General features: G+C 62.6%; 53 protein-coding genes, 1 tRNA gene and 1 riboswitch (2 of these 55 cut by a window edge). Of the genes, 20 read left to right on the plus strand and 34 right to left on the minus strand.

Annotated features, from left to right (window positions below):
• A protein-coding gene (locus tag BTH42_RS29315; protein ID WP_075304679.1) for an ABC transporter ATP-binding protein crosses the window boundary here: on the minus strand, positions 1–374 show its start. Its footprint begins 709 nt before the window's first position; only the first 374 of its 1083 coding nucleotides appear in the window; it begins with the start codon at positions 372–374; the stop codon falls past the left edge of the window.
• A gap of 73 nt (positions 375–447) precedes the next feature.
• Positions 448–1221 (minus strand): SDR family oxidoreductase, encoded by a 774-nt coding sequence (locus tag BTH42_RS29320; RefSeq protein ID WP_075304680.1) that lies wholly within the window; start codon positions 1219–1221, stop codon positions 448–450.
• Positions 1222–1613: 392 nt separating this feature from the next.
• Here BTH42_RS29320 and BTH42_RS29325 point away from each other — a divergent pair, with 392 nt between their 5' ends.
• The 3 genes from BTH42_RS29325 to BTH42_RS29335 all read left to right on the plus strand — a co-directional run bounded on the left by BTH42_RS29325 (position 1614) and on the right by BTH42_RS29335 (position 4746).
• Positions 1614–2846 carry a sugar ABC transporter substrate-binding protein gene (locus BTH42_RS29325; protein WP_075304681.1) on the plus strand — a complete coding sequence of 411 codons (1233 nt, stop codon included), beginning with the start codon at positions 1614–1616 and terminating at the stop codon, positions 2844–2846.
• Positions 2847–3007: 161 nt separating this feature from the next.
• Positions 3008–3898, plus strand: a complete 891-nt coding sequence (locus BTH42_RS29330) for a carbohydrate ABC transporter permease (RefSeq protein ID WP_075304682.1) — start codon at positions 3008–3010, stop codon at positions 3896–3898.
• Positions 3895–4746: a carbohydrate ABC transporter permease gene (locus tag BTH42_RS29335; protein WP_075304683.1), complete on the plus strand. Its 852-nt coding sequence runs from the start codon at positions 3895–3897 to the stop codon at positions 4744–4746. The genes BTH42_RS29330 and BTH42_RS29335 overlap by 4 nt, the downstream gene beginning before the upstream one ends.
• 141 nt (positions 4747–4887) lie before the next feature.
• Here the strand turns inward: BTH42_RS29335 and BTH42_RS29340 are convergent, their stop codons facing one another.
• A complete protein-coding gene (locus BTH42_RS29340) occupies positions 4888–5181 on the minus strand; it encodes a DUF1330 domain-containing protein (RefSeq protein ID WP_075304684.1) in 294 nt (97 codons plus the stop codon).
• Between the two features lie 253 nt (positions 5182–5434).
• Between BTH42_RS29340 and BTH42_RS29345 the strand changes: the two genes are divergently transcribed.
• Positions 5435–6586, plus strand: a complete 1152-nt coding sequence (locus BTH42_RS29345) for a peptidyl-alpha-hydroxyglycine alpha-amidating lyase family protein (RefSeq protein WP_075304685.1) — start codon at positions 5435–5437, stop codon at positions 6584–6586.
• Positions 6587–6595: 9 nt separating this feature from the next.
• On the opposite strand, the gene BTH42_RS29350 is transcribed toward BTH42_RS29345, so the two are convergent.
• The 10 genes from BTH42_RS29350 to BTH42_RS29395 all read right to left on the minus strand — a co-directional run bounded on the left by BTH42_RS29350 (position 6596) and on the right by BTH42_RS29395 (position 18542).
• The gene (locus BTH42_RS29350; RefSeq protein ID WP_075304686.1) at positions 6596–8092 is read right to left on the minus strand and encodes an argininosuccinate lyase; all 1497 of its coding nucleotides are present in this window, start codon (positions 8090–8092) and stop codon (positions 6596–6598) included.
• Between the two features lie 112 nt (positions 8093–8204).
• Positions 8205–8648 carry a hypothetical protein gene (locus tag BTH42_RS29355; RefSeq protein ID WP_075304687.1) on the minus strand — a complete coding sequence of 148 codons (444 nt, stop codon included), beginning with the start codon at positions 8646–8648 and terminating at the stop codon, positions 8205–8207.
• A 245-nt stretch (positions 8649–8893) separates the two neighbouring features.
• Positions 8894–10600, minus strand: coding sequence for a metallophosphoesterase family protein (locus BTH42_RS29360; protein WP_075304688.1), 1707 nt, complete (start codon positions 10598–10600; stop codon positions 8894–8896).
• 340 nt (positions 10601–10940) lie between these two features.
• The gene (locus tag BTH42_RS29365; protein ID WP_075304689.1) at positions 10941–11162 is read right to left on the minus strand and encodes a hypothetical protein; all 222 of its coding nucleotides are present in this window, start codon (positions 11160–11162) and stop codon (positions 10941–10943) included.
• A 130-nt stretch (positions 11163–11292) separates the two neighbouring features.
• Positions 11293–11712 (minus strand): hypothetical protein, encoded by a 420-nt coding sequence (locus BTH42_RS29370; protein ID WP_075304690.1) that lies wholly within the window; start codon positions 11710–11712, stop codon positions 11293–11295.
• Positions 11713–11775: 63 nt separating this feature from the next.
• Complete coding sequence (locus tag BTH42_RS29375) at positions 11776–13710, minus strand: bifunctional diguanylate cyclase/phosphodiesterase (RefSeq protein WP_075304691.1); 1935 nt, start codon at positions 13708–13710, stop codon at positions 11776–11778.
• A 377-nt stretch (positions 13711–14087) separates the two neighbouring features.
• The gene (locus BTH42_RS29380; RefSeq protein WP_075304692.1) at positions 14088–15029 is read right to left on the minus strand and encodes an ABC transporter substrate-binding protein; all 942 of its coding nucleotides are present in this window, start codon (positions 15027–15029) and stop codon (positions 14088–14090) included.
• An 83-nt stretch (positions 15030–15112) separates the two neighbouring features.
• Positions 15113–16147, minus strand: coding sequence for an ABC transporter permease (locus tag BTH42_RS29385; RefSeq protein ID WP_075304693.1), 1035 nt, complete (start codon positions 16145–16147; stop codon positions 15113–15115).
• Positions 16148–16166: 19 nt separating this feature from the next.
• The gene (locus BTH42_RS29390; protein WP_075304694.1) at positions 16167–17678 is read right to left on the minus strand and encodes a sugar ABC transporter ATP-binding protein; all 1512 of its coding nucleotides are present in this window, start codon (positions 17676–17678) and stop codon (positions 16167–16169) included.
• 102 nt (positions 17679–17780) lie between these two features.
• Positions 17781–18542, minus strand: coding sequence for a GntR family transcriptional regulator (locus BTH42_RS29395; RefSeq protein ID WP_075304695.1), 762 nt, complete (start codon positions 18540–18542; stop codon positions 17781–17783).
• 164 nt (positions 18543–18706) lie between these two features.
• Between BTH42_RS29395 and BTH42_RS29400 the strand changes: the two genes are divergently transcribed.
• The 3 genes from BTH42_RS29400 to BTH42_RS29410 are packed head-to-tail and all read left to right on the plus strand — an operon-like array spanning position 18707 to position 22312.
• Entirely contained in the window at positions 18707–20002 is a 1296-nt protein-coding gene (locus BTH42_RS29400) for an L-fuconate dehydratase (protein WP_075304696.1), read from the plus strand.
• Between the two features lie 45 nt (positions 20003–20047).
• Positions 20048–21244, plus strand: a complete 1197-nt coding sequence (locus BTH42_RS29405; protein WP_075304697.1) for an aminotransferase class V-fold PLP-dependent enzyme — start codon at positions 20048–20050, stop codon at positions 21242–21244.
• Between the two features lie 48 nt (positions 21245–21292).
• Positions 21293–22312: a D-cysteine desulfhydrase family protein gene (locus BTH42_RS29410; RefSeq protein ID WP_075304698.1), complete on the plus strand. Its 1020-nt coding sequence runs from the start codon at positions 21293–21295 to the stop codon at positions 22310–22312.
• 43 nt (positions 22313–22355) lie between these two features.
• On the opposite strand, the gene BTH42_RS35665 is transcribed toward BTH42_RS29410, so the two are convergent.
• Both BTH42_RS35665 and BTH42_RS29420 read right to left on the minus strand, forming a co-directional pair.
• A complete protein-coding gene (locus tag BTH42_RS35665) occupies positions 22356–22739 on the minus strand; it encodes a hypothetical protein (protein WP_178392259.1) in 384 nt (127 codons plus the stop codon).
• Positions 22740–22782: 43 nt separating this feature from the next.
• Positions 22783–22885: riboswitch (SAM-I-IV-variant riboswitch) on the minus strand.
• A gap of 364 nt (positions 22886–23249) precedes the next feature.
• Positions 23250–23334 (minus strand) — tRNA-Leu (locus BTH42_RS29420).
• Positions 23335–23628: 294 nt separating this feature from the next.
• Between BTH42_RS29420 and yfcF the strand changes: the two genes are divergently transcribed.
• Entirely contained in the window at positions 23629–24261 is a 633-nt protein-coding gene (gene yfcF, locus BTH42_RS29425) for a glutathione transferase (RefSeq protein ID WP_075304699.1), read from the plus strand.
• A gap of 68 nt (positions 24262–24329) precedes the next feature.
• On the opposite strand, the gene BTH42_RS35670 is transcribed toward yfcF, so the two are convergent.
• Positions 24330–24482 (minus strand): hypothetical protein, encoded by a 153-nt coding sequence (locus tag BTH42_RS35670; protein ID WP_178392260.1) that lies wholly within the window; start codon positions 24480–24482, stop codon positions 24330–24332.
• Positions 24483–24802: 320 nt separating this feature from the next.
• On the opposite strand from BTH42_RS35670, the gene BTH42_RS29430 reads away from it, so the two are divergent.
• Positions 24803–25528 (plus strand): cytochrome c oxidase assembly protein, encoded by a 726-nt coding sequence (locus BTH42_RS29430; RefSeq protein ID WP_178392261.1) that lies wholly within the window; start codon positions 24803–24805, stop codon positions 25526–25528.
• Positions 25525–26037 (plus strand): CopD family protein, encoded by a 513-nt coding sequence (locus tag BTH42_RS29435; RefSeq protein WP_075304701.1) that lies wholly within the window; start codon positions 25525–25527, stop codon positions 26035–26037. Before BTH42_RS29430 ends, BTH42_RS29435 begins: the two co-directional genes overlap by 4 nt.
• On the opposite strand, the gene BTH42_RS29440 is transcribed toward BTH42_RS29435, so the two are convergent.
• Complete coding sequence (locus BTH42_RS29440) at positions 26001–26519, minus strand: DUF2231 domain-containing protein (protein ID WP_075304702.1); 519 nt, start codon at positions 26517–26519, stop codon at positions 26001–26003. The two genes, BTH42_RS29435 and BTH42_RS29440, sit on opposite strands and share 37 nt — an antisense overlap.
• A gap of 57 nt (positions 26520–26576) precedes the next feature.
• Here BTH42_RS29440 and coxB point away from each other — a divergent pair, with 57 nt between their 5' ends.
• From coxB to BTH42_RS29480, 8 genes are all read left to right on the plus strand, one after another.
• Positions 26577–27257 carry a cytochrome c oxidase subunit II gene (gene coxB, locus BTH42_RS29445; RefSeq protein WP_256702383.1) on the plus strand — a complete coding sequence of 227 codons (681 nt, stop codon included), beginning with the start codon at positions 26577–26579 and terminating at the stop codon, positions 27255–27257.
• A complete protein-coding gene (gene ctaD / locus BTH42_RS29450) occupies positions 27254–29791 on the plus strand; it encodes a cytochrome c oxidase subunit I (RefSeq protein ID WP_075304704.1) in 2538 nt (845 codons plus the stop codon). Before coxB ends, ctaD begins: the two co-directional genes overlap by 4 nt.
• Complete coding sequence (locus BTH42_RS29455) at positions 29788–30123, plus strand: hypothetical protein (protein WP_075304705.1); 336 nt, start codon at positions 29788–29790, stop codon at positions 30121–30123. Before ctaD ends, BTH42_RS29455 begins: the two co-directional genes overlap by 4 nt.
• Before the next feature lie 94 nt (positions 30124–30217).
• Entirely contained in the window at positions 30218–31543 is a 1326-nt protein-coding gene (locus BTH42_RS29460) for a ferric reductase-like transmembrane domain-containing protein (protein WP_075304706.1), read from the plus strand.
• A 239-nt stretch (positions 31544–31782) separates the two neighbouring features.
• Positions 31783–32547 (plus strand): tetratricopeptide repeat protein, encoded by a 765-nt coding sequence (locus BTH42_RS29465; protein WP_075304707.1) that lies wholly within the window; start codon positions 31783–31785, stop codon positions 32545–32547.
• 92 nt (positions 32548–32639) lie between these two features.
• Positions 32640–33269, plus strand: a complete 630-nt coding sequence (locus BTH42_RS29470; RefSeq protein WP_256702384.1) for a hypothetical protein — start codon at positions 32640–32642, stop codon at positions 33267–33269.
• 552 nt (positions 33270–33821) lie between these two features.
• Positions 33822–35864 (plus strand): arabinofuranosidase catalytic domain-containing protein, encoded by a 2043-nt coding sequence (locus BTH42_RS29475; RefSeq protein WP_075304709.1) that lies wholly within the window; start codon positions 33822–33824, stop codon positions 35862–35864.
• Between the two features lie 283 nt (positions 35865–36147).
• Positions 36148–36531, plus strand: a complete 384-nt coding sequence (locus BTH42_RS29480) for a hypothetical protein (RefSeq protein ID WP_075304710.1) — start codon at positions 36148–36150, stop codon at positions 36529–36531.
• Positions 36532–36601: 70 nt separating this feature from the next.
• Here BTH42_RS29480 and BTH42_RS29485 read toward each other — a convergent pair whose 3' ends face one another.
• The 6 genes from BTH42_RS29485 to ehuA all read right to left on the minus strand — a co-directional run bounded on the left by BTH42_RS29485 (position 36602) and on the right by ehuA (position 42210).
• Positions 36602–37957 carry an MFS transporter gene (locus BTH42_RS29485; RefSeq protein WP_075304753.1) on the minus strand — a complete coding sequence of 452 codons (1356 nt, stop codon included), beginning with the start codon at positions 37955–37957 and terminating at the stop codon, positions 36602–36604.
• A gap of 257 nt (positions 37958–38214) precedes the next feature.
• On the minus strand, positions 38215–38991 hold the full coding sequence (eutA, locus tag BTH42_RS29490; protein WP_075304711.1) for an ectoine utilization protein EutA: 777 nt from the start codon (positions 38989–38991) through the stop codon (positions 38215–38217).
• Positions 38991–39650 carry an ectoine/hydroxyectoine ABC transporter permease subunit EhuD gene (gene ehuD / locus BTH42_RS29495; protein ID WP_075304712.1) on the minus strand — a complete coding sequence of 220 codons (660 nt, stop codon included), beginning with the start codon at positions 39648–39650 and terminating at the stop codon, positions 38991–38993. The genes eutA and ehuD overlap by 1 nt, the downstream gene beginning before the upstream one ends.
• Before the next feature lie 4 nt (positions 39651–39654).
• On the minus strand, positions 39655–40314 hold the full coding sequence (gene ehuC / locus BTH42_RS29500; RefSeq protein WP_075304713.1) for an ectoine/hydroxyectoine ABC transporter permease subunit EhuC: 660 nt from the start codon (positions 40312–40314) through the stop codon (positions 39655–39657).
• A gap of 73 nt (positions 40315–40387) precedes the next feature.
• Positions 40388–41230 (minus strand): ectoine/hydroxyectoine ABC transporter substrate-binding protein EhuB, encoded by an 843-nt coding sequence (ehuB, locus tag BTH42_RS29505; protein ID WP_075304714.1) that lies wholly within the window; start codon positions 41228–41230, stop codon positions 40388–40390.
• Positions 41231–41307: 77 nt separating this feature from the next.
• Complete coding sequence (gene ehuA, locus BTH42_RS29510) at positions 41308–42210, minus strand: ectoine/hydroxyectoine ABC transporter ATP-binding protein EhuA (RefSeq protein WP_083654971.1); 903 nt, start codon at positions 42208–42210, stop codon at positions 41308–41310.
• A gap of 334 nt (positions 42211–42544) precedes the next feature.
• On the opposite strand from ehuA, the gene doeA reads away from it, so the two are divergent.
• Together doeA and BTH42_RS29520 are read left to right on the plus strand one after the other, a co-directional pair.
• Complete coding sequence (doeA, locus tag BTH42_RS29515) at positions 42545–43765, plus strand: ectoine hydrolase DoeA (RefSeq protein ID WP_075304715.1); 1221 nt, start codon at positions 42545–42547, stop codon at positions 43763–43765.
• 65 nt (positions 43766–43830) lie between these two features.
• Positions 43831–44910 carry an alcohol dehydrogenase family protein gene (locus BTH42_RS29520; protein WP_075304716.1) on the plus strand — a complete coding sequence of 360 codons (1080 nt, stop codon included), beginning with the start codon at positions 43831–43833 and terminating at the stop codon, positions 44908–44910.
• Between the two features lie 49 nt (positions 44911–44959).
• Here BTH42_RS29520 and BTH42_RS29525 read toward each other — a convergent pair whose 3' ends face one another.
• From BTH42_RS29525 to chrA, 11 genes are all read right to left on the minus strand, one after another.
• A complete protein-coding gene (locus tag BTH42_RS29525; RefSeq protein ID WP_075304717.1) occupies positions 44960–46357 on the minus strand; it encodes an aspartate aminotransferase family protein in 1398 nt (465 codons plus the stop codon).
• A gap of 56 nt (positions 46358–46413) precedes the next feature.
• Entirely contained in the window at positions 46414–47937 is a 1524-nt protein-coding gene (locus BTH42_RS29530) for an NAD-dependent succinate-semialdehyde dehydrogenase (protein ID WP_075304718.1), read from the minus strand.
• Between the two features lie 185 nt (positions 47938–48122).
• Positions 48123–48614 carry an Lrp/AsnC family transcriptional regulator gene (locus tag BTH42_RS29535; RefSeq protein ID WP_075304719.1) on the minus strand — a complete coding sequence of 164 codons (492 nt, stop codon included), beginning with the start codon at positions 48612–48614 and terminating at the stop codon, positions 48123–48125.
• 7 nt (positions 48615–48621) lie between these two features.
• Positions 48622–49647, minus strand: coding sequence for a N(2)-acetyl-L-2,4-diaminobutanoate deacetylase DoeB (doeB, locus tag BTH42_RS29540; protein WP_075304720.1), 1026 nt, complete (start codon positions 49645–49647; stop codon positions 48622–48624).
• 60 nt (positions 49648–49707) lie between these two features.
• The gene (locus BTH42_RS29545) at positions 49708–50712 is read right to left on the minus strand and encodes a cyclodeaminase (protein ID WP_075304721.1); all 1005 of its coding nucleotides are present in this window, start codon (positions 50710–50712) and stop codon (positions 49708–49710) included.
• Positions 50709–51740, minus strand: a complete 1032-nt coding sequence (eutB, locus tag BTH42_RS29550) for a hydroxyectoine utilization dehydratase EutB (protein WP_075304722.1) — start codon at positions 51738–51740, stop codon at positions 50709–50711. Before eutB ends, BTH42_RS29545 begins: the two co-directional genes overlap by 4 nt.
• Positions 51741–51907: 167 nt before the next feature.
• Positions 51908–53584, minus strand: a complete 1677-nt coding sequence (locus BTH42_RS29555) for an MFS transporter (protein WP_143752254.1) — start codon at positions 53582–53584, stop codon at positions 51908–51910.
• Positions 53585–53598: 14 nt separating this feature from the next.
• Positions 53599–54537: a glutaminase A gene (glsA, locus tag BTH42_RS29560; RefSeq protein WP_256702389.1), complete on the minus strand. Its 939-nt coding sequence runs from the start codon at positions 54535–54537 to the stop codon at positions 53599–53601.
• A 229-nt stretch (positions 54538–54766) separates the two neighbouring features.
• Positions 54767–55339, minus strand: coding sequence for a hypothetical protein (locus BTH42_RS29565; RefSeq protein ID WP_075304723.1), 573 nt, complete (start codon positions 55337–55339; stop codon positions 54767–54769).
• Positions 55340–55516: 177 nt separating this feature from the next.
• Complete coding sequence (locus BTH42_RS29570) at positions 55517–56914, minus strand: PLP-dependent aminotransferase family protein (protein ID WP_075304724.1); 1398 nt, start codon at positions 56912–56914, stop codon at positions 55517–55519.
• Positions 56915–57093: 179 nt separating this feature from the next.
• Positions 57094–57671, minus strand: partial view of a chromate efflux transporter gene (gene chrA / locus BTH42_RS29575; protein ID WP_075304725.1) — the end only. Its footprint extends 772 nt past the window's final position; only the last 578 of its 1350 coding nucleotides appear in the window; its start codon lies off the right edge, out of view — the gene reads right to left on this strand; the stop codon is at positions 57094–57096.

Here is a 57671-nt window from a genome sequence, read left to right on the forward strand (position 1 = left end):
CCGCTCAGATTCAGCATCTTCGCGGCGGCGTCGATTCGCGGCTTGAAACTAGCAGAGGATTCCCGACGAATTTTGGGGCCGAACGCGATGTTGTCGTAGACCGACAGATGCGGGTACAGCGCATAGCTCTGGAACACCATCGAGATATTGCGCTGCTGCGGCGGCAATGTATTCGCGCGCGTGCCGCCGATCAGCAGATCGCCGCCGCTGATCTCTTCTAGCCCGGCCACCATCCGCATCAGCGTGCTCTTGCCGCAACCGGACGGTCCGACCAGCACGACGAACTCGCCGTCGTCGATGTCGAGGTCGATGCCGTGCACCACCTGGGTGTCGCCATAGCGTTTGAAGATGCCGCTCAGTTGCACTGCTGCCATGCTGTCCTCATTGTGTTGCCGCGGTTTGGGTTGGTGCGTCAGGTCAGTGCGTCCAGTCGATGCGTGCTCGCCGTCACAGCGATTCGAGCGTCAGTTCCTGCGCCATCAGCCGATTGCCGGCCATCAGCCCGCCGTCCACCGGCAACGCGACGCCGGTAATCACGCGCGCCATCGGCGACGCGAGAAACAGCACCGCGTCGGCGATATCGTCGGGTGTCGCGAAGTCGCGCAGCGGATACCACTTCTTCAGATCCTCGAACACCTGCGGGTTCTTGTCGACGCGCGCCTGCCACGCCTGGGTCTTCACGGTGCCCGGACACACGATGTTCGCGCGAATTCCATAACGTCCCAACTCGATTGCCAATGCTTTCGTATAACTGATCAAACCGGCCTTCGCCGCGCTGTACGCCGGATGGCCGAGCGCGGCCAGTCCGTTCACCGAGCCGATCAGGACCAGTGCGCCGCGCTGCCGTTCGATCATCGACGCGCGCACCGCCTCGACCGTGTGGTAGGTGCCGTTCAGATTCAGATGGATGTCGCGCTGCCAGCTAGCCGCATCCGTATTCGCGAGCGTCGTGCCGAAAGCGGCGCCCGCGTTCGCGACCAGCACGTCGACCGGCCCGCGCCGCGCGACCGCCGCGGCCACCGCTTGCTGCACCGCGGCGGCATCGCCGAGATCGGCGACGACCGGCGTGACCTTGTCCGCGCCGAGCTGCGCGGCGAGCGACTGCAACGCGGCCGCGTCGATGTCGAGCGCGAGCACCGCGTCGCCCTCGCTGACAAAACGCTTGCACAACACGCTGCCGATTCCGCCGCATGCTCCCGTTATCAACACCACACGATTCATCTGAGCCTCGCTGGTTAGTCCGCCGCTCGCCGCTCGCCTCTCGTCGCGGCGGACTTTTACTCGCCGTTTTTCGCCCGCGTCGCGTGCGATTTCCGGCTACTTCGGACTTCTTGCCGTCGCGTTCCGCCGCCCGCTTCGGCGACATGGCCGCGCTGTAAATTTCCTACAAGCCTGACAATGCAAACTGATTGGCAATCCCGAAGAGTGGGTTTTCAATCAATCACGCAATGCGAAATACTCCATGTTTTACAGCATCTTATGCACAAAACAGAAGGAGAAAAAATATCGCAGACCCTACGTGACAAGCTATTTTTCGTCATGTAGGATTTTTTCAAACAATTCAACCCAAGGCGGCCGGCGACGGCGGCAAACCACCCACAGGAGAGAGAAAAATGTCGTTGCATGCCCGTGCTTCCCTCGCGCTAGGCAAAGTCGCCGTGGCGCTCGCGTTTGCTGGTATCGCCGTCTCGGCTCATGCCGACACGGTCCGCGTCACCGTCGCGCACTACAGCGACGCGACCGCGCCGTACTTCGAAAGAATGGCCCGCAACTTCGAGAAGGCCAATCCCGGCACGACCATCAAGATCGAAGACGTGAACTGGGACACGCTGCAACAGAAGCTGCAAACGGATATCTCCGGCAACGCCAACGCCGACCTCGCGATCGTCGGCACGCGCTGGCTGCTCGACTTCGTGAAGGACGACGTCGCCGAACCGCTCGACGGCTACATGGACGCGAACTTCAAGGGCCGCTTCATCGCGCCGTTCCTCGCGCCGGGTCAGATCAACGGCAAGACCTACGGGCTGCCGATCGCCGCGTCCGCGCGCGCGCTCTACTACAACAAGGACCTGCTCGCGAAGGTCGGCTATCCGGACGGCCCGAAGAGCTGGAATGAAGTGATCGATGCGTCGAAGAAGCTGAAAGCACAGGGTGTGGCCGGCTTCGGTCTGCAAGGCAAGGAAATCGAAACCGACGTCTACTATTACTACGCGCTGTGGACGATGGGCGGCGACGTGGTCGGCAAGGACGGCAAGGCCGCGTTCAATTCGGCGGCCGGCGTGAAGGCCGCGACGATGTACAAGCAGATGATCGATCAGGGTCTGACTCAACCGGGCGTGACCGGCTATAGCCGCGAAGACGTGCAGAACCTGTTCAAGCAGGGCCGCGTCGCGATGGTGATCTCCGCACCGTTCCTCGCCAAGCAGATCGCGAAGGAAGCACCGAATCTGAAGTACGGGATCGACCCGGTGCCGATGGGCACCACCCACGCCACTTACGCGGTCACCGACTCGATCGTGATGTTCAAGAACTCGAAGGTGAAGAAGAGCGCGTGGAAGTTCCTCGACTATCTGTTCACGAAGGAGCCGCGCGTCGAGTTCACCAAGACCGAGGGTTTCCTGCCGACCACCAAGGCCGAAGCGAGCGACCCGGCATTCAACGATCCGGACACCAAAGCGTTTATCGCGCTGCTGCCGACCGCGCACTTCGCGCCGACCGTGACCGGCTGGGAAGACACCGCGAAGGCCGTGACCGATTCGATGCAGGCGATCTATCTCGGCAAGGCGCAACCGGCCGACGCGTTGAATGCGGCGGCGACCCAGGCGAACAAGTCGCTGGGGCACTGATAGGTGGCGGTCCCACGCTGACTGTCTGAAGGCGTGACGCGCGCCGCCGCTGCGACGGCGGTGCGCGTGTTTCGCGCTGTACCGGTTCTATCTGAAAGTACTCCGACGCCCATTCCGTCGCGCCCGCTCTTCGAGAAGGCGCGTCTTACGATCGAGCACGCATGAGCCGTTCCGTTTCCCCGCGCCCGCACACGCCCTGGCTGCTGATCGCGCCGAGCCTCGTGCTCGCGCTGTTCATCATCAGCTATCCGATTTTCAACATCGTGTGGCAATCGCTGCACGAAGTGTCGCGCTTCGGCGCGATTCGCGATTTCACCGGCCTGCAGAATTTCATCAACGTGTTTCAGGACCCGGTGTTCGTCGCTTCCGCGCGCCGTACGATCGTCTGGACCGTATGCGTGGTCGGCGGCACGGTGCTGATCTCGGTCCCTGTCGCGCTGATTCTGAATCAGGACTTTTATGGCCGCGGGATCGCGCGCACGATCGTGATGCTGCCGTGGTCGGTGTCGCTGACGATGACCGCCGTGGTCTGGCGCTGGGCCTTCAACGACGACTACGGAATGGTCAACGTGACGTTGCAGCGGCTCGGGCTGATCGGCGGTCCGATCCATTGGCTCGCGACGCCGGAATTCGCGTTTCCGGTCGAAATCGCGGTCGGTATCCTGGTGTCGATTCCATTCACGGTAACGATTTTTCTCGGCGGACTTTCGTCGGTGCCGGGCGATATCTACGAAGCGGCGCGCATCGACGGCGCCAGCGCGTGGCAACAGTTTCGCCAACTGACGATGCCGCTGCTGCGCCCGTTCATCAACATGGCGATCCTGCTGAACGTGATCTACGTGTTCAACTCGTTTCCGATCATCTGGGTGATGACGCAAGGCGGCCCCGACAACAGCACGCACATTCTCGTCACCTATCTGTACGAGCTCGGCTTCCGGCTCGGCCGTCCGGGCGAAGCGGCGGCGGTGTCGCTGATCATGCTGGTGATGCTGTTCGTGTTCTCGATCGCCTATCTGCGTCTGCAACGCGCGAAACAAGGAGCGCCGTCATGAGTCTGAGCGCGAAAACCAAACGCTCGCTGTGGTGCTGGCTCGCGCTGACGCCGCTCGTGATCGTCGTGCTATTTCCATTCGCGGTAATGTTCTTTACCGCAGTGAAGCCCGCCTCCGAGATCTTCGTTTATCCGGCGCGCTGGCTGCCGATGCACTGGCAATGGCGCAATTTCATCGATATGTGGACCGCGGCCAATTTCGGCGTCGCGCTGCGCAACAGCGCGATTATCAGCACGCTGTCCACGTTGCTCGCGCTCGCGGTCAGTCTGCCCGCCGCGTATGCGCTCGCGCGCTTTCCGTTTCGCGGACGCGGTCTCTATAGCCAGTTCCTGCTGATCACGCAGATGCTCTCGCCGATCCTGCTGGTGGTCGGCCTGTTCCGGCTGGCCGCGATGATCCCGTGGGGCGACGGCAACCTGGTCGATTCGAAGATCGGCGTGATCGTCTCGTATGCGGCTTTCAATATCGCGTTCGCGGTGTGGATGCTGTCGTCGTACTTTCAGACGGTCCCGCAAGATCTCGAAGAATCCGCATGGCTCGAAGGCTGCAGCCGCACGCGCGCGGTATTCAAAGTGTTTCTGCCGCTCGCGGTGCCGGCCATCGTCGTGACCGCGATCTTTACGTTCATCAATGCGTGGAATGAATTCGCGGTCGTTTATACGCTGATCCGTTCGCCGGAAAACAAAACGCTGACCGTGCAGGTGACCGATATGGTCGCCGGTAAATACGTGGTGCAATGGCACCTGGTGATGGCCGCGACGCTGTGCGCGACGTTGCCGGTATCGGTCGTATTCGCGTGGTTGCAGCGCTATATGGTGAAGGGGCTCGCGCTCGGCGCGGTGAAATGAGCTTCAGAGAAGATTCGCGCGGCGCCGGCGAAAGCGGCGCCGCGCGAGAGATTCGCCGCGGTCGGTTGGTGAATCAGCGGTGAGCCGCGGGCGAACCGTTCGTCATCCGGGTGTTATCCGTTTGCAGCCAGTTCTAAAGCGTTATTCGACGCCACGCACAATGCGCAGATCGCGCTCGACGCCATCGCCCAATGCGGCCAGCGCCTTTTTATATTCCTCGCTCTCATAAGCGGCGACCGCCGCCTCGTAACTCGGAAACTCGATCACGACGGTGCGCTCTTTCAGACCCTGCTCGCGGGCCTCGTCCGCCACGCCACGCACGATGAACTTGCCGCCGGCAGCCGCCACCGCGGCCGGCGCCAGTTGCGCGTAAGCGGCGAGTTTTTGCGGGTCGTTCGTCTTGCGGTACGACGATACCCAATAACCTTTGCTCATTCGAATCTCCTGTGTGTTGGTGAGGCCCGTGCAGCCGGGGTTTCACATAGTAGCAAACAGACGCTCGCCGTTCGTGCGCTTCGCAGCACCCGCGCGCGGGTTACGCATAAGTTTCAGATAGCTTACGCATAAGCTCACATACCGATACCGCCGCCGACTTAGCGATCGGGCGTTTTGTGCACTACGCTTTTCGTTGCACGTTTGCACATTTGTGCATGCGAACCTCTCTGTACGGACCACCAGGAGACAGCCAATGAATGAGCGCTACGAGTCGTTCTGTCCATGCTGCGGCAGCGCCGAACATCGGGCGATGAGCCGCAGAACTTTCATGAGCCTGCTGGCCGGCAGCGCCGCGAGCCTCGCGATGCCGGGCGCATTCGCGGCGGACACGCCGGACGTTCCTTCGATCGCTTACGACTCGATTGCCAATCCGGTACGTTTGCCCAACGACGTGTACTTCGGCGAATGCTCGGGCGTCGCGCTCAATTCGCGCGGGCACATCTTCGTGCTGTCGCGCGGCAACACGACCGGCCCCGCGTATGGCGCGGCCGCCGCGCAATTGCTCGAGTTCGGGCCCGACGGCCGCTTTGTGCGCGAGATCGGCCACAACCTGTATGCATGGTCGTTCGCGCACACGGTGAAAATCGACCGGCACGACAACATCTGGGTCACCGACAAAGGCTCGGACATGGTGATCAAGTTCACGCCGGAAGGCCGCGTCGCGATGGTATTCGGACGCAAGCAGGAAGCGTCGGACGAAGACACCGCGCCGCTCAAGCATCCGAATCCGCCGTTGCCTGCCGAACCCGGGCGTTTTCGCCAGGTCACCGACGTCGCGTGGGACAAAGCCGGCAATACCTACATTAGCGACGGCTATATCAACTCGCGCGTCGCGAAGGTCGATAGCGACGGCAACTGGTTGAAATCGTGGGGCGATCGAGGCACCGGGCCGGGGCAATTCCATACGCCGCACAGCATCGCGGTTGATGCGAACGACCACGTGTATGTCGCGGATCGCAGCAACCGGCGGATTCAGGTATTCGATACCGAGGGCACGTTTCTGCGCCAGTTCACGATCGATGTGCCGGTGCCGCCGGATGCGCGGCCGGCAATCGGCAATATGCCGAGTGAAGCCGAGATTGCCGCCGGCACATTCGCGCCGGGCTCGCCGTGGGCGATCTGTATTTCGCCGGGACCGCAGCAAGTACTCTATTCCGCCGATGCGTTTCCGGGCCGCATTTACAAACTCTCGCTCGATGGAAAAGTACTCGGGGTACTCGGCAAGGCTGGTAAGCAGCCGAAGCAGTTCGGCTGGATTCATCAGATGGCGTGCCCGGCGGAGAACACGCTATTTGTCGCGGAGTTGCTGAACTGGCGGATTCAGAAGCTGGTGTTGCATGGGTGAGTGGTGGGGTCAGCGCCCCAACCGCTGATTAAAATCCCCGTCCAGCTTCGCCAGCGAATCATCGATATGCCGGCGATTCCCATCGATCCACTTCTGCTGTTGCGCGACGCGCGCCTTCGCTTCCTTCAACATCCGCGCCATTTCCGCGGGCTGCGGCCCGCCCACCGTCGCGCGATGATTGACGATCGCAACCGGGTCGAGCGTCGAGCGGAACTCGGCTTCGCTCATCGGCAATTCACCCGCGTAGGGCGTATTCGCGACGGTCTCGCGATAGATACGCTGCGCGTCCGCATACGGAAAATCGAGCGGCTTGATGTCCTTCTGCCGCGCATACCCGACCAAGTTCGACGCGAAATGATGGCCGACGCGGAACGGCAGTTTGTACTTGCGCATCAACACATCGGCCACTTCCTGCGAGGCCGTCCAGTCGCTATTGAGTTCTTCGAGCGCGCGGTCCGGGTTGATCACGAGTGCATTCATCACCGTCTGCCAGCCCTTCAGCGCCGCGATACCGCTGTCGATCATCTCGGTGTTCGCCTTCTCGTCTTTCGGATCGGCCATGCCCGGCGGCAGATTATGCGCCTGCAACACCACGCCCTCGGCCTGCGACAACGCGCTCGACGCCTGCGAGCGCGTGCGAATCAGCAGCCCGGGATTACGCTTTTGCGGCATCGCGCTCGACACATAAGTATTGGCGCCGCCCTCCTGCAACAGGATCCACGGCCGCGATTGCGCGTATTGCGTCATCACGTCCTGAATGAAACTGCCGGTATGCAGCGCGACGCTGGTGACGAGCGCGCTCGCCTCGACCGGTTCGTCGACCGATGAAATCTGCGCCGCGTCGTACGCGTTGTCGACGATCGCATTGAAGCCGAGATAGTGCGCCATGCGCTCGCGATTCAACGGCCAGCTGGTGCCGTTGAGCACCGTCGTCCCCATCGACGAACGATCGACCCGCACGTACGCCTCGCGGATGCGCTGCGCGTCGCGGTCGAGCCCGGCCGCGAAACCGAGCAGATAGTGGCCATAGCTATTGGGCTGCGCGGCGACGCCGTTCGTATAGTTCGGCACGACCGTCGATGAATACCGATCCGCAAGACCGACCAGCGTCGCGGTGGTCCTGTTCAACTGGTCGGCGAGATTCAGCAGATCGTCGCGCAGAATCGCCGAACGATACGTGGCATGCATGTCCTGGCTCGAACGTCCCGCGTGCAACAACGTGACGTCTTCACCGGCCGCCTTGATCAGCAACGGCTCGAATGTAATGACCGTCGACGGACGTTTTGCGCCGGGCTGATTGCCGTCGGCAATGACTTTCGCGACTCCGGCGGCAAGCCGCGGCGCCATCGATTTATCGAGCAGACCTTCGTCGGTATTGATAACCAGCGTGGCTTTGTTGATTTCGCCGAGCCAGAAGAATTCGTCGCGAGGCGCGAGCTGTTGGGCGAAAACGGGAGAGGCGCACAGCAGTACTGCGGCGGGGAGAAGCGAGGAGGAAAGTCTCATGTCGGGCGTATTGAATGCGCGTTATTGGAATTGAACACGCCCGATTATAGAGGCGGCGCCCGCGCCCGCTCGTCATTCAGACGCGAGCACGTAGCGCCGCTGTAAAGCGCTTTTAGTCGTCGTAGCGACGATGCTTATGATGGCGCTTGCCGCCGTGGTAGCCGCGCGAGCGGTCATCCGCGTACGAGTTCGAGCGCGAGATGTTGCCGCCGAGTGCCGAGCCCGCGCCGCCGCCGAGCGCCGCGCCGACGAGGCCGCCGGTACGGCCGCCCATCGCGTTGCCGGCCGCGGTACCCGCGCCGCCGCCCAGTGCGCCGCCGATGATCGCGCCGGTACGCTCACGACGATTCGACGTGACCGCGCCACCCGCGCCGCCGCCGAGCGCGCCGCCAATCACCGAACCGGTGCTGCCGCCGACCGCGCCGCCGAGTGCCGCGCCGGCCACACCGCCGACCGCGCCGCCGAGCATGTTGTTCATATCGCCGGCCAGTGCCGGCAACGACGCCGCGGCGGTCAACGCTGCCACGGCAACCATCTGGATGATTTTCTTCGACATATCGGCTCTTTGTGTTTTGGAGTAAGACGGCGCCGAGTATAACGGGGCGATCGAAAGCTGGCTGTAACCAGCCGATTCCAAGCCGGTAAGACGTGTAACAAAATGAAGCGGAGCCGGTAATTTTTTCGGATTTGTAATCGCAGGCCGCTACGCGCGAATAGAGTGAAAAGAGCGAAAAGAAAAAGGCCACTCGTTGCGAGCGGCCTTTCTGCGGATGCCGGCGTGTTCGATGGGTTCTATTTCTATTACCCGCGCCGTTTCTTTTTCAATTCGATCTTCTCGAACAGTTCGTAGTCCGGCGTCGGCGTCTGATCCGCACCCGGCGCGTGGTAATAGCTCATCGTGATCTTCGTCTCGCCGCCATGCTCGCCCGGATCGTAATCGAATACGGCGATGCCGTAGCCGGTACCGGTGTCGCGTTGCGCGGACCAGATTGCATCTTCCACCGCATCGGCGCTCGCCCGCACGAAAGTGCCGGGAGCCGTGGTCGACGGTACCGGACGATTCGGTTTCGTGAAGATGCGCGCCTGCGGCAGACCCGTGCCGGCATCGACGCCGTACACGTCGAGCGGCGCGCTGGTGCCCCCGCCGCCGAGAATCAGGTGGATCGTGCCGTGACTCGTATCGAACGTCGACGCGCCGGCCGAGACCGCCGACATCACCGGCTTCGGCTGCAACGTATCGACGGGGCGCCCCGTCGCAATGTCCGCGCCCTTGTTGTGATTGCAGCCGCGCACCGGATAGCTGCGCTCGTAATCGTGATCGTGGCCGCACACCACGAGGTCCACGCCATAGCGATCGAATAGCGGCAGCCACGCTTCTCGAATGCCCTTGTCGGAACCGTTGCCGGTCTGCGAAGAACTGAGCGCATCCTGATGCATCTGCACGACGATCCAGTCGACGTCGTTATCGTGCGCCGCGTGCTGCAGTACTTTTTCGAGCCAGCGCGTCTGCTCGCCATTGCTATAGCCGCGCACGTAAAGCGAAGTACCCGCCGGAATCGGCGCATTGCCGGTACTCGCAACCGGCGTCAACGGCGCCGGGCCCGCGACGAATGCGGCGGCATCCTGATAGACGACGTCGTCCGCGTCGAGCGATACGAACAGCACCGAGCCGACCCGGAAGCTATACCAGCGGCCCGGAAAACGCGTGTGATTGTCGGGCAGCGAGTAGCGCGACAGATACGACGCAAGCCCCTGCTCGCCGTTGTTGAATTCGAGTTCGTGATTGCCCGGACACGGCATCCACGGCCGCATCGACGCGGAACTCTGCGCGTTGTTGCCGAAGTCGCGCCACACTTCCGGTTGCTGCAGCGGATTCAGATTCGCGTAGCACAGGTCGCCGTTCAGCAAATGGAACAGCGGCTGGAAGCGTTCGACCGCCTGCACCGCGAAGCGGCTTTGCGGCGACGACAACACCCAGTTGGTATTCGGCGTCGCGAGATCGCCGTAGCTGGTCCAGCGAAACGGCACGCGGCCGCGCGGCGCGGTGCGAAAACTCGCGCTGAAAGGCTGCGATCCGTTGCTGTCGTTATCGGCCGTCACTTCGTACTGGTAGTTCGTGTCCGGCTTCAGATCGCGCAGACGCGCGTGATAGTTGAATACGACCTCGCCGTTGAGGCCGTCGGTGTAGTTGTTTTGCACCGCGTGCACGATGTGCCGGCCGTGGTCGCGGCCGTTGCCGCTCACACGCACCTGCGGATTGACCGCGGGCGCAAGCGACGACCACGACACCGTTACTTCGCTGGTCGGATCGTTGCCCCACGTCAGATGGATCTGTTCGGGCGTGCCGTCGGGCGTGCCGCTATTCGCAGCGCGCGCACTCGACGCGAGCGCGCCTGCCGCCGAGGCGAGACCCGAGACGCCGGCGAACTTCAGAAAGCCGCGACGTGAAACGATCGAGGCGCCCTGTTCATCGGCGGATGAAGCGTTGGTGTTCTTTCTGTTCGACATGTCCGGTGTTGTTGTTGAGGTGGAAGAATGCCAGCGCAAAACAACGCGCCGCGGCGCGAGCGCGGACGGTGAAGACGAACGATCGTAGCCGCACGGCGATGACAGCTCGATGAAAACTTCGGAACAGAAAATGAGCGAACAGACTCGCCTGCCATTATCTGAATGACAGCCGACGAAAGGAAAACGAATGAATTAATGCGGATATCGAAACGGCATTCTGTTTCGATCGGCCTGAAGGGGATTTGAAACTGAAGGGTACTTGAAAAACAACCGCCGGGCGGCCGGTGCATCGCGGTATTGAGTCCCGTGCATGCAACCGGCTCGACTACCCGGTTTGCACTCAGGTCTGTGCGCTCGTATCGTCCGAGGCTTGCGCGCTGTCGGCGTCCTGCGCGTCTTCTTCCTTCTTTTCCAGCAGCAATTCCAGCTTGCCAGCGCCTTCGAAACCGGCGATCGCCGCGATCCCTTTGGTCAGCAGCCCCGCTTCCGGGTCGACTTTTTCCGCTGCTTCAACGGCTGCCACCGCACCCGCGATCTTGCCCACTTCGTCCAGAAGTCCCATCACGCGCTCCCACAAAAATAAGTGAAAGCGCATCGTCTCACGAACGTCCGGCGGTGTCGTTAAATGTTAATGGGTTTTACATTAGTCACCGAAAAGCGGCAATTAAGCAGTCGAATAGCGATTTACGCTGCTACTGCGCGGGCGGCTGCGGATTGTTCGCGGGATTCGTGTCGTAGCGGGAAAAACTGACAATTTCATTTCGATCCGCGAGTTTCGATAGTCCCGCTTCCAATGCATCGGCAACCTCCTTGCCGTACACCTCGTCGCCATTCACATAGATCGTGAACGAATGCAGATATTTCTGTTTCTTCTGCGGGTTCTCGATGGTCTGCCGCGTCCATTGATATAGCCGAAAGTTCTCAGTGCCCGCTTTTTCGGCTTCGCTCACGTAGTCCGCGAATGCATCGAACTGGCATTTGAGCGTCGCGCGATGCTCACTCAACAATTCGCCGAGCGCGGGACAGGTCGCGCCCGACGGATCCGCGCGCAATGATTTCGCCAGTTCCGTCGAGGCGGTAATACGGAGTTGAAATTGCAGCGCAGAAGACATCGCGACCTCGATAACGTGACTGGCACTACTGCGTGGCGCAACGAGGAACCAGGCGCTCGCGCGTCAGCTCCTGTAGTCGACCGGCATATCGACCGCGGCGTCGCTGCGCTCGATTTCATCGCTGCACATCGGCTTGCCGAGCAGATAACCCTGCGCATGCGTGCAGCCGCACACCCGCACGAAGTTCAGCTGCTCCTGGGTTTCGATCCCTTCGGCCGTGGTCGGCATGCCGATCTCGCGCGCGAGCGCGACGATGCCTCGCACCACGGCCGCCGACTCGCGGCGATGCAATGCTTCCCTGACAAACGAGCTGTCGATCTTCAGCTTGTCGAACGAGAAACGCACCAGTGTCGACATCGTCGAAAAGCCGGTGCCGAAATCGTCGAGCGCAAGGCCGATACCCAATGCACGCAAGCGCATGATGTTGCGGCGGGTCACTTCGTCGTCGTTCAATAGCGCCGTTTCGGTCACTTCGAGATTGAGCCGCATCGGCGGAAGCCGCGTCTTGCGCAGAATCGCCGTCACCGTCGACGCAAACGACTCCTCGCGCAACTGCACCGGCGACACGTTGACCGCGACGATCACCTTGTCGCGCCACGTCGCCGCCTCCATGCATGCCTGCAGCAATACCCATTCGCCCAATGCGAGGATCAGCCCGGTGCGCTCGGCGGTCGGAATAAAGGCGGACGGCGACAGCTCTCCGCGCGTCGGATGATTCCAGCGCAGCAGTGCTTCGCGGCCCGACACCGCGCCGCTGGCGAGGTCGACGATCGGCTGATATTCGATGCGCAGCCCGCTAAACGACTTCAGCGCACCTTCCAGATCGCTGCGCAGCAGACTCAGGCTCTCGTCGGACACGTGCTTCTCGGCGTCGAACATCACGAACGCGCTTTTGCCGTTGCGCTTGACCGCATACAGTGCGCGATCCGCGCAAATCAGCAATTGCGGCCCGGTCTTCGCATGCTCGGGATACAGCGCGACGCCGACGCTCGCGCCGATATGCACGAGCGCCTCGCTCAGCACGAAGGGCCGCGCCAGTACTCTGACGATGCGATCGGCCAGTACCCGCACGTCGCGCTCCTCCGCGGCGCCGTCCGCGATCGCGACGAACTCGTCGCCCGCGAGCCGGCCGACCTGATCGCCGCCCGGCAGCAATTCGCGCAACCGGCTCGCCGCTTCCTGAAGAATCTGATCGCCGGCCGCATGGCCGAGGCTGTCGTTGATCGCCTTGAAACCGTCCAGATCGATCAGCAGCACCGCGAACGGCTGATCCTGGCGCGTCGAGCCCTTGCCGGTGCGCTCGAACAACAGTTCGCTGATGCGCGCGCGATTCGGCAAGCCGGTCAGACTATCCTGGCGCGCAAGCCGATGACTGTTCTCGCGCGCGAGCAGCAACGCCACCGTATCGCGATTGCTGCGTAATGCAACGGTAAAAAAGCCGGCCGCGCAAAACGGCGCCTGAAACAGCAGCACGAGCTTGCCGTTACCGGGCGACATCGCCGCGCCGATACTCAGAAGACTCAGAATAAAGACGATCTGCAATAACGCGAGCCGCGGCGTACTCGCATTGCGTCCGGCCAGTCCGCCGATCACGCCGACCGCGCAAACGTTTCCGAGTAGAAAAAGCGTGGGATTTCCGCTGATATTGCACAGTAACGTGCCAAACCCGAATAGCACGCTCCACAGCAAACTCGCGAACAGAAATGCGGAAGTCGGCGTGGGCCGGCCTTGCGCGGCACGCGTGCGGCATAGCCAGATCAGCACGAGCCGCGCAATCAGCAACGCGACGACGGCAATGCCCCACGCGGCATAAAGCGGAATCGGATAGAGATAGAACGCGGTCGCGCAAACGCTGAGTTCGCAGATCGACGCAAAGATGATCGACGCGGTGCGCGTAAACAGATTGGCAAGCAGAACCTGCCGGTTATCCGGACTCAGGTTCTGAGCGGAAGACACCACCCACTTGAAAAATGGAGACCTTGGTTCGGTAAAGGCCATGACCTGCGCATTCAGCGGTTAGTGGGTCGAACCGGCACGTGGGTCGCCGTGCGATTCAACGATTACGAGAATGTAAAATATCAGATCAATTCGCGCAATCGCCGCACGTCATAATTCCATACGTTTGTTTGAAGCATTGCTCCATTCGCTGCCTGCGCATGGCCCCCGGAGGCGTCGAACGGCTCGCGCCGCGCACGCCTACCCGCAGGTTGATGCGCCGCAACGGCGGCAGGCCGTGGCAGGCTCTGGCGCGCAGCACGGCGGACGCGGTGAACGCGGTGAACGCGGTGAACGCGCAAAAAAAGAGGAAGAGCCAGGCTCTTCCTCTTTTTGCTGAAACGCGCCGCCGCGCCCCGCGAGCGAGGCGCGCGAACCGCTTAGTCGTACAGCACCGCGGCGATCTTCGGGTCGTTGATATTGGTCTTGTCGTACCAGAAGAAGCCCGTGTCGATATTCCTCGGCAGCTTCTCGCCATGCAGCGCCTTCACCGCGGAATCGACCGTGCACTTGCCGATGCCGACCGGGTTCTGCGTGATCGCGCCGGCCATCAGGCCCGACTTGATGTTCTCCTTCTGCTCCTTGCCGGAGTCGAAACCGATCAGCACGAGTTTCTTGCCCGCCTCCTTCACGCCAATCGCCGCGCCTTCCGCCGAACCTTCGTTCGCACCGAAGATGCCCTTCAGATTCGGATTCGCCTGCATCATCGCCTTGGCGATTTCCGCCGATTTCAGGTGGTCGCCGGCGCCGTATTGCACCGACACGATCTTGATGTTCGGATGCTTGGACTTGATCTGATTGACGAAACCGTCACGCCGGTCGACGCCGGTCCGGCTGGTCTGGTCGTGCACGATCACGCCGACTTCGCCGGCATTGCCGATCAGCTCGGCCATCTTGTCGGCGGCGAGCGCGGCGGCCGCGACGTTGTCGGTCGAACAGGTGGTCAGCGGAATATCGCTATCGACGCCCGAGTCGAATGCGATCACCGGAATCTTGTCGTTCTGCGCGCGCTTGAGCAGCGGAATCGCGGCCTTGCTGTCGAGCGCGGCAATACCGAGCGCCTGCGGCTTCTTCGCGAGCGCGGCCGACAGCATATCGATCTGCTTGTCGACCATCGCTTCCGTTTCCGGTCCCTCGAACGTGATGCGGACGTTGTTCGCCTTCGCCGACTGCTCGGCGCCGGATTTGACGGCCTGCCAGAACTGATGCTGGAAGCCCTTCGAAATCAGCGGAATATAAGGCTGGTCCGCATATGCGAGACCGCTTCCGCCAACCAACGCGCCGACACCGACCGCGATACCGATTAGTCTTCTCTTCAACATGGGGCCTCCTCCTATGGATGGGCTATCAAGCCATTTGAGGGAGCCTGCGCGGGCTCCCTTTTCTGTTGCTCTGTTTTCCCGCGTCAACCTGCGCGGCTGCGGCTGCGCCGCAAGATGTCCGCATAGACCGCCAGAATGATGATCAGACCGGTGACGACGATCTGCCACTCCTGCGCGACCGACATGATGCGCAGTCCGTTGGTCAGCACGCTCATGATGAACGCGCCGATGATCGTGCCGAGAATCGTGCCCGCGCCGCCGCTCAGAGAAGTGCCGCCGATCACCACCGCGGCAATCGCATCGAGCTCGTAGCCCTGGCCGAGCGCCGGCTGCGCGGAGTTCAGACGCGATGCGATCAGCAGACCGGCGATCCCGCAAATCGCGCCGCCCACGCCGTAAATCGCAATCTTCCAGCGATCGACATTGACGCCGGAGAGCCGCACCGCTTCTTCATTGCTGCCGAGTGCGAACGTATAGCGGCCGAGCGCGGTGCGATTTAACGTAATCGAGCTGACGATCGCGAGAAAGAACAGGATCAGCACCGCGTTAGGAATCGGCACGCTCGGCAGGAAATAGCCGATCAGCGAGTCCTGCGAAATGCGGTAGAAGTTCTCGGTGTCGGTGAAATAGATCGGCTTGTCCGACGAGACGACCAGCGAAAGACCTTTCAGCAACATCATCATGCCGAGCGTCGCGATAAACGGCGGAATCTTCATTTTCGCGGTCAGCGTGCCCGAGACCGTCCCGCACACCGCGCCGGTCGCGATCGCCGCGAGTACCCCGGCCCACATCGGCAGATGCCAATAAGTGAGAAACACGCCGCAGATCACCGCGGTGAACGTCATCAGCGTGCCGACCGACAGATCGATCCCGCCGGTAATGATCACGAAGGTCGCGGCAATCGCCAGCACGCCGTTGACCGCGGTCGCCTGCAGAATGCCGAGGATGTTGTCCATCTGCATGAAAGCGGGCGACGCGAAGCTGAAAAACACCAGCAGCAGAATCAGACTCGCGAACGCAAGCATCTTTTGCAGCGCGGTCGGCGCGAAGATGCGGGCCTTCAGGCTGGAAGTCCGGCGTTCGTTGTCGAGCGCCGCCGTATCCGTTTGCAATGTCATGTCTTGAACCTCGTCGGGCTTAAGCCGTTTTCAGGGATTCGCGCTGCGTCGCGAGATGCATGATGCGCTCCTGGGTCGCGTCGCCGGCGGACAACTCGCCGGTAATGCGGCCCTCGCACATCACCACGATTCGATCGCTCATACGCAGAATTTCGGGCAGCTCCGACGAGATCATCACGATCGCCTTGCCTTGCGCGGCCAGCGAGCGCAACAGCTTGTAGATTTCGCTTTTCGCACCGACGTCGATGCCGCGCGTCGGTTCGTCGAAGAACAACACGTCGCAATCGCGTTCGAGCCATTTCGCGATCACGATCTTTTGCTGATTGCCGCCGGACAGCAGCCGCACCTGCTGGGTCGCGGACGGCGTGCGGATCGCGAGCAGTTTGATGAAGTGCTGCGCGCGTTTGCGGATCTGGCCGCGGCGCAGGAACATATTGAACGACAGGAACTTGCCGAGATCGGACATCACGATGTTCGATTCGACATCCATTCCGGTGGCCAGCCCAAAGCGCTTGCGATCTTCAGAGAGATAACCGATCCCGCGTTTCACCGCATCGCTCGGCTTTTTAATCGACGCTTTCGCGCCTTTCACGAAGATCTCGCCGGATTCGACCGGATCGGCGCCGAACACCGCGCGCGCGACCTCGGTGCGGCCCGCGCCCATCAAGCCGGCAAAGCCGAGTATTTCGCCCTGCCGCAATTCGAAACTGACGTTGCGCACCAGCGGACCCGCCACCAGATTCTTCACTTCGAGCGCGAGCGCGCCCTGCGCCGGCGCGCGTTGCTCCGGCTCGATATCGGCCAGCGTGCGTCCCACCATCATGCCGATGATCGTTTCGACGCTGGTGCCTTCGGTCGGCACCGTCGCCACGTATTCGCCGTCGCGCATCACCGTCACGCGATCGGTGATCTGCTTGAGCTCGTCCATCTTGTGCGAGATATAGACGACGCCCACGCCGCGTTCTTTCAACTGGCGGATGATACGGAATAGCTCGGCAATCTCGGCATCGTTGAGCGCGGAAGTCGGCTCATCCATGATCAGCACGCGCGAATCGAACGACAGCGCCTTGGCGATCTCGACCATCTGCTGGCTCGCCACCGTCAGCGAGCCGACCAGCGTGCGCGGATCGAGCTTCACGTGCATGCGGCCGAGAATCTCGCGCGCCTGCGCATTGAGTTTGTCTTCGTCGAGCAGCAGTCCGAAATGCTTGCGCGGTTCGCGGCCAATAAAGATGTTCTGCGCGACGCTCAGATGATTCATCAGTTGCAGTTCCTGATGAATGATGCCGATCCCGACCGCCTGTGCATCGCGCGGCCCCTGGAAATCGACCGGCTTGCCTTCGTAGAGGATCTCGCCCGAATCGCGCGTATAGACGCCGGCGAGAATCTTCATCAGCGTCGACTTGCCCGCGCCGTTCTCGCCCATCAGCGCGTGGACTTCGCCGGACATCAGTTCGAACTGGACGTTGTGAAGTGCTCTGACGCCCGGAAAGCTCTTGCAAAGCTTATTGACGGATATGAGTGGGTTCATGTGCGGATCTGTCGACGGCTGCCTTTATCACCAGTGCTTTTACTGTGACCTGCAAACGACTTCAAATGCGACTTGCAACGCGGCTGTCGCCGCGCTTTCTTTTCAAGGCTCGAACAGGTCCGGCCTGTTTTTCGCGGAGCGGTGCAATTCCGCGACCACCTGGTCGAGATGATCGTGCATCGCTTTCGCGGCCGAATCGCCGTCGCCGGCGGCCAGCGCCTTGAAAATGCTCTCGTGCTCTTCCAGCGTATGCACGAGCCGTTCGGGACTTGCCAGCAATTGCCTCGCGCGGTCCAGCGCATTGCGCGACACCGTGACGATTTCCTTTACACGCGGCAGCTTGACCGCGTCGAGCAGGATTTCATGAAATGCCAGATCGAGTGCATGAAACGCGATCCGTTCGCCGCTGCCCGCCAGACTGCGCTGCTGGTCGAGATTGCTGGCCAGTGCATCGAGCGTCGCGCGGTCGTGCAGGCGCGCGACACCACGCACGGTTTCGACTTCCAGCGCGCTGCGAATAAACAGGTGCTGACGGATGTCGTCGAGCGCAATCGGTTTGACCCGCGTGCCGCGCTGCGGCAAAACCTCGACGAGACCCGCATGCGCGAGCTTCGCCAATGCGGACGACACCGGAAAACGCGACACCCCCATCCGTTCGCACACGGCCAGCTTGTCGATCATCATGCCGGGCTCCAACGCCAGCGTCACGATCGCTTCCCGCAACGCCGCCTCGACCGCGTCGGTCAAGCTGCCACGCTCGCCACCCTTGACCTTTTGCAGTGCCGCATAAGGGTCGGTGGCGGGATGCTCGAGTTCGGCTGAGGAATTCACGGAGGCCTTGATTTTGAGACAACATGCTAGCATGCTAGAAAGCGAATCACGAGTTGTCAACGCGTACGAGTGCCTGGTATTCCCTGGTATGTCCGTCCGCGTGAACCAGAACCGCGTGCGCGACAGTGCACGTAAAGCCGATCCGCCTGCTCCCGCAGGCGACCACCGCTAGCCATTCATCGCCCCGGAGGGTGCACATGACTACGATCACAAGGCTGTCCGTTCGGGACATCCGGTTTCCCACCTCGCGTTCTCTCGACGGTTCCGACGCAATGAACGCCGCGCCGGACTACTCCGCCACCTATGTCACGCTCGAAACCGATACACCCGATCTGACCGGCCACGGCCTGACGTTTACGATCGGGCGCGGCAACGAGATCTGCGTGACCGCCGTGAATGCATTGACGCCGCTGATCGTCGGCAAAAAGCTCGAAGATATTGCCGCGAATATGGGCGCATTCTGGCGCGCATTTACTTCGGATAGCCAACTACGCTGGATCGGCCCGGACAAAGGCGCGATTCATCTGGCCACCGCGGCGGTCGTCAACGCGGTGTGGGATCTGTGGGCGAAAGCCGTCGGTAAGCCAGTGTGGAAACTGCTCGTCGATATGAGTCCGGAAGAACTGGTGCGCTGCCTGGACTTCCGCTACGTGACCGATGCGATCACGCCGCAGGAAGCACTCGCGATGCTGCATCGTCACGCGAAAACCAAGGGCGAGCGGGAAAAGGAAATGCTCGCGCACGGCTATCCGGCCTATACGACTTCCGCCGGCTGGCTCGGTTACGACGACGACAAGATTCGCCGGCTCGCGCGCGAAGGCGTCGCGCAGGGCTGGACTCATTTCAAGCAGAAGGTCGGCGCCGATCTCGACGAGGACGTACGGCGCGCGCGCATTTTGCGCGAGGAGATCGGCGAGAACCTGAAGCTGATGATGGACGCCAATCAGGTGTGGGACGTCGATGAAGCGATCGCGAACATGCGCCGTCTCGCGGAGTTCGATCCGTGGTGGATCGAAGAGCCGACCAGCCCCGACGACATTCTCGGCCACGCGGCGATCCGCAGGCGGCTCGGCTCGATCGGCGTCGCGACCGGCGAGCATTGTCATAACCGGGTGATGTTCAAACAGTTGCTGCAGGCCGAAGCAATCGATTTCTGTCAGATCGACAGTTGCCGGCTCGGCGGGCTCAACGAAGTGATCATCGTGTTGCTGATGGCCGCGAAGTTCGGCGTGCCGGTGTGTCCGCACGCGGGCGGCGTCGGTTTGTGCGAGTACGTGCAGCATATTTCGCTGTTCGACTACATCTGCGTGTCGGGCTCGCTGGAAAATCGCGTACTCGAATACGTCGACCATCTACACGAGCATTTCGTCGATCCGGTCGTGATCCGCAACGGCCATTACATGCCGCCGCAAAGGCCCGGATACAGCATTGAAATGCTCGAAGAGTCGCTGGACCGGCACTGGTTCCCGGACGGCGCTGCGTGGCAGAAGTGAGCGCGGACGCGCGTCGACATCTCCCTCATTAACCCCGGAGCCGCAATGCCTTCTCCGTTGTCCGCCGCCGCGCTCGATGCATTGCGCGAACGCATAGCCGGTGTGCGCAGTACTACGCACTTCAATCATGCCGGTTCGTCATTGCCGTCGAGCGCGACGGTCGAGGCGATTCACGCGCATCTATTGCGCGAAGCGTCGCTCGGGCCGATGGAGGCGGGCGCGGCGGCGGCCGCGGAAACCGAACGCGCACGCTCACTCGCCGCAAAGCTATTGAACGCTCAGCCATCCGAAATTGCGTTGACGACCGGCAATTCGGCCGGCTGGGGCGCGGCCTTCGCGGCACTGGGTCCGTGGCGCGCGGGCGAGCGCATTCTGGTCGCGCGGCACGAATGGGGCGGCAATCTCGCGACGATGCGGCTCGTCGCGCAACGCGCAGGCGCAACGATCGAAGCGATTCCGTCCGACGAGACCGGCCGCGTCGATCCCCGCGCGCTCGAAGCGATGCTCGACGAGCGGGTGCGCCTGATCGCGCTCACCTGGCTGCCGGCCAACGGCGGACTGATCAATCCCGCCGCGGCGATCGGGCAAATCGCGCGCCGCCACGGCATTCCCTATTTCGTCGATGCCGCGCAGGCTGTCGGTCAGGTGCCGGTCGACGTGGCCGCGCTCGGCTGCGACGTGCTGGCCGGCGCGGGACGCAAGGCACTGCGCGGCCCGCGCGGCACCGGCCTGCTGTACGTGAGACGGGACTTTCTACCGCGCCTCGCGCCGGCCTTCGTCGATACCCATTCCGCGCCACTCGATGCCAACGGCGAACCGGTGCTGCGTAAAGACGCGCAGTGTCTCGAGTCCTCCGAAGCATCGCTTGCGTTGCACTGCGGCCTCGCTAATGCGCTGCATGAAGCACTCGAAATCGGCATCGAGAACATTCGTGCGCAAATCGATCGGATCGCTAATCGTCTACGCGCGCAACTGGCCGAGATTCCCGGCGTGTCGGTACTCGATCAGGGCGTGGAACGTTCCGGCCTGGTGTCGTTCAATATCGCCGGGCTCGACTCGCTTTCGGTGCGGCGCGCATTGGCGGCGCAAGGTATTACGATCGGCAGCAACGGCGTCGCCTACACGCCGTTCGATATGACGAGCCGCGGACTCACGCAAATCGCGCGGGCATCGGTCAGCTATCTGACCACCGACACGGAAATTGATAGATTACTGGCTGGAATCCGCACGTTGGCGCATTGAGCCCGTATCGCTCGGCGCCGTTCTCCACCCGACCGATTGCAACCGCTCATGAACTCCGCTCCGCTAACGACTCTCGATCTGTCGAAGTTTCCCCGCCATGTTCTGCTCGAAGGCCCGACGCCGATTCAACATCTGCCGCGCCTGAGCGCGCGCCTCGGTGGCGCGGACATTTACGTCAAACGGGAAGATCTGACCGGGATCGGCGGCGGCGGCAACAAACTGCGCAAACTCGAATTCCTGATCGGCGAAGCACTGGCGCGCGGCGCGGACACGATCATCACGGTCGGCGCACGGCAATCGAATCATGCGCGACTCACCGCGGCCGCCGCCGCGCGCGTAGGACTCCAGTGCGAACTGGTGTTGACGCGGACCGTCCCGCGTTCCGATCACGACTATTTGGAGAACGGCAACGTGCTGCTCGATGCGCTATTCGACGCGCGCGTGCACGATCTGCCCGGCTCCGCCAACGCACTGCAATTCGCCGAACAGCGGGCCGACGAATTGCGCGCGCAAGGCCGCAACGTCTATGTGTGTCCGCTCGGCGGCTCGAGTCCGGTCGGCTGTCTCGGCTATGCGGACTGTGCGGCCGAAATCGCCGCGCAAGCGCACGCCCAGCAGTTGTCGTTCGATCGCATCGTGGTGCCGAACGGCAGCGGCGGCATGCATGCGGGACTGGTTGCAGGTTTTGTCGCGTTGGGTCTCGACGCGACGCGCGTCGCCGCGTTCACCGTGTACGGCAATGCCGCTCACGCGCACGCCACCACGCTCGACAAAGCGAATCAGACGGCCCAACTGATCGATTCCGCACTGCGCGTGCAGGAAGATGCCGTCTCGATCGACGAAACGCAGCTTGGACCCGGCTACGGCATTCCGACCGACAGCATGCGGGAGGCGGTGCGGCTGCTGGCATCGACCGAAGGTCTGCTGCTCGATCCCGTGTACAGCGGCAAGGCATTCGCGGGTCTGGTGGAAAACGTCAGGACCGGAAAGTATGCCGCTGGGCAGAAGATTCTCTTTGTGATGAGCGGCGGACTTCCGGGACTGTTTGCCTACCGCAGCGAGTTCTGACTGTTCTGAATGTTCTGAATCCCCGCGCCGGCATCGCGGATCTTCACGCAGCTCGTGCGCAATGCGGCGCAGCAGATCGCCGGGGCGCGGCGCGAGTGAGTTGCGGCGCGGCGGCGCGAACGAAATGATGCTCGATCCTCGTGCGCAATACGCCGTCGAGCGCGGCGAGTTGTTCGCGCAGGCGAATCGCCTGCTCTTCGGTCATTTCGCCGAGAACGATTTTTTGCTCGAGAACTTCGCCGTGACGGGTGACGAGCCAACGGTCCACTACGACGGTTTCGCGTTCGAGTACCGCAGCCGCGGACGAAACGACACCGAGATTGACGCCCGACACGAGATGAACCGTATGCGTCAGCGTGAAACCGGGGAGGAAGTTCGACCAGTCTTTGCAGACGGATGGGGAGAGGGCAGAGGTAGCTTCGCGCATAATGGGCTCCGGATCAGTGTTTATCGAACCGGTGCCGGCGAGGCCGCTCCCGTTTCGTTGCCGACAATCGGCCGCATCGCCTTAAGGCTTCCACCTTGCCCGGGAGGGCAGGTTGGCGTCGGATAACCCGACTCTGGATGCATGATTTTGTTCGTTCGATATCTCGAACTTGGCTCCATTATACCGAAAACGACGCGCCGGGCAAGCGGTTGCCGGGAAGCGGGGTATCGGCCGTTGTTGGCGGGAGCCCGAAGCGCGCTGCAAATACCTGCTCCGCGTGTGCGGTTGCGGACTAGCTGGGCATGCCACGCGGACATGCAAACGGAACAGACAGAGATGGCGAGTCGAACCTCACGCGCCGGAACGAGCGTGGATGAGAGACGGGTACTTCGAGGGAAATCCTTCAGGTGCGGAATGTGGATATCCGCAAGAGAGAAGGCAATGAACCTGGCGGATGGCGCCCGCTTATCGTTCAGACCTTTTGAGGGAGGTTGTACTGCCAGAACATCCTGGTGCCGACGGCGAGACTCGAACTCGCACAGCTTTCGCCACTACCCCCTCAAGATAGCGTGTCTACCAATTTCACCACGTCGGCACTGCACTTCAATTTGCGACCCGCGCTTCATTTAAAGCCTGCGAATCAAGCTCCGCCGCAAACGAAAATTGGCCTTTGATATGCACCGGAGGTAGGTGCGTACGGCCCTCGAGATAAGGGCCGCCAATTTCGCCACTGAGGCAGAGGGGCGCAATTGTAGCAGCTAAATTATTTTTTTGAAGCCCCTACGCGGTTTTTCTGGTGGAGTGCTGTGCAGGGCCGTTGCGACGCTAATCGGGCATTACCATCTTACGCACACGCTCACATCACGACCCACTCACCCAAGGAGCCCCCTTGCCCCACCCCGCTCTCCACCTCTACACCGACGCCCAATTCGCAAGCCCCTACGCGATGTCGGTATTCGTCACGCTGCACGAGAAGCAGTTGCCCTTCGAGCTCTCGACCATCGACCTCGCAAACAACGCGAACCACGCCCCCGACTACGCGGCCACTTCGCTGACCCGCCGCGTGCCGACGCTGATCCACGACGGCTTCGCGTTATCCGAATCGTCGGCTATCACCGAGTACCTCGACGAGACGTTTCCCGACACCCCGGTCTATCCGCAAGACCGGCACCTTCGTGCGCGAGCGCGCCAGGTCCAGGCGTGGCTGCGCAGCGACCTGCTGCCGATCCGCCAGGAGCGTTCCACTGAAGTCGTGTTTTACGGTTCGCACCACGCGCCGCTGTCCGCCATCGCGCACGCCGCCGCGCAAAAACTCTTCGCCGCCGCCGACGCATTGTTACCCGCCGATTCGCTGAATCTTTTCGGCGCATGGTGCATTGCCGATACCGATCTGGCATTGATGCTGAATCGCCTCGTACTGAATGGCGATGCAGTGCCGCAAAGGCTAAAAGACTATGCCGCTCATCAATGGCAGCGGCCTACCGTGCAAAAGTGGCTTGAACTCGCGCGCCCGCCTCTTTAAGTGACTTGACGGACGCAATAGCGAAGCGGTGAAAGAAATGACTAAAAAACCGGTACTGCGTCCACCGGTTATTTCCCCTTGCCGTTCCCGCCATTGAGATTGGCCCGGTTGCGCGCCCGCTCCCTTTGCTGGCGCGCCCGGACGATGCTGACGACGATCAGCACGATCGCCAGCAACGTCAATTCGATCATTGCCGGAATCTGAATTGGATCGTGAAACATCGAAGACCTCCGTCAGAGAATTCGACCATCTTACTCCCGGCCGATTAGTCCGAAGTATTGCGCCGCACCATCGTACTTATCCGCTTAAACCATCTCGATCCGGCTTTCAATAGTGAAGGCTTTTCGTGACAATTTTCTCCTCATTTGTCAAATCAGCGGCCATTCAACCCATATAGCTGTCCCCAAGCAGTTTATTTGCGCTACAGTAGGCGAGCGTTCGTTTAAATCGTCAGCTATCCCGACAATTCCCCAGGCGCCTCTTCCCGCTCTTTATCGCCAGTACTGAAGAAAAACCTGGGTAAAGCTAAAGATATCGCGCCATGCCATCTTTTGCGGTCGCCTATTGCGGTCCCGCGGCTGTCCCGGACAGCCTGTGGTTACGCTGGAACTTGGACCCGTGGTTGCTCGCGGCGCTGGCGGCCATCGCCTTCGTGCTGGTGAGCGGCCGCGCCGCCAATTCGAGAGCCGGGTGGGCGGCTCTCGCGCTGATGGCGATCGTGTTCGTGTCGCCGCTGTGCGCGCTGTCGTCGGCGCTGTTTTCCGCGCGCGTCACCCATCACATCATTCTGATCGCCGCGGTCGCACCGCTCCTCGCGCTCGCGTTTCCTCTGCCGCGTCTGAGCTATCCGCCACTCGTTCCGGTGGTCGCCGCGCACGCGGTCATCGTCTGGCTCTGGCACGCGCCGGGACCATATGCATGGGGACTGTCGAGCGTGCCCGGCTACTGGTTGATGCAGTTGTCGTTACTGGGCAGCGCATGGCTGATGTGGCGCAACATCTTCTCGCCGGCGCTGCCGACCGGACCCGCACTGATCGCGCTCGTCACGACGATCGGCCATATGGGTCTGCTCGGCGCGCTGATCGTATTCGCGCCGGTGCCGCTCTATGTCGCGCATTTCGCGACCACCGCCGCGTGGGGACTCACGCCGCTCGCCGACCAGCAACTCGCGGGCCTGTTGATGTGGGTGCTCGCAATGATCCCGTATCTCGCCGCCGGACTCTCGCTGGTCTGGTCGAGCCTGCGCGTCAGAGAGCCCGCGCTGTGACGACGCTGCTGAAATTCATTCATCTGGCCGCGATCGCGATCTGGTCCGGCGGACTGCTCGTGTTGCCGTATCTGTTCTGGCAGCGTCGCGGACTCGCGGCCGGCAACGAACTCGACCGGCTGCATCGGATCACGCGACTCGTGTTCGTCGAGCTGACGTCTCCCGCCGCGTTCGTCGCGATCGCCAGCGGCACCGTGCTGATCTTCCTGCAAGCGACTTTCGTGGAATGGTTCACCGCGAAGATGGTGTTCGTCGGCATCATGGCGATGCTGCATGTGCTCGCCGGCCTCGTGCTGCACGACCTGTACCTGCCCGCCGGCCGCTTCAACCGCGGCTCCGCTATTGCGTTGACGGTTGCGTATCTGGTCGTGATCGTCGCGATCATCTGGATCGTGCTGGCCAAGCCGCATATCGATTCGAACCTGTTCGCGCCGCATCTGTTCGAACCCGGCGGACTCGGCCGCTGGCTGCATCACTCCTTCGGCGAAACCAGAATCCCCACGCCATGATCGAATACGAGCTTGCCCCCATGCCAGCCGGCGAAGCCCGTCATCACCGAGGCGAGCAGCGACAGCACGAGCCCGTGCGGCAAAATCTGTTCGGGGTACAGAATACGCACGCCCCAGTTCGCGCCCGCGAGCGCAACGAGTGTCATCGCGGCGACCGCGTGCGACCAGCTGGCTTCCTTCAGCCGAATGCCGCGCACCAGCAGCAATTCCGCGGTGCCGACCACGCTCGCGCCGACTCCGCTCCAGAACGCGAAACCGGCGGCCCACACCCCGACGCGCACCCAGAACGGGTCGCCCGTCCACCAGTAGAGCACGTCGACGCCGAGCGTTGCGACCACGAACGCGATCGGGAAATGCACCATCATCACGTGAATGGGATGGCCGACCAGCGCGACGGCCGAGCCCTTGTCGAGCCGCAACAGCTCCAGCAGCACTTCGCTTTTTTCCGCCGAGCCAGTCTCGGAGTTACCCTGCTTTGCCATGATCGCTTGTCTCCGCACCGAGTGTGTAGGGATGCCAAACATCATAGTGGCTTGCGCGTGGCACTCCAAGCGGGATCGCTCGCGGCGTTGTCCGGTTGCGCGGGGCCGCTGTCGACGCTCGAGCCGTCCGGCCCCGCGGCGGCGTCGATCGCCGGGCTCTGGTGGGTGATGCTGGGCGGCTCCGCGATCCTGTTCGCGCTGGTGCTGGTGCTGTTTCTGCTGACGGTGTTCCGTCCCGGCTGGGGCTCGCGCGTTTCTCCCGCGCGCTGGATCGTGCTCGGCGGCCTCGTGCTGCCCGCGGTGATCCTGATCCCGCTGGTCTGTTACGCGCTATATGCGGGCGAGTTGCTGCTGCCGCTGCGCGCGCATGCGCCGGCGCGCGTCGAAGCGATCGCGCAGCAATGGCACTGGACTTTCCGCTATCCGGACCAAGGCAACGTCGAAACCGACAACGTGCTGCATCTGCCGGCGGGCACGCCCGTCGACATCGCGGTCACCAGTCGCGACGTAGTACACGCATTCTGGATTCCGCGCTTCGCGGGCAAGATCGATGCGGTGCCCGGCCATCACAATCTGCTGCGCATTCAGGCCGATCAGCCGGGCCAGTACTTCGGACAATGCAACGAGTTTTGCGGTATCGGTCACGCGCAAATGCGCTTCACGGTGATCGTCGATCGTCCGGAAGACTTTGCCGCCGCCGTCAGAAACGCCGCCGCCACCGGGGAGATGAAGAAATGAGTGTGCCCGTCGAGCCGCAATCGCAGGGCCTCAACGCACTGCGGCTGCATCGTCAGCTCGCCGCGATCTGGGCCACCGGGCCCGGCGTGCAAAAACTCGCGTCGGTCAATCACACGGTGATCGGCATGCGGATGATGATCACGTCGTTCGTGTTCTTCGCGATCGCCGGGATTCTCGGCATGCTCACCCGCGTGCAGCTCGCCACCCCGCACGCCGCCTTCATGGACGTCGAGACCTACAACCAGGTCTTTACGATGCATGGGTCGATGATGCTGTTTCTGTTCGCGATCCCGATGGTCGAAAGTTTCGCGGTGTACCTGACACCGAAAATTCTCGGCACCCGCGATTTCGCCTTTCCGCGTCTCACCGCATACGGCTACTGGTGCTATCTGTTCGGCGGCACGATCCTGACCGTGTCCTTGATCCTGCGCAGCGCGCCCGACGGCGGCTGGTTCATGTACACGCCGCTGAGTTCGAACGTCTACACACCGGGCCTGAACGCCGACGTGTGGCTGCTCGGCATCACCTTCGTCGAGATTTCGGCGCTGTCGCTCGCGATGGAAATCGTCGTGTCGATCCTGAAGATGCGCGCGCCGGGCATGTCGCTCGACCGCATGCCGATCTTCGCGTGGTACATCCTCGTGACCGCGATGATGATGATCGTCGCGTTCCCGCCGCTGATTCTCGGCTCGATCCTGCTCGAAGTGGAACGCGCGTTCAACCTGCCGTTCTTCGACCCGACGCGCGGCGGCGATCCATTGCTGTGGCAGCATCTGTTCTGGCTGTTCGGCCATCCGGACGTGTACATCATCTTCCTGCCGATGGCCGGCGTGCTGTCCACGATGATCCCGGTGTTCGCGCGCCGCCGCCTGATCGGCTATCGCGCGATCGTCGTCGCAATCATCGCGCTCGCGTTTCTGAGCTTCGGCATCTGGGTGCACCACATGTTCACGGTGGGCATTCCGCATCTCGCACTCGCGTTCTTCTCGGCCGGCTCGGCGATCGTCGCGGTGCCGACCGCGATCCAGTTTTTCGCATGGCTGGCTACGCTCTCGCACGGCCGGCCGCGCTGGGACGTGCCGATGCTGTACATCTTCGGCTTCTTCTTCGTATTCACGTGCGGCGGCCTGACCGGCGTGATGCTCGCAATGGTGCCGTTCGACTGGCAGGCGCACGACACCTACTTCGTCGTCGCGCACATGCACTACGTGGTGGCCGGCGCGCTCGCGTTTCCGATGCTCGCGGCGTTCTATTACTGGCTACCGCTGCTGACCGGACGCTCGGCCGTGCACAAGCTGTCGGTGCCGGCGTTCTGGCTGGTGTTCATCGGCTTCAACATGACGTTTTTCATGATGCACCTGACCGGCCTACTCGGCATGCCGCGCCGGGTGTTCACCTATAGCGGCGACGAAGGCTGGAACTGGCTCAATCTGCTGTCGTCGGTGGGCAGTTTCGTGATGACGATCGGCTTCGCGCTGGTCGTGATCGACATCATCGTGCAGGTGCGTTTCGGGCAGCGCGTGCGGCGCAATCCGTGGGACTCCACCACGCTCGAATGGGCAATGCCGATTCCGCCGACACCGTACGCGTTCGCGTCGATCCCGCGCGTCGATACGGAGACCGAAGCAATCGCGCCGGGCCAGCTTGCTCCGAAACTCGCACGCGGCGAAGGCTATCTCGGCTTCACCCGCAACGGCTGGCAGGAAGCGCTCGGCGTGCATATGACCTCGGGCGAGCCGGATCAACTGATCGTCTTGCCCAAGCCCACCTATCTGCCGCTCGTCACCGCGATCGTCACCTGTGCGGCGGTGCTGTCGATGCTGTTCAAGTTCTATCTGCTATCGGCCGCGTTCGCGTTCGTCACTTTCGGTCTGTTCATTTATGCGGGGCAAAATGCGGGACTTGCGCGCGACTACGGCGCACTGCCGGTCGGCCGCGGCGTCAGCGTGCCGCCGCATACCGAAGTGGCCGGCTCGCCGTCGTGGCTGTCGCTGATCTGCGCGCTGGTCGCGAACGGCACGCTATTCACGTCGCTGATCTTCGGCACCTTCTATCTGTGGATCGCCGCGCCGAACTGGCCGGCCGCAACCACGCCGCAGCCGAGCAAGCTGCTCGCGCTGGTCGCCGTGATCGCGCTGGCGGTGGCCGCGATCACGACGCGTGCTTCACTGCGGGCCGCGGCGGCCGAACGCAAACCGTACGGCACGCTCGGGCTCACCGCGCTCGCGCTGATCGCCGCGCTGGCAGCGGCCGTGATGTTGATCGCCGGCGTCACGCCGAATCCGCGCGAACACGCACTCGGTGCAACCGCCGCCGCGTTGCTGACCTATATCGCGATTCATGCGGGCGCCGGGCTGCTATTCGTGATCAGCAACATGCTGCGTCTGAACGCGGGCTTCATTTCCGCGCGCCGCCTGACCGACCTGCGCCTCACGCGCCTGTGGACCGACTACACGCTGGCGACCGGCATCATCGCGCTCGGCCTCGTGCTCGCGCTGCCCAGCCTCGTCGCGATGCTCGGAGCAAAGCCATGAACGCGCGGCCGCTTTCGCCGCGGCGTTTGTGGTGGCTCGCCGTCGGCTTCACGATCTGGTGCGTCGCGTTCGTGGTGCTCTACGCGCTGCACGCGATCGGCTGCGCGTTCGCATGGCCGAGCGGACCGCTGCGCGCGAGTCTGGCGATCATCCTGCTGCTGCATCTGCTCGCAATCGGCTGGCTGTGGCGCTATCGCGCGGCCACGCGCGACCCCGGACCGGAGCGCATCAGCTCGTTCATGCATACCGTCGTCGTCTGGACGCTGATCGCGGCGCTGGTCGCGACCGTCCTCACCTTCGGCCCCGCGCTGCTGCTCACCACCTGTGTGTAGGCGTCCTCGCGTGAGCCGGCCCACCGCTGGAGGCTCGACGCGGCCGTGATGCGCTCGCCGCTTGCGCCCCCACACCCGATACGGAGAAGCACCGATGCAGTCTCACGATCTGGCGCGCAAGGCCATCTGGTCCGCGATCTATCTGCTGTTCATTCTCGCGCCGCTGTTCGCGTTGCTCACCGGCACCCTGCCGCCCGCGCGCAATTTCGGCACCGAGTTCTCGGTCGCGCTCGGCTATTCCGGCCTCGCGATGATGGGTCTGCAATTCGGCCTCACCGCGCGATTCCGACACGTCACCGAGCCGTGGGGCGAGGACGTGATCTACCACTTCCATCGACGCATCTCGCTGCTCGCGGTGAGCCTCGTCATCGTGCATCCGCTGATTCTGTTCGCGATCCGCTCCGATAAGGTCGCGATGCCCGACTCGCTGCTCGACGTGCCGTGGGGTGCGTGGTTCGCATTCCTGTCGATCGGCTCGCTGATCGTGCTGGTGATTACCGCGCTGTGGCGCAAGCAGCTGAGGATTCCGTACGAGCTCTGGCATCTGTCGCATATCGTGCTCGCGCTGGCCGCGATCTTCGGCGGCGTGCTGCATATGATCGGCTGGGGCTTCTATCTGACCGATCCGCTGAAGCGAACGCTGTGGATCTGCATGACGCTGTTCTGGATCGCGCTGCTGCTTTATGTGCGCCTGTTCAAACCGCTGTTCATGCTCAGGCGTCCATACCGGATTGCCGAAGTGCGCGCCGAACGCGGCGACACCACGACTCTCGTGATGCAGCCCGACGGCCATGCGGGCTTTCGTTTCACGCCCGGCCAGTTCGGCTGGCTCACCGTGTGGGGCAGTCCATTCAGGATTACCGGGCACCCGTTCTCGTTTTCGTCGAGCGCGGATGCGGCGAATGGCCGCGTCGAAATGACGATCCGCAACCTTGGCGATTTCACCAGCAAGGTCAAAACAATCGAGGCCGGCCAGCGCGTTTATCTCGACGGCCCGTATGGCGCGTTCACGATCGGCCACCCGACCGACATGCATGTACTGATCGCGGGCGGCATCGGTATCACGCCGATGATGAGCATGATCCGCACACTCGCCGATCGCGGCGATCAGCGCCCGCTGGTACTGCTGTACGGCGGCAAGAACTGGGATTCGCTGACGTTTCGCGAGGAACTCGAAGTACTGCAAACGCGCCTGCCGCTCAAAATCGTCTATGTGCTATCCGATCCGCCGCCGGGCTGGACCGGCGAGAGCGGGCGCATCGACGCGGACATTTTCCGGCGTCATTTGCCACCCGAATACGCGCGTCACGAATACTTCATTTGCGGACCGGACCCGATGATGGATGCGATCGAAACCGCGCTCGCGAACCTGAAAGTGCCGCGTATCCGCTACCATTCAGAACGCTACAGCTTCGTCTAGCGTCTATTCACATCAGGAGACCTGCGATGCGTCGACTACTGGCCAATCGACTCGTAGTGGCGACCGGCGTGATCGTCGTCGCGCTCTCGCTGCTATTCGCGTACTTACGGGTCGATGCATTGCATTAGCTTGCATGGGCCGTCCAGAGCAGGCATAGCGCGCGCTGTAATACACTGGCTCCGAATCTGGCGCGGCCGCCGTCCGGCACGCGTGTCATCAAGCTCGAAGGTTGAATCGATATGTCCTATTTTGGAATTGGTATACACGTCCTTGTCGCAATCTATTTCGCAATCCATGCGGTGCGTACTAATCAGGGCATGTATTGGCTGTTCATTCTGTTTGTGTTTCCGCTGCTCGGCAGCGTCGTGTATCTGTTCGCGGTCTATCTGCCGAGCCTGCGCCATTCGCGCGGTGCCCGCGTAGCCACTCAGGCCATTAGCCAGTTCGTCGATCCGAATCGCGCGCTGCGCGAAGCGCGTGCCGATTTCGATCGCGCGCCGACCGTGCAGCATCGGCTGCGGCTCGGCGATGCATTGCTCGCGGCCGGCAATCCGCGTGAAGCGCTCGAACAGTTCCAGGCCGCGGCCAATGGCCCGTTCGCAACCGATCCCGCGCTGCTGCTCGGTCTCGCGCGCTCGCAGTTCGCGGTAGGCGACTACCCCGCCGCCGATACGACGCTGGAAAAGCTCTTCTCCGTCAATCCGCAGGCCCGTAATCAGGGCGAGCCCGCGCTGCTGTATGCGCGCACGCTCGCCGCGTTGAACGCGCCGGGCACGCGCGCGGCGTTCGAACAGGCACTGACCTGCGCGAGCGACGTCGCGCCGCGCTGCCTGTTCGCCGACTGGCTCGCCGCGCAAGCGGACGCCGAGGACCGGCGCCACGCCGGCAGCCTGTATGCGGAGATCGTTCAGGATGCCAAACATTGGCCGCGTCATGCGCGCGAACACAATCGCGAGTGGCTGCAGCGCGCGCAAGCCGCGTTGGCGAGCGGCGTGGGAAGATAAACAGCGATACCGGGAGCGGTGCGATGAGACCTGCAAACAGATTCTTTGCCGCGGTACGGGTCGGCGCCGCTTCGGCCGTCATCGCGTTGGCCTTGAGTGCTGCGTCCTCCGGTGCATTCGCGGCCAGCACGTCCGCGCAGTTTGCGTGGCCTGCTTCGTTCGTCGTGCTAGGCGACGGCTATCCGCATGCGGGCGACGCATGCCGGCGGCTCGGCGAATCGGCCGCCACCGCGAACTATCTCGACCATATGGCGATGCTGGTCGGTTGCCCGGGAGCGGCCAATAGCGCGGCCGCTCGTGCGATCCTGAAACAGCGGCACGCACGTGTCGTCGGCGCAGCGGACGGCGTCACGCTTATTTCGATTTCGACCGAAGGGGGCGCCGCCGGCCGGCAAAATAAACCCGCGCCGCGCGATCAATCGCCGTTCACGGCGACCGGTACATTGCCCTGCGAACGCGGCGGCGGACAAACGAAAACGATGTGCAAATTCGGCATCGTGCGTCACGACGATCATTCGGCGACGCTGCTCGTCTACTGGCCCGATGGCAATACACGCGCAATCTTCTTCGGCGCCAATGGCCGCATAATTGGCACGGCCGCGAGTGCAAGTGCACAGCCGATGCCCGGCGATACGTTGACGCAAAAAAATGCCGGCGTGAATCTGATTTCAATCGGCAATGAACGCTATGCGGTCGAGGACAAGGTTCTCTCCGGTAATTGAACCGCGGACCACGATTTAAGTACTTCCGGCGCGGCATCAATTAGCAGTTACCGCGCCGCGCTTTTTCCTGCTTTTCCCTGCTTTTCTCCACACACCGGACTGCACCCGGCAGCCCATTTCAACGCGCGGCGGACCAAGCCGCAAGCGCGAGCGGCAGCCCGAAAGTTCGTCCGCGTCGCTTCCCTCGCTTCGCGCCCATGTTTCCCGTCGCATCGGCTGCTCCGATGCGCACGCTTATTCCGCATTCATAAATCCCACTATTAGTAATAATTTCTTTCGCGTCGCAGCGAGCACAATAGCCCGTTTTTCCTTATGCGCATTAGCTTTCAATATCATTATCAAAACACCAGGGATTACACCAAGCCGTCAAAATCGATATTGTTGACTAATATTATTACCTGCCAAACGTTTGGCAGCACGGCGGCCGGCTGGAACGCCAGGGACCCGCGGCCTCGCCGGCAGACACCTGTTCGACCCGCAAGCGATTCTGCATCCCGATCTGCATAACTAAGCATTTCAACCCGCTCAGAGGTTCCATAGGAGGAGGTCACGATGTCCGGAAGAATTGGATTGATAGCTGCCTGTCTGGCGATGTCCGTCGGACTTGCAGCCTGCAATGGGGATAGCAGCGGCGTGTCCGCGGCGTCGGTCGCGAATGCCGCGAGTTCGAATTCGTCGTCGGCGAGTAGCGCATCGCAGTCGAATGCGAACGCCACGCCGGAGAACAACTCGGCCGATAAGAACACCGTCGCGCTGCCTTGCGACGCCGCCGCGACGGCCAATACGCCATGCTCGGCCGCGCACAGCGTGACCCGTCTACTGACGAAGAACTACAGCGGTCCGCTATTCCAGATCAAACGCGCGTCCGATCAGAAAACGATGGACGTCTACCCGTACACGCAGAGCACGCTGAAAGGCGGCAATCGCTCGCTGGTCGGCTCGGCGAACGTCGATAGCACCACGTCGTTCTGCAATAACACGACCTGCTCCGTCACCTACATCTACGACCAGATCGATCTGGTCGCGCCGCTGAAGGGCGGCGCCTTCGGCAACGTGCCGGCGACGCTGACGCTCAATACGGACGGCACGCAATCGCTGACCGTGCCGAACGGCAGCTCGGGCTCGTCGAAGACAACTACCGTGCCGGTGCTCAACGGCTTCGCGACGATCACGCTGCCCGGCACGTCCGGCACCCTGACCGTACAACTGCTGCAGCCGCCGACCGCATTGACCGCGCAGGCGCCGACCCAGCAATTGACGATCGGCAATGACCTGCCCGCGGTGGGCGGTACGTCGGCGCAGCTGTCGTATGCGACGACCAACGGTGTGCAGATTCCGGCACTCGGCACGCTGGCCGGCCAGGCGTATCGCAAGCGCTTCGGCACGGTCAACCAGTCGATCGGCGACACCGAAATCGCCGCGTACATGGTGGCCGGCGCGCACTACAGCCAGTCGTCGACCTGCTGCGGCACGTACGGCAACATGGAAAGCAGCGCGGATCCGGGTACTTATGCGCACGGCGAAGTGGAAGGCGAAATGTTCGGACTCGCGTTCTCGAACGGCAATGCGGCGGTATTCGGCTATTGCGACGGCAACGCCAGCCAGGATCCGAAAGTCAAAGATCCGGTCTGCGCCGCTTCCAATACCAATTGGCCGGGCGTCGACGCGGAAGCCGGCGTGTATCTGTACGGTCCGCAGCAACCGGCGAAAGAGAAGTTCGTCACGGTATTGTCGAAGTACTCGCCGGTCGGCCAGGAGAACATTTTCGTGGTCAAAGGCGGCTCCGCTTCGCAAGGCGTGCTGACCTCGCTCTATAACCAGGCACCGCCCGAAGCGTTGAACTTCTTCAACGACGCGGGCCATGCATTCAACGGTCAATGGCAGGGCGGCCTGTCGCTCGGCGAAGGCGGCGACGCCAGTGCCGCGCCGATCCAGTTCTTCGAAGGCGCGATCGTCACGAAGGCCACTTCCGACACGACCGACAACGCAATCCAGGCGAGCATCGCGAGCTTCTACGGACCGCCGAGCAACGAGGCGGCATCCGCCTGCTATGCGAACAACCTGATCGACTCGCCGCTGAGCCTGTCGTCGCCGGATGCATGGTTGCAGTCGAACGGCGGCACCGCGGTACCGGCCACCGATATTTCCGGCATCGAACGCGGCGCGGCCACGGTCACGAGCACCAATGGTTCCGCGGTGTCGAACATCCACGAAGTGATTCGCGTGCAGGGCGGTCAGACGTACACGTTCACCGACTACGTGCTGGCCACCACCAACGCGACGGTATTCCCGGGCGGCTCGATCCAGACCGACGACCCGGGCAACACCGAATTCGGCTGGGTGCTGAACACCAACACCGGTGCGGTCGTGCGCGGCGCGTGGGGCAACGGTCAGGCCACCTCGGTCAGCGCGGTGAAATCTGGCAACTGGTGGAAGGTCACGATGACGTTGACCGCGCCGGCCGGCTCGAATAACGCACAGGTCTTTATCGATCCGCCGACCTCGAGCAGCGCGGGTGCGCGCGCGCAGCAAGCCGCGTATCTGAGCGCGACGCACTACTGCCCGAGCCTGTCGATTCTGACCGCGTCGAAGTAATGAGCGCGATGAACGGCGAGCCGCTATCGATGATTCGTTGACGCATTGCACGTTTAAAGGCACACTCGGCGACCATGCAAACCCTCACGTCCCACCCGACTGCGATGCATCATCATGCGCATGCCCGCGTGGGACTGCCTGTGGGGGTTCGCATACGCATACGCTAGCCAGACGTCATCGATAGCAACATGCGCCACATGCCCCGCCGGTAACGACGGGGCTTTTTGTTTTTCCGATCCGATCCGATTCGCGGGTCCCGCTCATCGAAAGAAGGAATGCCGCCATGACCGAAGCAACACCCAAAGCCGCTGCATCGAATACATTCGCCACTCCGGTCGATCTGTACCGCGTACTTTCGCGCGTATGGGCCGGCGACACCGCGAGTCCGACGCACGCATGGTCGCCGTCCAATCGCGCGCAGAATCATTGCAGCCTCACGTCGCTGATCGTTCAGGACTACTTCGGCGGCGAGATTCTGACCACGCGCACGCCTGGCGGCACGCACTTCTACAATCTGATCGACGGCCGGCGTTGGGATCTGACGGTCAGCCAGTTTGCCGAACCGATCCCGTTCGACGATACGCCGTCGACACGCGACGCGGCATTGGCGGATGGATCGCTGGAGAAATACGAATTGCTGAAGTCGAGGTTGCAGCAAGCGCAATAAGCGCTCGCGCTATTTGATGCATGGCCAAAGTCGCACTGAGCGAATGCGGCTTTGGCCACGCTGTTCTCGATCAGCGAAGCGGCGGCGGCTGTTTGCCCGGAATCCCCTGCCCGCGCAGCGAACATCCGGACGTTTCAGTAACGAAGATCAGCGCAATCGCGCCGATCACACACGCGGCCATCATGTAGTACGCGGGCACCAATGCATTACCGGTTCTCGCGACCAGCCATTCGTTCACCATCGGCGCGGTGCCGCCAAAAATCGACGTCGATACGTTATACGCAATCGCCATCCCCGCATAACGAACCTGAGTCGGGAACATCGCGGGGAACATCGCCGAGATACTCGCGAGTTGCGGCACATACAGAAGCCCGAGTACCGAGAAGCCGATCAGCGCGCCGACTACGCCGAGCTTCATCAACATGAACATCGGAATCGCGGCGACGAATAGCCCGACCAGCGAAAACCACCACACGTTCTTGCGGCCGATGCGATCCGAGAACGTGCCGGCGAGCGGCAGGAACACCATCATCGCGAGCATGCCGAGCAGCGGCACCAGCAACGACATGTTGTCGCTCATACCGAGCTGCTTCTGCATGAAGGTCGGCATATACGCGAGCAGAACATAGTTGACCACGTTCAACGCGACCACCAGAGCACCGAGCAGAACCAGCGGTCGCCAGTAGTCGGTCAACAGTTTTTTGAGCGTCACGCAGCTGTGCGGTTCGTTGTGCTTCGTCTGTTCGAGTTCGCGAAACACGGGAGTATCTTCGAGTTTCGAGCGCAGATAGAAACCGATCAGACCGAGCGGCGCCGCGATCAGAAACGGCAGGCGCCAGCCCCATGCATGCATCGCGGTATTGCCGAGCACGACCGAACAACCGAGCATCAGCAACGCGCCGAGCGAGAAGCCCGCCAGTGTCGCGAATTCGAGAAAGCTGCCGCAAAAGCCGCGCTTTTTATCGGGTGCGTATTCGGCCATGAAAGTCGCGGCGCCGCCATATTCGCCGCCGGTCGAAAAGCCCTGAATCATCCGCAGAATGACCAGCAAGGCCGGCGCCCACCAGCCGATACTCGCGTAAGTCGGCACGAGCCCGACCAGCAACGTCGCAACCGACATCATGATGATCGTCAACGCGAGTACGTGCTTGCGACCCAGCCGGTCACCGAGCGGCCCCCAGAACAGACCGCCGAGCGGGCGCACCAGAAACGAAATCGCGAACGTCGCAAGCGCGAATAAAGTGGCTTGCGCGGTGCTGCCGGGAAATAACGCGGCCGAAATATAAGTGAGGCCGTACGCGTAAATCCCATAGTCGAACCACTCGGTTGCGTTGCCGAGCGCCGACGCGGCAATCGCGCGTCGCAGCAGGCTACGCGCCGGCGGCTGCGCGGTTTGTTCGCCGCTCCATGAATGTACGTAATCCATCTCCATCTCTCCTCCGGAATGTCTGCTGTGCGACCCAGGCAACGTCGCCCGAGTCCACGATACCGACGGCGCGCGGCCGAAACGATGTTCTAGGACGATGCGGTGATCGGGGTTTTCCATGAAGTGCGAAGCGGATGCGGTAATCCGTACGCGCGTGTGAATCGCGCGGCGAACGCGTTCGGGAAAACAACCCGATTCGCGCGGCCGCGCATGCTCTATGCAGGGGTTGCGCCTTCGGCAAAACGTCTTCTAGTGGCTCAGCGTACGAGCAACGGCAAGCTCATCAGGCGCCCTTGCCCCACGCGCGGCGTGTTCTCATCGCACAGCCGCAAACACATCCATGCGGTCGCGAGATTGCTGCTCACCACCGGTTTGCCGATCGCCGCCTCGATTCGCGCGATGATCGGCGCAGCGCGCACCGCGGTGCAGGAGATAAACAGCGCGTCGGACTCCGGCGCAATCGCTTCGCGTGCGAACGCGACGATATCGTCGTGCGAGAGCCGTGCCATTTCGCGGTCGTCGCTCAGACCGATGCAGGAGAATCGATCGATCGTGAAACCCCGCGCGGCAAAGTACTCGGCCATCGGCCGGCTGGTGTCGACCGTATAGGGCGTCAGCACACTGATGCGGCGCGCGCCGAGCGTATCGAGCGCGGTGACCGCGGCGGCGGTCGGCGTGACGACTCTGGCCGATGGCTTCGCCGCGTGAATCGCCTGTTCTATTTGCGCATCGCCGATCATCACCGACGCCGACGTACACGAATACATCACCACGTCGAGCGTTTCGTCGGGCAGGATCAACGCGGCGCCGGCAGTCAAAGAAGGTTGCATCGCCCGCAGGTTCTCGGCCGTGACCGGGTTCGCATACGGCACCCGGTTCACATAAATGCCGATCCGCTCGCTCGCAACCAGCGCGGCAAAATCCGGCTCGGTGGTGTGGTCGGTGGCGAGAATGACGAGGCCAACACGTTTTTCGAACGCGCGATCGATCAGTTGCGGCCTGCGTTGAAATTGCTCAATAGGAGTTGGCGTCATTAATGCCCCGGCGCGGGAAAGCGCTTTTCGAGCAGCCGCACGCAGGCCACCGCGATCAGGCTGATAAAGAGGAACAGCACGCCGACCAGCGTCATCGGCTCCAGATAGCGGTAGTCCGTATTCGCGATAATCTTTGCCTGATTCATCAATTCGAGGACCGTGATCGCCGACAGCAGCGGCGTTTCCTTGAACATCGAAATCAGGTAATTGGCGAGCGCGGGCAGCATCGGCGGTACGGCTTCGGGGATGATTACGTGCTGCCACGTTTGCACGGGACTCAGGTTGCACGCTTTCGCGGCCTCCCATTGCCCGCGCGGAATGCTTTCGATCCCGGCGCGATAGACTTCGGCCGCATACGTCGCGTAATGCACGCCGATCGCCAGCACGCCGGCCGCGAGCGCCGGCATCCGGATACCGATATCCGGCAATACGTAAAACACGAAGTACAACTGCACCAGCAACGGCGTGCCGCGAATGAAACTCGCGACCGCCGCGGTGCCGCGCGACACCGCGCGATTCGGCGCGAGCCGCAAAATTGCGATCGCCAGCCCGGCAATCGCCGCGACGACCGCGCCGAGCAGCGTCGCCAGTACCGTGATCTTCAACCCTTGCAGCAGAATCGGCAGAATCTCGCGCACGAAGCTCCAGTCCCATTCCATGGCTCTATCTCCTGATCCGGTCGAGCCCGAAGCTCATCCGGTTTTCGAGCTTGCGCATGCCGAACGAAATCAGGCACGCCAGTGCGAAGTACAGCGCGAGAATCGTCGCGAACGGCAGCAGCGTATTGCCGGTTTGCGAGCGGACCACTTGCGCCTGGAACGTCATGTCGCCGAGCGAGATCAGCGACACGACCGCGGTGCCCTTCAGCAATTCGATTGCGTTGTTGCCGAACGTGGGCATCATCAGCGGCAACGCCTGCGGCAGGATCACGTGGCGCATCCGTTGATATCGCGTCAGATTCAGCGCGATGCACGCGTTGCGCTGCTCATGGCCGATCGCGGCAACCGCGCCGCGCACCACTTCCGCGCCGTACGCGCCCACGTTCAGGCCCAACGCGAGCACGCCGGCCTGCAGAGGCGTCAGCGAAATGCCGGCCATCGGCAACACGAAGTACGCCCAGAACAGTTGCACGAAGATCGACGTGCCGCGAAAGAACTCGATATACGACGTGGCAATCGCACGCACCGCGAAGAAACGCGACAGACGCCCGAGACCCGCGGCGAACGCCATCACGAGCGCCAGCACCGCGCCCATCAGCGTCAACTCGACGGTCGTCTGCGCGCCCTTCAGAATCAGCAGCAAATAGCCGGACCAGTGGCTCATCGATGCACCTCGCGGAAAACAATGTATCGGTAGCCATGACGTTGCCGCGCACGCATGGCCTTCGCCCTCACGCTCAGTTCTTCGCCGAGCAGAGCTTTTCGCGGCTATTCGACATCGCCGCTTTCGCCGAGAAGCCGTACGGTTCGACGATCTTCGCGAATTCGCCGGACTCCTTCATCTTCTTCAGCTCGACGTCGAACGCATCGCGCAACGCGGTGTCCTGCTTGCGGAATGCAACGCCGTCGCACTGCACCGGCGTGTTCAGCACCGGCGCGATCGATTCGAGATTCGGGTCTTTCGCCTTCGACAGAAGATCGGTAATGGACAGCAGCGGCAATGCGAATACATCGATGCGGCCATCCTGCAGCATCTTCAGACCGCTCTGGCCATCCGGCACGATGATCACGCGATCGGTCGGAATATTCGCGGCGGTCGCGAGCTTCTGTTCGGTGGTGCCGCCCTCCACGCCGATCACCGCTTTCGGATCCTTGGCGATTTCCTCATAGGTCTTGATGCTCTTCGTGTTGCCCTTCTTGACCGCGAACGCTTCGACCGCGCACAGCACCGGCTGCGAATAAGCCACCGCCGCGCAGCGTTGCGGCGTCATGAAGAGTCCCGCCGCTATCGCGTCATGACGCCCGGCCGCGAGGCCCGGAATCATCGCGCCGTATTCGGACACCGACGCGACGATGTCGTTGACGCCGAGCCTCTTGAACACCGCGCGCGCGACGTCGGGCGCCGCGCCGGTTACTTTGCCGTCGGCGCCGATCGCGGTGAACGGCGGTTCGTTGGCAATCGCGATTCGCGCGAAACCTTGCTGACGTAGCTGGGTGAGCTTGTCGTCGGCCGCATGAGCAACGCTCGCGAACGTCAGCAGCGACAGTCCTCCCGCAATCAGAATCCCCTTCAGCTTCATGATCTCTGGCTCCTAAGGCGTGGTGGTATGGCGTAGTAGTGAGTGATGTGCAACGTCGGAAATGGAATGCGTCGGGCTCAGATCCGGTGTCCCGCGGCGAGAATCTTGCGCAGGAAGGTCTGGGTGCGCTCGTGAGTCGGATGCGTAAAGATGTCCTCGGGCTTGCCTTCCTCGACGATCCGGCCGCGGTCGAAGAACAGCACGCGGTCCGCGAAGTCGTGCGCGAAACCCATTTCGTGTGTGACCAGCAGCATCGTCATATCGGTTTCACGCGCAAGCCGCTGCATTACGTTCAGTACTTCTTCGACGAGTTCGGGGTCGAGCGCGGAAGTCACTTCGTCGAACAGCATGATCTTCGGCGCCAGTGCAAGCGCCCGCGCAATCGCGACGCGCTGCTTCTGTCCGCCCGACAATTGCGCGGGACGGCTTTTCGCCTTGTCCGCCATTCCGACCATGTCGAGCAATTCGAGCGCGCGCTTCTCGGCCGACTCGCGGCTCTCGCCCTTGGTCAGCATCGGCGCGAGCGTCACGTTCTCGAGCACGCTCTTGTGCGGAAACAGATTGAAGTGCTGAAACACCATGCCGATCTTCTCGCGCATCTTCTGCAGATGCCGCTCGTTCGCGGGCACCATCTGAGCGCCGCGCGGCATATGGAACAGCTGTTCGCCGTCCACTTCGATATGGCCGCCTTCGATCGTTTCGAGTGTCATCAGAATGCGCAGGATCGTCGTTTTGCCCGAGCCGGACGGGCCGATCAGCGCGAGCTTTTCGCCGGGCATCACGTCGAGCGACAGCCCATCGAGCACGGTCAGTGCGCCATAGCGCTTGGTAATCCCGTCGATCCGGATCAGCGGCTTCACGCCCGCTGCTTCCTCGCGCCGCTGCGAAACAGCGGCAGGCGCGGCCGCGCGGTCGGAAGAAAGACTTGCCGGGGCGATGCCTGAAGCGCTCAGCAGATCGGTAACTCGCGCAGTGTTCATATCGATTCGATCCCGTTCGTCATGCGTGACTTCAGTGAATGGATTGCGGCGGCGGTACTGGGACCGCCAGTGATGCGAATCAGAATACGCAGCCATATTTCCGTTCTAAATTGCTCTAGAACAATTCTTTTTTCCGGTGTGAGCAAAGAGCGTCAATGCGTGCAGTGCAACAACTGCGATGCGCCGGCTATTCGCGCGACGAAGATTGAACTAGCACATTCGGCGGGCTTTTTTCGCGGCATTAGACTGCGCCGAGAAATACCCCGTGGACGCCCCATTCACGTGCAACGGGCGCCACTTCCCGCAACGACGTCACGCTCAGAGAGAGGGGAAGATGTCAGATACGACGCAACACGAATCGCGAATTGAGGCGCCCGTCGTGCGCCTGCCGTTCGAACGCGACGAATATGCCGCGCGTCTTCGCAAGACACGCAAGGCCATGCAGGCGGCCGGCATCGAGCTATTGATCGTGTCGGACCCGACCAATATGGCCTGGCTCACCGGCTACGACGGCTGGTCGTTTTACGTGCACCAGTGCGTGCTGCTCGCGCTGGACGGGGAGCCGGTCTGGTACGGACGCGGCCAGGACGCGAATGGTGCGAAGCGCACCGTTTTCATGCAGCACGATCAGATCGTCGGTTATCCCGATCATTACGTGCAATCCACCGCCCGGCATCCGATGGACTACCTTGCCCGCGACGTGATCGCGGCGCGCGGCTGGGACAACGCGAAGATCGGCGTCGAAATGGATAACTACTATTTCAGCGCCGCCGCGTATCGCGCGCTGGTCGCGAATCTGCCGGAGGCGAAATGGCAGGATGCGACCGGCCTCGTGAACTGGCAGCGCGCGGTCAAATCGCCGCGCGAGATCGAGTACATGCGGGTGGCCGCGCGCATCGTCGAGAAGATGCACGCGCATATCGTCGAGCGCATCGAACCCGGCATGCGCAAGAATGACCTCGTCGCGGAAATCTACTCGGCAGGCATTACCGGCGTGGACGGTCATGGCGGCGACTATCCGGCGATCGTGCCGCTGCTGCCGACCGGCGCCGACGCGGCCGCCCCGCATCTGACCTGGGACGACACACCGTTTGCAAAAGACGCCGGCACGTTCTTCGAAATCGCCGGTTGCTTCAAGCGCTATCACTGTCCGCAGTCGCGCACCGTGTATCTCGGCAAGCCGCCGAAGCATTTCATCGAAGGCGAGCGCGCGGTGGTCGAAGGGATCGAGGCCGGGCTTACCGCCGCGAAACCGGGCAATACCTGCGAGGACATCGCCAATGCGTTCTTTGCGGTACTGCACAAATACGGCATAGAAAAGAACAGCCGCTGCGGCTATCCGATCGGCGCGAGCTATCCGCCGGACTGGGGCGAGCGCACGATGAGCCTGCGTCCCGGGGACAAGACGGTCCTCGAACCCGGCATGACGTTCCACTTCATGCCGGGACTGTGGCTCGACGATTGGGGACTCGAAATCACCGAAAGTATTCTGATTACCGACTCCGGCGTCGAGACCTTCTGCAAAACGCCTCGCAAACTGTTCGTCAAACCGTAATCCCGCCGGCGTCGCAAGAGCGTGAAGCCACGCAAGCGCGACGCCCTTTCCATTGAAGAGGACACATGCTTCCGAAAACAATGAAGGCCATCGTGCTGACCGCGCACGGCGGCCTCGACAAACTCGTCTATCGCGACGACGTGCCGGTGCCGGTCTGCGCGGCGGGCGAAGTACTGATCGAAGTCACCGCGTGCGGGCTCAACAATACCGACGTGTGGGTCCGCCAGGGCGCGTACGGCACCGACGACGACCCGCAGGCGGTGTCGACATGGCGACGCGGCCGCTCGACGCTGACGTTTCCGCGCATTCAAGGCGCGGATATCGTCGGACGGGTGGTGGCGGTGGGGCGCGGTGTCAGCGACGCGCGGATCGGCGAGCGGGTGATCGTCGATGCATCGATCTATAACCGCGACGACGACAGCCTCGCCGATATCGACTATATCGGTCACGGTCGGGACGGCGGTTACGCTGAATATACGGCTGTGCCCGCGGAGAATGCGCACCGCGTCGACTCCAACTATTCGGATGCCGAACTTGCAACGTTCTGGTGTGCGTATCACACCGGCGAACAGATGATCGAGCGGGCCGGCGTCAAAGCCGGTGAGAGCGTCTTGATTACCGGTGCGTCCGGCGGCGTCGGCTCGGCGATCATCCAGTTGTGCCGCGCGCGCGGTGCGATTCCGTATGCGGTGGTCAGCAAGGGTAAGGAAGAGGCGGTGCTCGCACTCGGTGCGCAAGCCGTGATGCTACGCAACAGCGGTGATTTCGTTGCGGATGTCGAGCGGATGATGAACGGCAAGCCGGTCGACGTGGTCGCCGATCTGGTCGGCGGGGCGCTGTTCGGCAAGCTGCTGAATGTACTGCGACCGGAAGGGCGTTATACGACGGCCGGCGCGATTGCCGGGCCGGTCGTGCAGCTCGATCTGCGCACGATGTATCTGAAGCAGTTGCAGTTGAATGGGTCGTCGCAAGGGACGCGTGGCGCGTTTAAGCGTGTGCTCGACTATATCGGGAGCGGTACGATCAGGCCGGTTCTCGCCGCGACTTATCCGCTGTCGAAGTTTCATGAAGCGCAGACGCGGTTTATGGAGAAGAGCTTTGTCGGGAATATTGTTGTGATTCCGGATCGGTGTTTCGACTTATAAAAAGAAGCGGCCGCTCATCAGCGGCCGCCTCTCTCTTCCCCTCATCCCCTCAAACCGCCGCCGTCTTCGCCAACACCTGCGAAGCAACCTCATCCACCGCCTCACGCGTCAGCTTCACGATCTCGTCCACATCGCTGCGCGTCGCGACCAACGGCGGCGCAAAGCCGAGAATATCGCCGTGCGGCATTGCCCGCGCAATCAGCCCGCGCTGCATCGCCGCGGCCGACACACGCGGCCCGACCTTCAGCGCCGCATCGAACGGCTGGCGCGCATCTTTATCGGCCATGAATTCGAGCGCGGCCAGCATGCCCACGCCGCGCACTTCACCGACCAGAGGATGCGAGTCGAACGCCGCATGCAACTGCTCCAGCAGATACGCGCCGGTTTGCGCGGCATTCTGCGTCAGGTTCTCGCGCTCCAGGATTTCGAGGTTCGCAAGTCCCGCCGCCGCGCAGATCGGGTGACCGGAATAGGTCCAGCCATGCCCCATCGCGCCCGACTCCTGGGATGCCTTATCGATCACGTCCCACACCTGTTCGCTGACGATCACACCCGACAGCGGCGCATACGCACTCGTCAAACCCTTCGCAACGGTAATCAGATCGGGCTGAATCCCATAGTGCTGCGCGCCCATCTTCGAACCGACCCGCCCAAACCCGCACACCACTTCGTCGCTAATCAGCAGAATGTCGTGCTTCTTCAACACCTGCTGGATCGCCGGCCAGTACCCGGCAGGCGGCGGCAAAATTCCGCCGGTGCCCATCACCGGCTCGCCGATGAACGCGGCGATCGTATCCGCGCCTTCGCGCGCGATCAGCTTTTCGAGTTCATCGACGCAATACGCGACAAACTGCGCTTCGCTCATCCCCGCCGGCGCGCGCCGATACCAATGCGGACACACGGTGTGTTTGACGCGCTCGACCGGCAAATCGAAGAACTGATGAAAACTCGGCAGACCGGTCAAACTGCCGGTGACGATCCCCGAGCCGTGATAGCCACGATCGCGCGAAATGATCTTCTTCTTGTTCGGCCGGCCCTTCACATTGTTGTAGTACCAGACGAGCTTGATCTGCGTTTCGTTCGCATCCGAGCCCGACATCCCGTAGTACACCTTCTTCATTCCCTGCGGCGCCCAGTCGATAATCCGCGACGACAGTTCGATGATCGTATCGGTCGAGTGGCCGACATAGGTATGGTAATAAGCGAGCTTCTTCGCCTGCTCGTAGATCGCTTCGGCCACTTCGGTGCGGCCATAGCCGATGTTTACGCAATACAGCCCGGCGAATGCATCGATATACGATTTGCCTTGATGGTCCTCGATACGGATACCCTTCGCGCCGGTCACGATCCGGCCCGGCAGCGCGCCGCTCGCGTGATCGTGCGCGTGCGTCGACGGATGCATGAAGTGCGCGCGGTCCGCGCTCAGCAGTTGCTCTAGTTGATTCATGGGTTACTCCTTCGGGTAATGTTCAAATCAAAAAATGAATGACTGATCGATCGGCTTCAGGCCGTCGCATCCGCCGCCATCGCACTGGCCGCCGCGCGCGCGGGCAGGCTGTCGGTAACCGGCAGTCCAAGCTGGCCCAGGCAGAAATAGCGTGTCTCGACGAACGGCTCGAAGCCTTCCGCGCCGCCTTCGCGGCCAAGTCCCGACGACTTGATCCCGCCGAACGGAATCGGCGCGCCGGTGAATTTCGCGCCGTTGACGGACACCATCGCGAAGTCGAGCCGGCGGATCAATTGGAATACGGTGTTCAGTTCTTTCGCGCACACATAGGCGGCGAGTCCATATTCGGTGTCGTTCGCGCGCTCGACTACTTCGTCGAGCGAATCGAATGGCGTCACCGCCGAGATCGGCGCGAAGTTCTCCTCGTCGTAGATGCGCATGCCGGCCGCCGCATCGGCCACCACGGTCGGCTGAAAGAACCAGCCACCGCGCTCGTGCGCCGCGCCGCCGACCGTGATGCGCGCGCCCTTGTCCCGTGCGTCGGCGACACGCTGCGCGGTCGCGTCGAAAGCGGCCTGGTGCATCAGCGGACCGACATCGACACCCGGCTCGAACGCGTCGCCGACTTTCAATGCCCGCACCGCGTCGCTATATCGCTCGACGAATGCTTCGTACAACGGACGAGCGACGAAGATCCGGTTCGCCGCGCAGCAGTCCTGCCCGGAAGTCTGAAACTTCGCGGCGACCGCGACGCGTACCGCCTGTTCGAGGTCCGCATCTTCGGTAACGATGAACGGCGCGTTGCCGCCGAGTTCGAGCGCGGTCTTCTTGATGCCCGCGTTGGCCGCCGTCTGCATCACCAAAGCACCGACGCGGGTCGAACCGGTGAAGCTGACCGAGCGCACCCGGCTGTCGGACACCAGCGTTTGCATCGCCATTTGCGGCTCGCCGAGCACCACGTTGAATACGCCGGCCGGAAAACCCGCTTCCTCAGCCAGCTGAGCGAGCGCGAGCGCCGAAAACGGCGTTTCGTGCGCGGGCTTCGCGACCACCGTGCAGCCGGCGGCGAGCGCGGCGGCAGCCTTGCGCGTGAGCATCGCGCACGGGAAATTCCACGGCGTGATCAACGCGGCGACGCCAACCGGCTCGACGATCGTGCCCAATTGCGCGCCGTCGATATGCGTCGGAATCGTGCGGCCATTCAGGCGCCGCACTTCATGCGCGAACCATTCGACGAAACTCGCGCCATACGCGATCTCGCCGCGCGCTTCGGCGAGCGGCTTGCCCTGCTCCAGCGACAGAATCGCCGCGAGATCCTGCTGATGGCGCAGGATCAGCTCGTGCCAGCGCAGCAGCAGCGCGGAGCGCTTCGCGACCGGCAGCCAGCGCCATGTCGTGAATGCGCGCTGCGCGGCATCGACCGCGGCGGTGATCTGCGCGGCGTCGAGCATCGGCACGTGACCGAGCACTTCCTGATTCGCGGGGTTCTGCACCGCCACGCTGGCGGCGCTCGCGCTATGAATCCAGCGCCCGTCCACGTAGCACAGCGATTTGAATAGAACCGGATGACCCAGCAACATGACGACCTCCTGTGTGCGATATCTGCTATCACTGTAGGTCCGGCGGCACTGCGGATTTTTTTGTTGTGATGTCGCGAAGATTGCGTTTTTTCTGCAATCGGTCTGAACAGAAGAGGTTTTTCGGGCCGGCCTCTACACGCACGCATTACCGCATCGGCCGTGCCCATTCGCACTTATTCACTCCTTCATCCGTTCTCGCCGATCGACTCCCGCGCCCATTCCGGCAAGCTTTCTTGGCCAGCCTTGACGACCTTCGTGACGATGTACGTGAAGTACTTCTCGATGCCCAATTCGTCGGTCAAGAGCGTGTCGATAAAACGCTGGTAGTGGTCGATATCGCGCGACAACACCTGCATCACATAATCGACGCCGCCGCCCGTTGCAAGACACTGCACCACCTCGGGCGCGGCGGCGATGCGTTCCTCGAAGCGCCGCATGTCGGGCGCGGTGTGACGCGCGAGCGTGACCTCGACCACCACGCGGCTACCCTTGAACGCGCGGACCCAATCGATATCCGCGCGATAGCCGCGAATCACGCCTTCTTCTTCGAGGCGCTTCACGCGCTCCCACGCCGGCGAGATCGACAGATTGATCTCTTCGGCGAGGCGCGACTTCGTAATGCGTCCGTCGCGCGCGAGGATGCGCAGAATCGCGAGATCGTAGCGGTCGAGTTTCATCGCGCGTTCAGACCGCGACCGGGATGCCGCGTTCGAGCACATCGGCCACCACCGCGACCGTATCGCCGATCCGCACGAGCCCCGGGAAATGCCGCGCGGCGAGCATCCCGGCACGGCGCGCGCGATATTCGACCGGCGCGACGCCGGTGCGAGACGCATCGTAGACCCGCGCAATCACCTCGCCGCGCTCGACCATCTCGCCCAGGTCCTTGCACAATTCGAGCAGTCCGTCGTGCTCGCTGGTCGTGTAGCAGTTGCCGTCGGGCATATCGAGCAGCGTCGTGGTACGCGGCGCGGCGCCGCTTGCTTCGTCCTGCTTGAGAATGCCCGCGTGCTGCAGGAAACCGCGCACGCCGCGCTCCGCGACCGCGACACTCTGCGCGGTCGCGGTACCGCCGCCGCCCAGTTCTGTCGATACGAACACCTTGCCCGCTTCCTCGACCGCCGTGTCGTACAGGCCGACGCTATCGAGTTCGAGCATCCGCATCGAATACGGCGCGCCGAATGCGCGCATCGCCGCTTCGCAGCGCGCCTGCTGGGTCGCGTCAGGCAACAGATGAATCGCGGCGAACGGCACGAAATCGAGCGTGCGGCCGCCCGCGTGCAGGTCGAGCACATAGTCGGCGAGCGGCAACAGATAGCGCTGAAAATAATCGGCGATCTTCTCGGTCACGGTGCCGTCCGGCCTGCCCGGAAAGCTGCGATTCAGATTGCCGCGATCGATCGGCGACGTGCGGGTGCCCGCGCGAAACGCGGGGAAATTCATGAACGGCACGATGATCACGCGGCCGCATACGTCACCGGCTTTGAGCGTGCCGGCGAGTTTCGCGAGTGCGATCGGCCCTTCGTACTCGTCGCCGTGATTGCCGCCGCTCAGCAGCGCGGTCGGCCCCTCGCCGTTGCGAATCACGGTGACCGGAATCATCACCGCGCCCCATGCGGAGCCGTCGTGCGAATGGGGCAGTTTGAGAAAGCCGTGCTGCTCGCCGTCGGCGTTGAAATCGACCGTCGGTTGAATCGGGGATGCCCGCATCTGTGCCACTCCTTCATGAGCCGCTTAGGCGGCGTAGTGCATATTGCCGATCGACGCGCGTCATTGCGTCGGCGCGTCGTTGCGAAAAATCATTCCCGCATTCGCGGCACGCGCGCGCTGCAACGCGAGCGCGGCAATCGCGGTGTCCTGCGCGCCGGTGCCGGTCAGATCGCAAATCGTCACATCAGCTTCGCGGGTGCGGCCCACGGCTTGCTTTGCGATCACCCGGCCGAGTTCGACGAACGGCCCATCGGCACGCAGCGTGCCGGCGTTCAATGCGTGATGCAGTTCGCCGAGTACACGCGTTTGCTGCACGCGATCGCAGACGTAGCGCGCGGCAGCCAACGCGGCCGGCGCGATTTCATTCTTGTGCTCGGCATCCGAGCCCATCGCGGTGATGTGCAAACCCGGATGCAGATCGGCGGCGTCGATCAGCGGCGTGCGGCTCGGCGTGGTCGTAATCGCAATGTCCGCTTCGGCGAGCGCGTGGCGAACGTCGCGCGCGACCTCGCATTGCACGCCGAGCGTTTCGCTTACCGCCGCCGCGAAACGCTGCGCGCTTTGCGAATTGCGCGCCCACACCCGCACGCGTTCAACACGCCGTACCAGCATCAACGCGCGCAATTGCAGCCGTGCCTGTTCGCCCGCGCCGAGCACCGCGACTTGCGGCGTGTGTGGATTGGCGAGCCAGCGCGCGGCCACCGCGCCGGCCGCGGCGGTGCGAATCGCGGTCAGATAACCGTTGTCGAGCAGCACCGCTTCGGTCAAGCCGGTCTTCGCGGACAACACCAGCATCAAACCATTCAGGCTCGGCAAACCGAGCGCGGGGTTGTCGAAAAAGCCTGGGCTCACCTTGATCGCGAAGCTGTCGAGACGCGGCAGCCACGCGGTCTTCACGTCGACTTCGCCGTTGTGCGCGGGCAGGTCGAGCCGCAGGACCGGCGGCATCGCGACCGCCTCGGTGGCGAGCGCGAGGAAGGCCGCCTCGATCTGGTCGATCGCGGCAAGGTCGAGCGGCACGAGTTCGCGAAGCTCGGCTTCGCCAAGGAGCGTGATGGCAGTCATCGTGTAGTGAGCGAGCGTGATTGAGATTCGGTCTGCGAATCATCGGCGGCAATCAACCGCCGATGCAGATCCATATCGATGTTCGCGCCGGTCACGACCAGCACCAGCGGCCCGCGCTCGATGCACCCGGCCGGCAGCGCGCGATCGAGCACAGCGGCAATCCCCACCGCGGCCGCGCCTTCAACGACGAGCCGTTCATGCCGGTACGCATGCACGATCCCGCGCGCGATCGACCCTTCGTCGAGCAGCACCGTGTGGTCGATCAGTTCGCGCGTCAGCGCATACGTATAGCGGTTATCGAGCCCGATCCCGCCGCCGAGCGAATCGGCAAGCGTGTCGAGTTCTTCGATCAGCACCGGTTTGCCGGCCGCGAGACTCGCATGCATCGCCGCGCCGCGCGCCATCGTGACGCCGGTCAGACCGATCGCGCGATTCGCGCTTTTAGCCGCGAGCGCGATCCCCGCGAACAGACCGCCGCCCGATAGCGGCACGACGATGTTCGCGACGTCCGGCAACGCCTCGACGATTTCGAGGCCGATCGTGCCCTGCCCGGCGATCACGAACGGATCGTCGAATGGCGGCACATAGGCGAAACCTTCTTCGCGCGCGAGCCGCAATGCTTCGTGCTCCGCTTCGTCCTGGCTCTGCCCGCTAATGCGCACCTGCGCGCCGAGCGCGCGAACCGCGTCGACCTTGTTCGCCGGCACGAGCCGCGACAGACACACCGTCGCGTCGATGCCGAGCGCGCGCGCCGCATACGCGAGCGCGCGGCCATGATTGCCGGTCGATGCGGTCACCACGCGCGCACAGCCGGCTTCGGCGAGCCGCGCGAGCGCATTGGTCGCACCGCGCAGCTTGAAGCTGCCGGTCGGCTGCACGGTTTCGAGTTTCAGATAGACGGGGGTACGGGCAAGCGCCGACAGCGCGGGCGCTTCGACGAGCGGCGTGCGGCACACGCGCCCGTCGATACGGCTGCGCGCGCGGTAGATGTCGGCGAGAGAAAGATCGACTGACGACGAAACGGACATGCACTGGGCCCTGCATCGAAAGAGTTGATTCGCGGTTTCGATGCAGCGGCCACTAATGCGGATAAAACGCGTCGCACGCGGCTGCATCGATTTCCATGCAGCCCAGTCTAGTGTTCTAAAAAAGGATTTCTATTGTCCTAGTTCATTTCATGCAACGCGCCGGCCACTCACGCCTTGGCCTCCGACGGCCCGGCCACCGCCTTGAGCGGCGGTTCGACCGGCAATTCCCCGGGCAGGTAATTCGGCAACCGGCTGGCGGGAAAAATTGCGAGCACGGAAATCATTGCCATGATCAACAGCCCCATCTTCAACGCGCGCAGGCGGGCATCCTCGTTGACCTGCAACGCCGCCGCGACCTGTTCCGGACTCGCGCTGGTGGCTTCCAGCACGCTCTGCAGCCGGTCGTTGCTGACGAAGTTGATATTGTCGAGATTGACCTGGGCTTGCAGCTCGGGCGTGAGCACCGGCGTTTCGGTCACGTTGCGCATCACGTTGGCCGCCAGCAGACTCACGAGCAGCGCACCGGCCACCGCGGTGCCGACCGCGTTTGCGAGATTGTTAGTGGTGCCACGCAACGAACCGACGTCGTTCGCGAGTTCTTTCGGCGACGCGCTGACCAGCACGTTGAACACCAGCGTCACCAATGCCCCCTGGCCGATCCCGAACACCACCAGACCGATCAGCACCGGAATCTCGCTCCAGTTGTTGCGCACGACGAACGCGAGCCACAGCAACGCGACCGTGGTGATGATGAAACCGTACCGGCCGATCTGACGCGGCGTGAGCGTCGCGTAGAAACGCACGATCAGCATCGCCGAGAAAAACACCGACAGGTTGAACGGCAGCATCGCGATCGCGGTGGACAGCGGCGTGCGTCCCTGCACGATCTGGATATAGAGCGGCACGGTGAAATTGAGCATCGCCTCGAGCGCGACCACCGCGAACATCGCGACGACCGCCGCGCGCTCGGTCGACGACGTAACCACTTGCAGCGCGAGCAACGGCGTCTTGCCGGCCTCGCTACGCCGCCGCGTCCAGACCACGAACGACTGGCCGAGCACGATCCCGAGCACGATCATCACCGGCGCCGGCGATAGTCCGAACAGGTCGAACGGCGCAGCCGGGCGCACCGGCCCGAGACCCCAGCGGTTCAGATTGTTGAAGCCGAACGTGATCAGCACGATGGCCGCCGCGGCGAGAATCACGCCGACCATGTCGATATTGACTTCGGGGCGTCCGCGGTCGGCCTTGAGCCGGAAACTCAGCAGCAAAATGACGACCGCCAGAACGATCAGGATTCCGAACACCGGCCGCCAGCCGATGTAAGTGCCGAGCATCCCGCCGACCAGAAACGCGGTGACGCCGGCACCCGCGCGCGCCGAACCGAGCGCGCCCAGCGCGGTGGCCTGCTGGTTGCCGCGATAGTTCTCGGCGATCAGCGCGACGAGAGCCGGCACGATCGCGGCGCCGGCCAGCCCCGACACCGCCTGCGCGGTAATCATCGCGCTCGCGTTCGGGCTGAAGGTCATCAGTACCTGGGCGGCGCCGAACACCAGCACGGCGATGCGAAACACCAGCAGCGAGCCGAAGCGCTGGTTCAGCTTCGCGCCCAGCATCACGAACGCGGCGACCGACAGCGAATACATGACGATGCCGGTCGCGATCGTGGTAGGCGGCACGTTGAAACTCTTGACCATGCCGCCGAGCGCCACCGGCAGCGACGCCACGTTGAACGACATCAGAACCTGGGTCAGTGCGATGGTGATCATCGGCACCCAGGATTCCTTCCTTTCTTCGAGCGCCGGCGTGCCCGCGCCTGTTACTGCCGCTGTCTGGGTTGGCATTGTCCGCTCCTGTTTCAGTCGTGTTCCCGAAAGGGTTCCGAAACAAACATGTCCATACCGAGGCGTCTGGACAGAAAGCGCGCCGCCAGTTGCCCCTTCACACTATTGCCGGCCGCGTCCAGCCGCGGCGCGAATGTTCCCAGTCCGCTTTTGCCCGGCGACACGGTAACGATGCCGCCGCCGATGCCGCTCTTGCCCGGCAGGCCGATATCGCACAGCCAGTCGCCGGAGGTCTCGTACAGGCCCGCGGTCACCATCACCGCGAGCGTGTAGTGACAGACCTCGTTATCGACGACCCATTCGCCGGTCAGCGGATTGAAGCCGCCGTCGGCCAGCGTGGCGCCCATCACCGCGAGATCGCGCGCATTGATATCGAGGCAGCACTGGCGGGTATAGAGATCTGTCGCGGTCTTCGGATCGCAACCGAGGCGGCCATAGCCATGCAGAACATTGGCGATGCCGCGATTGCGGAAATTGGTTTGCGACGCCGACGCGTACACCTCTTCGTTCACGGTCAGCTCGCGTCCGGCGAAACGCGATAGTCCCTGACGAATGAAGTCCCATTTCTCCAGGCTGCTATTTCCGGGTACCAGACTGGTGGTCGCAATCGCGCCGGAATTGACCATCGGATTGGTGCGGCCGTCCGGAGAACGCTCGATTGCACTCAGTGAATTAAACGGCAGTCCGGTGCTATTGACGCCGAGTTGTTCACGACACGTGGCCGCGCCGATTGCCTGGCACACCAGCGCGAAAACGAATGGCTTCGAAATACTCATGATGGTGAACGGATAATCGACGTCGCCCGCCGCATAAACGTTCCCATTGATACCGACGAGGCAAATGCCGAACAGATCGGGCCGCACTCGTTCAAGAGCGGGATAGACGCTGGAGACCACGCCGTCCGTATCGGTATGGAAGCGCTCGTGCGCTTCATGAACCAGTCTTTCGACCACGTAAGGCACCGGAAGCTGTCCGGTGGAAACGAAATCGCGAGTTGCGTCGCCTTCCCCATTTGACATGATCATTCTCTTTGCCGTCGTAATATGCAGATTATTTTTAGGTGAGTTTCATTAGGACGTCAAACCACTATTGCAATAAAAATCTCACTACGACTTTCACGCCGCAATAGCGTTCGAGAAGGTTGCGGATTTTGTTAACTAAAGCGCGACCTGTGATGCCCGATTATGCGCCGGCATCCAGCTCATGGCGCGCTGCGGAAACTCGTGGGAAAAGCGTCACGCCCATCGAAATCAAATCCACTCCCAGAAAGACTTCGAGCAGCCATATCGGCGTGCCGGGAAAAGTGGCGGCGAGAAATATCGCGAAGAAAAACGATAATCCCGCACGGAAAAGAGGGATGCCATTGCGGATGATTGGCGCGCCGCCAACCGACGCGACGATTTTGAAGTAGCCGTCAAGTACGAAAAATATCATCAGCATCACGGCGAGGCTGCGCGCGTGAGGGCCGTCGTTCAACAGAATCAGCGTACCGATCAGAATCGCGATCACGACCGGCGCGGCCCCTTTCAGCAGTGCGGAGACACTGCGCGCCGAAGAGAGCCGATAGGCATGCACGAAGCCGCAGAAAATCAGAATGCGGCCGATAAAAGGCGGACCGTCGATCTGCGGAATGAATGGAGCCAGCACGCAGAACACGCCGGCAATCACGAGCAGTATCGCCGCGGGCCGCGACCGCAATGAGCGCGTTGCACGGTTGCCGCCGCCGTCGAGCTTGTCGCTTGCAGGCCTGTCCATCTCGCGGACCTCTTGCTGGTGAAGTTGCGGCGCCGGGAAGAACCGGGCGGCCGGGCAGGTGTTATTGCGCCACGCGGTTCAGATTATCGTCACGATGCGCACCTGCTGGCAACCTCAATTAGCGAAGCTTGCCGCTCGCGTCGACGCGCCTGGCAAACCGGATCGCGAGGCGCGGCTTCAGGTGAAATCGTGCACCTGCGGATATTGCTCGAACACGTCGAGCATCGTTTCGAGCGCGGCCTTATAGGTATCCTCGCCGACTTCCGCGCCGACGCACACGCGCACCGCGTTGGGACGGTCCGCGTCGCGCACCAGAAACGGATCGGGCGACGTGACCGCGATGTCGCGATTGCGCAACTCGCGTACCAGCCGGTCGGTGCGCCAATGGTCGGGCACCCGCAACCATGCCGACAACGCCTGCGGGTGCGCGCCGAGTACATACTTGCCGAGCGTCTGCCGCAATTGCGCCTGGCGGCGGCCCAGCCGCTCGCGCTGGATCTCGACCAGCCGCGCGGCAGTGCCGTCGACGATCCAGCGCGTCGCGACCTCGGCCATCGGCGGCGTCGCCATCCAGCTGCTCACGCGCAACACGCTTTCGGCGCGCAGCGCGAGCCGGCGCGGCGTGGTCAGATAGCCGATGCGCAGTCCAGCCATCACCGACTTCGTCATACTCGTGCAGTAGAACGAAAGATCGGGAATCAGGCTCGAGATCGGCGTCGAATGTTTCGCGGGCAACGGTCCATAGACGTCGTCCTCGATGATGTACACGCCGTAGCGCTCGGCGATTTTCGCAATCGCGCGGCGCCGCGACTCCGGCATCAACGCGACGGTCGGATTGTTCAGCGTCGGCGTGCAGACGAGCGCGGAGATCCGCTCGCTGTCGCACATCTCCTCGAAGTGTTCCGGGTGAATTCCGTACTCGTCGATTTCGAGGCCTTTCAGCGTGAAGCCGAGTACGTTCGCCGAGCCGATTACGCCGTGATCGGTGAGGCTCTCGCACAGCACCGTGTCGCCCGGGCCGACCAGAGAAGCGAGCGCGAGAAAGATGCCGTGCGCCGCGCCATTGGTGACGAGCAAAGTATCGGCGGAAGCGGGCATGCCGAGCGACGCGAGCCACGCAACGCCCGCCTGGCGATGATGCTCGAAGCCGGCAATCGGACGGAACGCGCGAATCCACGGCTGATCGTCGAGCGTGGACAGCGTCGCGCAGACCTTGCGCCACATCGCGTCGTGCTCGGACGTGTGGATGATGCGCGCGATCGAAAAATCGACCACCGAGCGCTCGGCCGTATCGAGCATGTAGCTCGACATCGTTTCGGTCACGCGCGCGGCGACGAAGCTGCCGCGCCCGACCTCGCAGCGGATCAGCCCTTGCCGCTCCAGTTCCTTGTATGCGTTGGTCACCGTTTGCACGCTGATCGCCAGCTCCGCGGCAACGTCGCGCTGCGGCGGCAAACGCGCGCCGGGCGGCAGCGCGGCGCTCTCGATGTCGCCGGCGATAGCCTTGACCAATCGCTTGTATTTCGATTCCACGCCGTGCACCGCGCGCACGGCTTCGCGCCACTGCTCGATCACCGCTGCTCCTTTTTGCTGGCTATCGTTTGGGTCGGACGGCGGCCTGGCAGGCGGCCGCGGCGTCTCCACCGTCTCCATAGTGAGGCCAAAAGGGGGCGAAAAATAATTGTCCTAGGGCAATTGGCGGGGAAAAAATCCACAGCGTAATGCAGGCCGCCGCGATTGTGCGATGCGGCGGATTACCCGAGAAACGCTTGCCCGACACCCGCCAGCGCGCACAACACGACGATCGCCAGCGGCGGAATTTTCCAGCGCGTCAGCAGCAGGAAGCCTGTCGTCGCAACCGCGAAATCGATTCCCGAATGTACTGCGCTGGTCCACACGGGCGAGTACAGCGCCATCGCCAGCAGTCCGACCACGGCCGCGTTCACGCCGCCGAGCAGCGCCGCCATCGACGGATGCGCGCGCAGCGCCTGCCAGTACGGCAGCGCGGCCAGCACCAGCAACAAGCCCGGCAGAAAGATGCCGAGCGTCGCCAGCAACGCACCGGCCCAATGATTCGGCGCAACGGTCATGCTCCAGCCGAGAAACGCGGCGAACGTGAACAACGGCCCCGGCACCGCCTGCGCCGCGCCATAACCGGCGAGAAAATCGTTCGACGTGACCCAACCGGTCGCGACCGTGTGCTGCTGCAATAGCGGCAGCACCACGTGACCGCCGCCGAACACCAGCGCGCCGGATCGATAGAAGCCGTCGAATACGCTGAGCGCATGCGCGGCGCCGAAGCGCGTCAGCAGCGGCAAGCCGAACAGCAGCA

Origin of the sequence: Burkholderia sp. SRS-W-2-2016 (assembly GCF_001931485.1) — a bacterium.
Taxonomy (GTDB): Bacteria; Pseudomonadota; Gammaproteobacteria; order Burkholderiales; family Burkholderiaceae; genus Paraburkholderia.

Coding starts and splice junctions, on each gene's coding strand:
- BTH42_RS29320 (WP_075304680.1), bottom strand. CDS start 1,221: ATGAATCGTGTGGTGTTGATAACGGGAGCATGCGGCGGAATCGGCAGC.
- BTH42_RS29325 (WP_075304681.1), top strand. CDS start 1,614: ATGTCGTTGCATGCCCGTGCTTCCCTCGCGCTAGGCAAAGTCGCCGTG.
- BTH42_RS29330 (WP_075304682.1), top strand. CDS start 3,008: ATGAGCCGTTCCGTTTCCCCGCGCCCGCACACGCCCTGGCTGCTGATC.
- BTH42_RS29335 (WP_075304683.1), top strand. CDS start 3,895: ATGAGTCTGAGCGCGAAAACCAAACGCTCGCTGTGGTGCTGGCTCGCG.
- BTH42_RS29340 (WP_075304684.1), bottom strand. CDS start 5,181: ATGAGCAAAGGTTATTGGGTATCGTCGTACCGCAAGACGAACGACCCG.
- BTH42_RS29345 (WP_075304685.1), top strand. CDS start 5,435: ATGAATGAGCGCTACGAGTCGTTCTGTCCATGCTGCGGCAGCGCCGAA.
- BTH42_RS29350 (WP_075304686.1), bottom strand. CDS start 8,092: ATGAGACTTTCCTCCTCGCTTCTCCCCGCCGCAGTACTGCTGTGCGCC.
- BTH42_RS29355 (WP_075304687.1), bottom strand. CDS start 8,648: ATGTCGAAGAAAATCATCCAGATGGTTGCCGTGGCAGCGTTGACCGCC.
- BTH42_RS29360 (WP_075304688.1), bottom strand. CDS start 10,600: ATGTCGAACAGAAAGAACACCAACGCTTCATCCGCCGATGAACAGGGC.
- BTH42_RS29365 (WP_075304689.1), bottom strand. CDS start 11,162: ATGGGACTTCTGGACGAAGTGGGCAAGATCGCGGGTGCGGTGGCAGCC.
- BTH42_RS29370 (WP_075304690.1), bottom strand. CDS start 11,712: ATGTCTTCTGCGCTGCAATTTCAACTCCGTATTACCGCCTCGACGGAA.
- BTH42_RS29375 (WP_075304691.1), bottom strand. CDS start 13,710: ATGGCCTTTACCGAACCAAGGTCTCCATTTTTCAAGTGGGTGGTGTCT.
- BTH42_RS29380 (WP_075304692.1), bottom strand. CDS start 15,029: ATGTTGAAGAGAAGACTAATCGGTATCGCGGTCGGTGTCGGCGCGTTG.
- BTH42_RS29385 (WP_075304693.1), bottom strand. CDS start 16,147: ATGACATTGCAAACGGATACGGCGGCGCTCGACAACGAACGCCGGACT.
- BTH42_RS29390 (WP_075304694.1), bottom strand. CDS start 17,678: ATGAACCCACTCATATCCGTCAATAAGCTTTGCAAGAGCTTTCCGGGC.
- BTH42_RS29395 (WP_075304695.1), bottom strand. CDS start 18,542: ATGCTAGCATGTTGTCTCAAAATCAAGGCCTCCGTGAATTCCTCAGCC.
- BTH42_RS29400 (WP_075304696.1), top strand. CDS start 18,707: ATGACTACGATCACAAGGCTGTCCGTTCGGGACATCCGGTTTCCCACC.
- BTH42_RS29405 (WP_075304697.1), top strand. CDS start 20,048: ATGCCTTCTCCGTTGTCCGCCGCCGCGCTCGATGCATTGCGCGAACGC.
- BTH42_RS29410 (WP_075304698.1), top strand. CDS start 21,293: ATGAACTCCGCTCCGCTAACGACTCTCGATCTGTCGAAGTTTCCCCGC.
- BTH42_RS35665 (WP_178392259.1), bottom strand. CDS start 22,739: ATGCGCGAAGCTACCTCTGCCCTCTCCCCATCCGTCTGCAAAGACTGG.
- BTH42_RS35670 (WP_178392260.1), bottom strand. CDS start 24,482: ATGTTTCACGATCCAATTCAGATTCCGGCAATGATCGAATTGACGTTG.
- BTH42_RS29430 (WP_178392261.1), top strand. CDS start 24,803: ATGCCATCTTTTGCGGTCGCCTATTGCGGTCCCGCGGCTGTCCCGGAC.
- BTH42_RS29440 (WP_075304702.1), bottom strand. CDS start 26,519: ATGGCAAAGCAGGGTAACTCCGAGACTGGCTCGGCGGAAAAAAGCGAA.
- ctaD (WP_075304704.1), top strand. CDS start 27,254: ATGAGTGTGCCCGTCGAGCCGCAATCGCAGGGCCTCAACGCACTGCGG.
- BTH42_RS29455 (WP_075304705.1), top strand. CDS start 29,788: ATGAACGCGCGGCCGCTTTCGCCGCGGCGTTTGTGGTGGCTCGCCGTC.
- BTH42_RS29460 (WP_075304706.1), top strand. CDS start 30,218: ATGCAGTCTCACGATCTGGCGCGCAAGGCCATCTGGTCCGCGATCTAT.
- BTH42_RS29465 (WP_075304707.1), top strand. CDS start 31,783: ATGTCCTATTTTGGAATTGGTATACACGTCCTTGTCGCAATCTATTTC.
- BTH42_RS29475 (WP_075304709.1), top strand. CDS start 33,822: ATGTCCGGAAGAATTGGATTGATAGCTGCCTGTCTGGCGATGTCCGTC.
- BTH42_RS29480 (WP_075304710.1), top strand. CDS start 36,148: ATGACCGAAGCAACACCCAAAGCCGCTGCATCGAATACATTCGCCACT.
- BTH42_RS29485 (WP_075304753.1), bottom strand. CDS start 37,957: ATGGATTACGTACATTCATGGAGCGGCGAACAAACCGCGCAGCCGCCG.
- eutA (WP_075304711.1), bottom strand. CDS start 38,991: ATGACGCCAACTCCTATTGAGCAATTTCAACGCAGGCCGCAACTGATC.
- ehuD (WP_075304712.1), bottom strand. CDS start 39,650: ATGGAATGGGACTGGAGCTTCGTGCGCGAGATTCTGCCGATTCTGCTG.
- ehuC (WP_075304713.1), bottom strand. CDS start 40,314: ATGAGCCACTGGTCCGGCTATTTGCTGCTGATTCTGAAGGGCGCGCAG.
- ehuB (WP_075304714.1), bottom strand. CDS start 41,230: ATGAAGCTGAAGGGGATTCTGATTGCGGGAGGACTGTCGCTGCTGACG.
- ehuA (WP_083654971.1), bottom strand. CDS start 42,210: ATGAACACTGCGCGAGTTACCGATCTGCTGAGCGCTTCAGGCATCGCC.
- doeA (WP_075304715.1), top strand. CDS start 42,545: ATGTCAGATACGACGCAACACGAATCGCGAATTGAGGCGCCCGTCGTG.
- BTH42_RS29520 (WP_075304716.1), top strand. CDS start 43,831: ATGCTTCCGAAAACAATGAAGGCCATCGTGCTGACCGCGCACGGCGGC.
- BTH42_RS29525 (WP_075304717.1), bottom strand. CDS start 46,357: ATGAATCAACTAGAGCAACTGCTGAGCGCGGACCGCGCGCACTTCATG.
- BTH42_RS29530 (WP_075304718.1), bottom strand. CDS start 47,937: ATGTTGCTGGGTCATCCGGTTCTATTCAAATCGCTGTGCTACGTGGAC.
- BTH42_RS29535 (WP_075304719.1), bottom strand. CDS start 48,614: ATGAAACTCGACCGCTACGATCTCGCGATTCTGCGCATCCTCGCGCGC.
- doeB (WP_075304720.1), bottom strand. CDS start 49,647: ATGCGGGCATCCCCGATTCAACCGACGGTCGATTTCAACGCCGACGGC.
- BTH42_RS29545 (WP_075304721.1), bottom strand. CDS start 50,712: ATGACTGCCATCACGCTCCTTGGCGAAGCCGAGCTTCGCGAACTCGTG.
- eutB (WP_075304722.1), bottom strand. CDS start 51,740: ATGTCCGTTTCGTCGTCAGTCGATCTTTCTCTCGCCGACATCTACCGC.
- BTH42_RS29555 (WP_143752254.1), bottom strand. CDS start 53,584: ATGCCAACCCAGACAGCGGCAGTAACAGGCGCGGGCACGCCGGCGCTC.
- BTH42_RS29565 (WP_075304723.1), bottom strand. CDS start 55,339: ATGGACAGGCCTGCAAGCGACAAGCTCGACGGCGGCGGCAACCGTGCA.